Raw genomic sequence first — 41,939 nt, forward strand, 5'->3', positions numbered from 1 at the left:
GGGCGGGGCTCGGGCTCCGGCTCGTCGGCCTCCTCGGAGCCGGTGTCCTCCACCGGATCATCCTCCGTGGCCTGGAAGGTGCTGGGGTCCGGCTCCGGCTCGATGACCTTCTCCTCGATGCGCAGGAGCGGCTCCTGCATCAACGCAGGGGCGCGAGCGGGGACAAGCAGCACGAGGCTGCAACACAGGCCGAGGAACGAGCGGAGCATCCGGACATCCGATGATAGGCGACAGGCTGGACGATCCGAAATCATGTGGTGCCTTCCGCCCGTGCTACAGGATCCCGTGGCGGGGGGATTGCTCGGGAGTGAATGAATGGCGGCGCCTGGAAGCGAGCTGGAACGACTGGTGGAGATCATGCGGCTTCTTCGGGCCGAGGGAGGCTGCCCGTGGGACCGCGAACAGGACCTGCGCTCGCTGCGCCCCTACCTGACCGAGGAGGCGTTCGAGGTCCTGGATGAAATGGACCGCGTCTCCGACGGCGGCCCGTGGCGCCCGCTGTGTGAAGAACTGGGGGATCTGCTCTTCCAGATTGTCTTCCACGCGCAGCTGGCGGCGGAGCTGGGCGAGTTCACCATGGCGGACGTCTGCGCGGCGATCAGCGACAAGATCACCAGCCGGCACCCGCACGTGTTCGGGGATCAGCAGGTGAAGGTGAACGGCGCCGAGCAGGTGCTGGCCAACTGGGCGCAGCTGAAGGCGGAGGAGCGCAAGAAGAAGACCGGGCGCGCGGGCTCCGTGCTGGACGGCGTGCCCACCGCGGCCCCGTCCCTGCTGCGCGCGGAGCGCCTGACGGAGAAGGCCAGCCGCATCGGCTTCGACTGGCCGGACCTGGCCGGGGTGCGCGGCAAGCTGGACGAGGAGCTGCGCGAACTGGACGAAGCCATCGCGTCAGGCGGCCGGGACGCCATCGAGCACGAGCTGGGGGACGTCCTGTTCTCGCTCGCGAACCTCGCGCGCTTCGTGAAGACGCCCGCGGAGGACGCGCTGCGCATGGCCACGCGCCGCTTCGTCACGCGCTTCCAGTACATCGAGGCGAAGCTGCACGAGGAGAACGTCCCGTTCGGCGGCGCCACGCTCGAGCACATGGAGCGCCACTGGCAGGCCGCGAAGGCCGTGGAGAAGGCGCTCCCCCCGCCCAGCCACCCGCCGCGCGCGTCCGTGGCCACCCTGCGCCTGGCGGTGCCGGACGTGGCGGCCCAGAAGGCCTTCTGGGACGAGCTGGCCTCCTGGCTGGGCTGGACGCCCACCCGGACGACGGATGGCACGGCGGCCTACACGGGCGCGGGCCTGGGGCTCGTCTTCATGCCGGGCGCCCAGGGACAGGTGGCGTCCGCGGTGGCCCTCACCCTGGAGGCCCCCTCCTTCGGGGGGGTCGCCCGGCTCCTGGAGCTGTTCCGGGCCCACCATCCGGGACGGTTGGTGCCGTGCGCCAACACCGAGGCGGGCTTCCAGTTCGTGGATCCCGCCGGGTTGCGGTGGGAATACGCCGCCCCTCCGGCATGATTCTTCCGGCGTGAGGCGTCGATGGGGCCCCGGGAGGCATTCCGGAGGCCTCCGGGGGTTCCGGAACTGGAAATCCTGATCGCGATCGCACGCGTGCCTTGACGCAATGGGGGCGTCGCAGTAAGGACGGCCCCTCTTTTTCCTTGCCTTGCCTTCCGCTGGAGCATTGCCTTGGCGAACACCAAGTCTGCAGAGAAGCGTTACCGCCAGTCCCTGAAGCGCCGCGCCCGGAACGTGAATGTCCGGACGTCCGTGAAGGACGCCGTCAAGTCCGCCCGCGAGGCCATTGCCTCCAAGGACGGTTCGAAGTTGACGGACTCGCTGAAGGCGGCTTCCAAGTCCCTCAACAAGGCGGCCAGCAAGGGCGTCCTGCACAAGCGCACCGCCGCGCGCCGCATCTCCCGGCTGGCCAAGGCCGCCGCGAAGAAGAAGGCCTAGTCGTCCCGTAGCACCACCGCGCGTTGAGGACCGGGTTCCCCGGTCCTCACCAGGTGCTGGCCAGCCGATCGTACCCGTCGCGCATGAGCAACTCCGCCAGGCGCGCCAGCGCGGCCTGACGGTTGGCCTCGGCTTCCAGGACGTTTCCGCGTCCCTGGAGGTAGTCCTCGGTCCCTGACACCACCGTCTCCCCGAGCAGCTGCCCCTCCTTGACGAGGCGCAGCCGCACCGTGGTGGAGACGCGGTAGTTGTTGCCGATGATGGTCGGGGAGGCCCAGACGTTGAGCACCGCCCCCTCAATCGTGGACGTGCAGTTCGGAGCGCTGGCCAGACGGCCCGCTTCGATGAGCTGCTGCCGCAGGTAGCGCGTGAAGAGGTTCTCCAGCGCGGGCTCCGGCGTCTCGTTGGCGAAGATGGGGGCGCACACCTGGCCCGTGCCCTCTGGCAGCGCGGAGCCCCACGGGCTGAAGCGGTAGCCGCACCCGGCTCCCAGCATCGCCACGGCCACCACGCCCCACCGGAACGCCTTCACCGCACCCACCTGAACCGCGCTCCTCGAGGGCCGCATGGGCGCGCACCCTACCCGGCCGCGATCCTCCGTCAAGCGCCGGGGCCGGCCAGCGGCGCGGCTTCGAGACCGGGCCCGTTGTCCCGCGGCGCGGGCTCCCTCAAGCGCCGGAGCCGGCCAGCGGTACTCCTCGCATGCGTCCGGCAGCCGCCAGCGTGTCGCGAGCCGCGGTGAGCCGTGCCTCGCGGGCCGAGCCCTTCAGCGCCATGCCCAGCGGCCACTGCATCCGCGTGCCGTCATCCAGCTCCAGCGTGAGGCCATGGTGGCGGTACAGCGCCGCGAGCCCCAGGCCGATGACGCCCGCCATGAAGGCCATGATCCGCACCGCCTGCGTGGGCGCCCAGAAGAGGCCCAGCGCTGTGAAGGCGAGCAGCCCCAGCGATTCGAAGTAGGGCCGCGTGCGCCACTCCAGCCGCCGCACCCTCGCCCAGGGCACCTCGAGCGTCGGGCCTCCGCCCGGGCGCCCCTGGAACGACAGTTGCGTGTCGTTCACCGCCAGGGCGCGTCGGTTGCCCAGGTCCAGCGCGAACGGGGAGACGCCCGGCAACGGCGCGGGCGACTCCGAAGCCTCGGGAGACCGGGGCGGCAGGGGCGCCTCCGGCAGCTCCGCGTTGCAGAAGGCACAGCGGCGCCGGGCCGCCGTCTGGGGGCGCCCGCAGGCGGAGCACATGACGAGCACTTCCGCGGGCACCGCCCCTCCCTCCCGCCGTCAGCCGACGACGAAGTTCACCAGCCGCTTGGGGACGAAGACGAACTTGCGCAGCGTCTTGCCTTCGAGGGCGGCCTTCACCTTGTCGTCCGCCTCCGCCGCCGCGCGCACATCCGCCTCGCCCGCGTCCGCCGCCACGCGCACCTCCGCGCGCAGCTTGCCGTTCACCTGCACGGCGTACGGAATCACGTCGTCCACCACCAGCGCCGGGTCGAACTCCGGCCAGGACTCCGTGACGGTGGACGCCTTCGCGCCGTAGGCCTCCGCCAGCTCGTCCGCGATGTGCGGCGCGAGGGGCGTGAGGATGCGCGCTAGCAGCCGCACCGCCTCCCCCATCGCCGCCTTCTCCGCGGGCGTCTCCGGCGTGCCCACCGCGTAGAGCGCGTTCACGCACTCCATGACGCCCGCGACGGCGGTGTTGAAGGACAGGCGCTCGATGGCCTCCGTCACGCGCTTGACGCACTTGTGGGCCGCGCGGCGCGTCTCCAGCGCCTTGCCCTCATAGGGGCCCGAGTACGTGGCCTCCGCCGAGGACGCGTGGTGCGTGGCTGCCAGCGTCCACACGCGCTTGAGGAAGCGGAACACGCCCTCCACCTGCTCGTGGGACCAGTCGAAGTCGCGCTCCGGCGGGCCCGCGAAGAGCACGTAGGTGCGCGCGGTGTCCGCGCCGTACTTCGCCACGATGGTGTTGGGCGCCACGCCGTTGCCGTAGCGCTTGCCCATCTTCCGGCCGTCCGCGCCGTTGACGATGCCCTGCGTGATCAGCCGAGTCACAGGCTCGTCCACCGGGGACAGCCCGAGGAGCTTCATCACCCGGGTCCAGAACCGGAAGTAGAGCAGGTGCATCACGCCGTGCTCGGGGCCGCCCACGTAGATGTCCACCGGCAGCCAGCGCTGGCCCTCCTTCGGGTCGAAGGGCGCCACGTCGTACTTCGGCGACAGGTAGCGCGCGAAGTACCAGCAGGAGTCGACGAAGGTGTCCATCGTCTCCGTCTCCCGGCGCGCGGAGCCACCGCACTTCGGGCAGGTCGCGTTGACGAACTCCGGCACCTTCGCGAGCGGCGGCTCCCCCTTGCCGGTGAGCACCGCCTGCGTGTCGATGTCCGGCAGCCGCACCGGGAGCTGCTCCATCGGGACGGGGATGCCCTTGCGCTCGGGGTCGCACTTCTCGCAGTAGACGATGGGGATGGGCGTGCCCCAGTAGCGCTGGCGGCTGAAGCCCCAGTCCTTCTGGCGGTACGTCACCGTGGCCTTGCCCTGCCCCTGTGACTCCAGCTTCGCGGCCAGCTTCACGCGCACTTCGGCCGAAGGCATGCCGGTGAAGACACCGGAGTCCACGAGGACGCCGTCCTCCGTGTACGCCGCGTCGAGCGTCTCACCGGCGCCGAGCTTGTCGCCGGACGCCGGCTGGATGACCACGCGCACGGGCAGCGAGTACTTGCGCGCGAAGGCGAAGTCGCGCGCGTCGTGCGCCGGGACGCTCATCACCGCGCCGGTGCCGTAGTCGCTCACCACGAAGTTGGCGATCCAGATGGGCACCGGCTGGCCCGTCACCGGGTTCAGCGCGTAGCCACCGGTGAAGACGCCCTCCTTCTCCGCGTCCTCGCCCAGCCGCTCCGTCTTGTTCTGCGCGGCCATCTTCTTCGCGAACGCGTCCACGTCCGCGCGGCGGTCCGCCGTCGTCACCTGGGCCACGAGCTTGTGGTCCGGCGCGAGCACCACGTAGGTGCAGCCGTAGAGCGTGTCCACGCGGGTGGTGAAGACGCGCAGGGCGGCGTCATGCCCCTGCACGCGGAAGTCCACCTCCGCGCCGTCCGAGCGGCCAATCCAGTTGCGCTGGGCCGAGGTGATGCGGTCCGGCCACTCCTTGAGCGTGTCGAGCGCGTCGAGCAGATCCTGCGAGTACTTCGTGATGCGGAACGCCCACTCGGGCATCTCCTTGTCCTGCACCTCGGAGTCGCAGCGCTCGCAGCGGCCGTCCTTCACCTGCTCGTTGGCGATGACGGTGTGGCAGCCGGTACACCAGTTCACCTTGCTGAAGCGGCGATAGACGAGCCCGCGCTCGAGCATCTGGAGGAAGAACCACTGGTTCCAGCGGTAGTACTCCGGCTGGCTGGTGTTGACCTCGCGCGTCCAGTCGTAGCTGTAGCCGAGCGTCTTGATCTCCGCCTTGAACGACTCGATGTTCTCGCGGGTGCGGATGGCCGGGTGGACGCCGTCCTTGATGGCCGCGTTCTCCGCCGGCAGGCCGAAGGCGTCCCAGCCCATGGGGTGCAGCACGTCGAAGCCGCGCATCTGGTAGTAGCGCGCGTAGACGTCCCCGATGAGGTAGTTGCGCACATGCCCCATGTGCATCTGGCCACTGGGGTACGGCAGCATCTCCAGGACGTACTTCTTCGGGGCATCCGGGCGCCTGCCTGCCCGGAAGAGGCCCTCCTGCTCCCAGCGGGTCTGCCACTTTCCTTCAATCGACTGCGGCTCGTAACGCTCGTTCATCGCCATGGCTTCTCGGTCTCTTAGCGGGAGGTAGGACACGCGGGCAACAAGTCTTGGCGCGTCGAAGGCCTGGACGGCTGGCGGCCCCGGGGCCCTGACCGGGAAACCCGGATGGGCGGGGACCCGGCAGGCCCCGGGCCGGGGCCAGGCTTCGCTCGGTGCTTGCCCTTGGGGCCGGGCACGACTAACTCGCCTTCCCGGTCTGGAGCAGAGGGAGAGCACCATGCAGGTCGTGAGTGTGAAGAAGGCCCTGTCGGGGGCCGTCGAAGCGGGCTCGAAGGTGGAGGTGCGCGGCTGGGTGCGGACGCGCCGCGACTCCAAGGCGGGCATCAGCTTCGTGAACGTGAGCGACGGGTCGGTCTTCGACCCCATCCAGGTCGTCGCGCCCAATTCGCTGCCCAACTACGAGAAGGAAATCCTGCACCTCACCGCGGGCGCCTCCGTCATCTGCCGGGGCACGCTGGTGCAGTCCCAGGGCAAGGGCCAGGCTTTCGAGATCCAGGCGGATGAGGTGCAGGTGCTGGGGCTGGTGGACGACCCGGACACCTACCCCATCCAGCCGAAGCAGCACTCGCTGGAGTTCCTGCGGGAGGTGGCGCACCTGCGAGTGCGCACCAACACCTTCGGGGCCATCACCCGCGTGCGCAACGCGGCGGCGCAGGCGGTGCACCGCTTCTTCCACTCGGAAGGCTTCTGCTGGGTGAACACGCCCATCATCACCGCGAGCGACGCGGAGGGCGCCGGGCAGATGTTCCGCGTGTCCACGCTGGACGCGCACAACCCGCCGCGTGGTCAGGACGGGAAGATCGACTGGGGCAAGGACTTCTTCGGCAAGGAGGCCTACCTCACCGTGTCCGGGCAGCTGAACGTGGAGGCGTACTGCCTGGCCATGTCCAAGGTCTACACGTTCGGCCCCACGTTCCGCGCGGAGAACAGCAACACCACGCGGCATCTGGCCGAGTTCTGGATGATTGAACCGGAGATCGCCTTCGCGGACCTCAACGAGGACGCGCTGCTGGCGGAGCGGTTCCTCAAGTACGTGTTCAAGGCCGTGCTGGACGAGTGCGCGCCGGACATGAAGTTCTTCGAGGAGCGCCAGCAGAAGGGCGTCACGGAGCGGATGGAGAAGTTCATCGGCTCCAGCTTCGAGCGCATCGACTACACGGACGCCGTCTCCATCCTCCAGAAGGCGAAGAAGAAGTTCGAGTACGCGCCGGAGTGGGGCAAGGACCTCCAGACGGAGCACGAGCGCTACCTCACCGAGGAGCACGTGGGCCGGCCCGTGGTGGTGATGAACTACCCGGAGGCCATCAAGGCCTTCTACATGCGCATCAACGAGGACGGGAAGACCGTGGCCGCGATGGACGTGCTCGCCCCGGGCATTGGCGAGATCATCGGCGGCAGCCAGCGCGAGGAGCGCCTGGACGTGCTGGACGCGCGCATGAGGAAGTTCGGCCTCGATCCCGCGCATTACCAGTGGTACCGCGACCTGCGCCGCTACGGCACGGTGCCGCACGCGGGCTTCGGCCTGGGGTTCGAGCGGCTCATCGTCTACATGTGCGGCCTGCAGAACATCCGCGACGCCATCCCCTACCCGCGCGTGCCGGGCTCCGCCACGTTCTAGTCAGCGCCAACGCGCAGTGAAGTCAGAGAGGGCCTTCCGTGGCGCGAACCACGGGAGGCCCTTCGTCTTTTCAGCCCTTCTTCGTGATGCCAGCGCGCTCCTGTGCGAGCGCGCCGAGCGCGGACCAGTCCTCATCGCCGCGCCCCTGGGCGACGCCGGTGAGGAAATGGTCTCGCAGCAGGCTCGCGAGTGGCAGCGGCACCTCCGCCGCCCTTCCCGCTTCGAGCGCCAGCGTCACGTCCTTGAGGCCCAGGCGCAGCGCGAAGCCCGCGGGCGTGTACTGCCCCTTCGCGATGGCGCCCGCGTAGTTCTCGAAGATGGGCGCCTTGGCGAAGACGGACTTGAAGACGTCCAGGAACGCGGCGCGCTCCACGCCGCACTTCTCCGCGAGCGCGAAGGACTCCGACAGCGCCTCCATCATCGACGCGATGAGGAAGTTGCCGGACAGCTTCACCGTGTTCGCGGCGGACGGCCGTTCCCCCAGCTCCGTGAGGCCGCGCCCCAGCGCCGTGAGCACCGGACGCACCCGCTCCACCTGCGCCTTCGGGCCCGCGGCGACCACCCAGAGCTGCTTGCCCGCGGCGGCTTCTGGCCGGCCGAAGACGGGAGCGGAGACGTAGCCCTGCCCCGCGTCCGTGTGCGCCTTCGTCAGGCGCTCCGACAACGCGACGGAGATGGTGCTGGAGGAGACATGGACGGCGCTCTTCGGCAATGCGCTGACGATGCCGTCCTTCCCCAGCACGGCTTCTTCCGCGGCGTGATCATCCGCGAGCATGGACACGACGACCTCCGCGTCGCGGGCGGCCTCCGCGGGCGTCTTCGCCACGCGCGCGCCCTGCTGTTTCAGCGGATCCGCCTTGGAGGCGGTGCGGTTCCAGACGACGAGCTCATGGCCCGCGCCGGCCAGGTTCTTCGCCATGGGCGTACCCATGTTCCCCAACCCGATGAAGCCGACCTTCATGGAGATGCTCCCTTCGTGCTCGCGTTCACGCTTCGTTCGACTGTTCTTCCGACACGTCCAGCCGCTCGAAGGCGCGGCCCAGGACGGCGACGCCCAGCGCCACCTCCGCGAAGAGTGCTCCCGCCGCCGCCAGCCCCGCGAGCGGAACCGCCCAGCGCCCCATGACAGTGAACAACGGATAGCCCACGAGGAGGGCCACCACGGCGGCAGGCAACAGTCCCAGGAACGTCACCACCAGCGTGCCCATCAGCGTGAGCAGCCGCTGGCCCAGCGCCTCCACGCCGCGTGCCCGCTCGGAGTCCGCGGGAATCCACGCGGGCAGCAGCACCACCGCCGCGTTCTGCACGAGCAGCCCCGCCAGTCCCAGCGCAGGCAACACCGACAAGAGGCCCAGCACCACCGGCGTGGACCATGGCGCGAGCGTCACATCGTCCGCGCCCACGCCCAGCACCAGCGCCACGAGCAACATCACCCACTGCGCCACGCCCAACGTCAGCGCGGACGCCGCCAGCTCCGCGCCCACCACCTGCCGCCCCGTGAGCGGCAGCGCGCGCAGGAGCTCCAGCTTCGGCAGGTCCATGCGCAGGTCGGTGCGGAACGCGCTCGGGCCAATCACGGCCATGGCCACCGCGACCATCAGCGCCATGGGCCCCAGGAACTCACGGCTGTTGGAGAACAACCGAGTGTCCCCCATCACCAGCGCGAACACGGCGCCCAGTACCCCGAAGGACAGCAGCATCGCCAGCCCGCTGCCCATGCGCCTGCGCGCGATGAGGTTCTTCCACAGGAGCGCGACCTCTGGACGCCCCCGGGCCTTCAGCACGAAGGGCACCCGGCCCACGCGCAGATTGCCCGAGCGCGCGGCCCGCTGTGCCCGCCGCCGCGTCCGCGCTTCCGCCCCGGCCACCGCGGAGTCCTCGAAGGGAACCTCCACCGCGAGCACCCAGGCGTAGTGCGCCACCAACAGCGCCAGCGACGCGGGCAGGTAGCGCAGGAAGCCCTCCCAGCTTCGCGCCATCGCGGGGGCCACCAGCGCCCGGCCCGGCCACAGCACCGCTCGGGGCCCGGGGGCGTTGAGCACATCTCGCAACCACTCGCGTACGGCGAAGGGTGCGGAGAGGTTCTCCGGCAGTGGGTTGTCGCGCAGCGTGGACAGCAGCGTGCCCATCCCCGCGACCAGGACCGCCGCCACGACCGCCCACCGCACCACGCTGCCCCAGCGCCCTTGAGACACGAGCCACGCGCGCACGAATGACGCCGCCGTGCCGTGCAGGTAGAGCGTCCCCATGGCCAGCGCCGCGCCCAGGAAGAAGAGCACCGGCTGGGGGCTGGTGAAGCGCCCCACGAAGAGGGTCGCCGCCAGCGCCGCGAGCATCGCGCTCAAGAGGCCGCGCAGCAGCTTGTAGTGCAGCAGCGCCTTGCGCGTGACGGGCGCGGCGAAGAAGGTCTGCACCTCCGTCTGCGTGAAGGTCAGCGCGGGCCGGTCCGCGCCCAGCACCCACGCCGTCACCAGCGTGCCCAGCACGGAGACCTCCAGCGAGAACTCCGCGAACAGCCTCGCGTTGGGCGACACCGCGCGGCCCGTGCCCTGTACGAAGACGCTGCGCCCCACCAGCGAGTACAGGTACGCGAGCCCCACCAGCGCGCCCAGGAGGTAGCGCGGACGCTTCAGCCGTTGCACCTGGCGCACCACCCGGTTGCGCCACGTCCTCACCCAGAGGAACGCCACCGCGCTCGGGAAGCTCACGCCGGTTCGGTCCCCCGCGCTTCCGCCTCCTCCGACGCCGCGCTGGTGATGCGCACGAACAGCTCCTCCAGCGACGCGCCGTCCCCGGCTCCGCCCGCCATCTGCTCGCGAATCTCCGCCAGCGAACCCAGCGCCACCGCGCGCCCTCCGGCGATGACGAGCAGCCGGTGGCACAGCTCCTCCACCAGCGGGAGCAGGTGCGACGACAGCACCAGCGCCGTGCCCTCCTCCGAGCGGCGGCGCAGCGAGGCCTTCATGCGGCGGATGCCCAGCGGATCCAACCCCGTCAGCGGTTCATCCAGGAGGATGAGCCGGGGCTGGTGCAGGAAGCCGCACGCGATGGACAGCTTCTGCTTCATGCCCCGCGACAGCTCACCCGGCAGTGACTTCTCCCGGCCCGTGAGCTCCATCTCCGCCAGGAGCTCGCGGCCCCGCTCCTCCCAATCCTCCACGCCGTAGAGGCGCGCGGTGAAGTTCAGGTGCTCCCAGACGGTGAGGTACTCGAAGAAGCGCGGCTCGTCCGGGAGGAAGGCCAGCTGGCGCTTCGCCTCCACCGGCGCCTGCGCCACGTCGAAGCCCGCCACCCGCACGCGCCCCTCGGAGGCCGGAAGGATTCCGGCCAGGCACCGCAGCGTGGACGTCTTGCCCGCGCCGTTGGGCCCCACCAGCCCCAGCACCTCGCCCGGTGCCACCTGGAAGGACAGGCCGCGCACTGCCCGCACCGCGCCGTACGTCTTCTCCAGCCCTTCGACGTCCAGCGCCGGTTCCATGCGTGCCCTTGGGATTCCTGTCGAAGCTCAGCCGAGCTTCAGCAGTTCCTTCACCGTGTCCAGCACCACGCGGGCCTGCACGGGTTTCACCAGGTAGGCCGTGGCTCCCAGCGCCATGGCCCGCTCGCGGTCCGCCGCCGCGCCCTCCGTCGTCACCACGACGATGGGCACCGCCCGGTGCTCTTCCGTCTGGCGGATGTGGTGGATGAGCTTCAGCCCGTCCATCAACGGCATGTTGATGTCCGTCATCACCAGGTCGAAGCGGCCCTGCGTGGAGAGCTTCTTCAGCCCCTCCACGCCGTCCTGTGCCTCGATGCAGACCACGCCGGCCAGGCGCTGGAGCGCGTACATGATGCTGCGGCGCATGGCCTGCGAGTCATCCACCACCAGCGCGCGGATCTGCTGCGACATGGACACCAGCCTAGCACCCGCACGCCATCCGGCCCGGGATTGTGCGGCGGCTGTCATGCAGCCAGCGATTCACTGCCCGCTGGACTGCCGTCGGCGCCGCACCAGCGCGGCCAGCTCCGTCCCGATGGCGTCCAGGGCCAGCACCCGGCTCACCGCGCCCGTGGCGATGGCCTCCTTGGGCATGCCGTACACCACCGCCGTGTCCTCGGACTCGGCCCACGTCTCGCCGCCCTCGCGGCGGACCGCGCGTACGCCCTGCGCCCCATCCGCTCCCATCCCCGTCAGCACCACCGCCACCGCGCGCGGGCCCAGCACGTCCGCCGCGCTCTCGAAGAGCCGGTCCACCGACGGTGCGTACTTGTCCGCGGGCACGGGCGACGGCGTGCGCAGCTCCAGGCGCCCGGTGCGGTCGGACAGCAACAGGTGGCGGCCTCCCGGCGCGATGTAGACGTGGCCCGGCTTCACCATGTCGCCCTCGCACGCCTCCCTCACCGTGAAGGGGCCGATGCGGTCCAACCGCTCCGCGAAGGCCTTGGTGAACTGCGACGGCATGTGCTGGCCCACCAGCACGCTCACGGTCGGCTCGGCGGCCAGTCCCTCCAGGAGCCGCTGCACCGCGGGAGGCCCGCCGGTGGACGCGCCCACGGCGATGATCTGCGGCACATCCCCCGACAGCACGACGCCGCGCGGCGCGGCTCCGTGGCGTCCCCCGGCCTTCACGTGGCGCGCCGCGAGCACCTTGTCGATGAGCTCGCGCCGCAGGTGCTCCAGCGCCGCTGGCGTGACCTGGGGCGGCTTGGCGATGAAGTCGAACGCGCCCAACTCCAGCGCCTTGCCCACGTCCGAGCGGTGCGCGTAGCTGGAGATGACGATGACGGGCGTGGGCGCCGCGCGCATGAGCAGCCGCAGGAACGTGTGGCCTCCCAGCCGGGGCATCTCCAGGTCCAGCGTCACCACGTCGGGCTTCAGGTCCAGGACCTTCCTGAGCCCCTCCTCGCCGTCCTGGGCCCAGTCCAGCACCATCACCTCCTGGGAGGACTCCAGCAGCGTGGTGAGAGTGCGGCGGTTGGTGGCCGAGTCGTCGATGACGAGCACCGTGAGCGGGCGTCCCATCAGCGGCCCTCCCCGCCCGGAAGCTCGGGCCGGCGGTAGACGAGGTCGCCCTTCAGGTGCACCAGTTCGAAGTCCGCGCCCAGGCTGAGCAGGTTCTCCGCGTGTCCCAGGAGCAGGTAGCCCCCGGGACAGAGCCGGTCGCGGATGACGCCCAGCACGCGGCGGCGCGCGGCCAGGTCGAAGTAGATCATCACGTTGCGGCAGAAGACGACGTCCGAGCGCGGCACCAGCTGGCTGCCCGCCACGTCCGAAAGGTTGTGGTGGCCGAAGTTCACCCACGCCTTCACGTCGTCGCGCACGCGGACGCGGTTCACCCCCGCGGGCACGAAGTAGCGCTCCAGCAGGTCCGGCGGCGTCGCGCGCAGGGCGCTGGGGCCGTACTCGGCGCGGCGGGCCACGGCCAGCACGCGGCGCGACAGGTCCGTGCCCAGGACCTCCACGTCCCAGTCGTCGAAGCGGCCGCTCTCCTTGAGCAGCATGGCCAGCGTGTACGCCTCCTCACCGGAGGAACACCCCGCCGACCACAGCCGCAGCCGCCGTGTGTGTGCGTTGCGCTTCTCCAGGATGGGGAGCAACTCCTCGCAGAAGGCCTTGAGCTGCGCGGGTTCGCGGAAGAAGTACGTCTCGTGCGTGGTGAGGGACTCCACCGCCGCTTCCAGCTCCGCGCTGCGCTGGGCGTCGTAGCGCAGGTAGCGGTGGTAGGAGCCGAAGTCCTGGATCCCCAGCGCCTCCAGCCGGGGCCACAGCCGGCGCTCCATCACGAACTTCATGTTCTCGTGGATGAGGATTCCGCAGTGCGCGTAGACGTGGTCACGCAGCAGCCGGAACTCCTCCAGCGTCATCTCAGGGCGGCCCTCGTCGAAGCGTGGCATCCAAGTCCTCCCCTCAGCGCCCCGACAACCGGACGACCGCTTCCGCCAGCGCCACCTGGGCCAGCGCGTCCTGCTCCACCGCCATCGCCTGTTCGAGCGCGGGCAGGCACTCCGGCCGCCCCAGCCCGCCCAGCACGCGCGCCGCGGTCGCACGCACGTCCCAGCGGGGATGCCCCAGCAGCGACACCGCCAGCGCCGCCCCATCCGCCGAGGCCTCCGCCGACCCCAGCGCCGCCAACGCCGCCTTCACCACCTCCGCGTCGTGATGGCTGAGCGCGTCCCACAGCACGCCCGCGCCCACCGTGCCCAGCTTCGTCAGCGCGCGCACCGCCAGCATCGCGAGCGCGCCGTCGCCATGGCGCACCAGGGCCTCCAGGTCCGGCGAGCGCTCCTTCGCGCCCGCCACGCCCACGGCCTCCACCGCGGCCACTCGCACACCGCGGTCCTCGTCCTTCAGCGCGAGCCCCAGGAACGTCGCGGCCTCCCTACCGCCCTGCTGCCCCAGGGAGCGCACCGCGGCGATGCGCACCTTGGGGGACTCGTCCGCCAGCGCGCCGCGCGCCAGCTCCATGCCGGCCTCGCCGTCCGCCCGGCCCGCGGCCTCCACCGCCGCCGCGCGCCAGGAAGCGTCTTCATCGCGAGCAATCCGCCGCAGCACGGGCAGTACCCGCGCTCCACCCAACCGGCCCAGCACCGCCACCGCCGCGGGCGTCGTGCGCTGCTCCACCGCCGCCTCAAACGCGGCCAGCGCCGTCAGCGGGTGTGCCACGGTCAGCTGCTCCAGCGCTCGCGCCGCCATGCCCGACAGCGCGGGGTCCGAGAGCAGCTCCACCAGCGGCGCCACGGCGTCCGGCGAGTGCGTGCGCCCCAGCGCGCGCACCACCACCGCGCGCAGGTCGTCCTCCGCCCACTCCAGGAGCGCGCACAACTCCGGCACCGACGTCGAGTCCACCAGCAGCACCAGTGCCTCGGCAGCCACCGTGCGCGCGGGCAACGACAGCGTGCCCATGCTCCCGAGCAGCAGGCGCCGGCCCTCCGGCCCCAGCTGGCCCAGCGTGAAGAGCACCTCGCGCAGCAGCCGGTCCTCGCGCGCCACCTCCGCCACCGCCACCGCGAGCGACGCTTCGCCCAGCGCTCCGGCCGCCACCAGCGCGCCGGCCCGCACCCGGACGTCATCGCCGTTCAGGGCCTGCGCCACGTGCGCCGTCACTCCCGGGATGCCGCTCAGCACCGAGCGAGCCACGGCATCCAGCTCACCGCGCTCGTACGGGCCCAGCCCCACGGCCTGCTTCCCCAGCGCGACGAGCGCCGCCTCGCGCACCGAGCGCACTGGCGACGCCAGCGCCCGGCAGATGCGCTCCGTGGACACGCCCGGGGGGTACAGGCCGAGGAGCCGCAGGGCGCTGCGCTGTACCCCCGGGTCCTCGACCAGCGCCAGCACCCGCACCAACGGGGGCGCGCGCTTGAGCGACGCGAGCCCCTCCAGCGCGGCCAGTCGCAACAGGGGCGTGGGCGCGTCCAGCAGGCCTTCCAGCGCCCGCGCCGCGGCGTCCCCGCCCATCCGGCCCAGCGCCTCCGCGGCCGCCACGCGCACGTTGAGGTCGTCGTCGGAGAGCGCGCGCAGGAGCACGTCCTCCACCTCCGGACGGCCCAGCTGGCCCAGGATGTCCGCCGCCAGCTTCCGCTGATCCGGATCCTCGTGCTCCAGCAGGTGCACCAGCGGCGGGATCGCCACCGGGCCCATTCCGGCCAGCGCCTCGGCCGCCGCGTTGCGCGCGCCCGTCTCGCCGCGCTTGCCCAGGACGGAGATGAGCCGCGCGGTGACGCTCCGCGCATCCGGCACGTGGCGCAGTCCTTCCGCCGCCGCGTGGCGCACGCGCCAGCTCTCGTCATGCAGACCGGTGGTGAAGGTCTCCAGGGCTCCGGGCGCACGCGGATCCACCGCCTGCAATGCCCGATACCGCGCCTCTTCCTGCCCCGCGGGGGACCGCACCGTGTCGCTCATCCGCCGTCCTCCTTCGGGGCTCGTGTTGCTCGGTTTGGCTCCATCCTGCTCGAAGCCGCCGGGGGAGTCGCGTCCCACGAGACTGCTCCCACCGCAGGTGGGCAGCCCCGCGCCGGATGGAAACGTTCACCTTCGCACCCTTCGCCACACGCGGCGCGCTCAGGCCTCCTGGAGCTCCGAGTCCCAGCCCTCCTGACCGAAGAACCAGAGCGAGTAGACGCCCAGCACCGTACCTAGCGGAAAAGTGGGCAGGGCCACGAGGGCGAGCAACGTCGCCAGGCCCTTGGAGACGGGGCGGCCGCGCACGAGCCCCAGGCCCAGGGCGAGCCCTGCGATGGACGCCGCCAGGAGCACCACGAAGATGCCCGCCATCGCGAGGACGAGCGGGTTCTCCCACACCGGCATCGCGGGGGCGGACCTGCCGGCGGCGACGACGAAGCCCAGGGCGGCCGTGACGTACGCCAGCACGCCCGTGCCCGCCAGCATCAGCGTGTGCACGAACAGGTAGAGGAACCCCAGGGACTTCCGGTGCCCGCTCAGGTCTCGCATGAGGCCCCCTCCTAAAGCCGGGATGCGCACGCCGAAAACGCGCGCTCAGCCAGCGGGCGGCGGGCGGGAGTCGCGCTCCAGCTCCGCGCGCAGGAGCGCCTTCAAGTCCAAGAGCAGCCGCAGCCGCTCCGGCGGTCCGCACACGCCCACCACGAACGGCGTGCGCCCCCCGGCCATGAGCGCCGGCGCGGGCTTGATGTCAGCCCGGCGCACGCGCAGCACCTCCGCCACGCGGTCCACCCGCGTCACCACGCGCCGCGTTCCCAGACGGCACACGAGCAGGCGCGTGCGCCGCGTCTCCTGCGCTGGCTCGCCCAGCAAGCGCCGTCGCAGGTCCACCACGGGCAGCATCGCGCCGCGCAGGTGCAGCACTCCCTCCACGAAGGCGGGCGCGTGCGGGATGGGAATCACGCGCTGGGGCGGGAGGATCTCCTCCACGCGCATGATGTCCAGCACGTACTCCTCGTTGCCCACGAAGAAGGCGCACAGCTGCACCTCGGCCGAGGGCGTCTCGGAGGTCTTCTCGCCGCGCGGTCGGCGGACCATCAGGTTCACGGGGTCCGTCATGGGGCGAGCGCCTGCTCCGGATCCAACAGGATGTAGAGCTGCGAGCCCTTGCGCCCCAACCCCGCCACGCAGTCCCGGTCTCCACGCAGCCCCGCGGGCGACAGCTCCACCATGGACGGCTTGAGCCGCACCACACCCGCCACCGAGTCCACCCATACGCCCGCGGGCCCGTCCTCCGTCTTGAGCACCAGGATGCGCGAGGCCCGGGGCGGCAGGCCCGCGTCCGGCCCCGCCACCAGTGGCGGCACGTCCGCCAGCCGCAGCCGCAGCTTCACGTCGTAGACGGGCAACAGCTCCCCGCGCAGGTTCATCACGCCCAACAGCTGCGGCTCCGCGCGCGGAATCTCCGTGAGCAGCGGCACCTTGCAGATCTCCCTCACCGCGAGGATGGGCACCGCGTAGCACTCCGCCTCCAGGCGGAAGGCCAGGTACTCGACGGGCTCCTCCTCCAGCAGAGGCTGCGCCAGGTCGTCACTGCCCGCGGCGAAGTCCAGCAGGCCGCCGACGTCCTCGTCCGGACGGTAGAAGAACGCGTCGAGCAGGGCTTCGAAACGGGACACGCCCGGGAGGATAGCAGCCCCCGGCGTGGACGCCTCAAGCGCGGCGCCGCTCCTGCGCGATGCCCTCTTCCAGGAGTTCCGCGACATCCAGCACCAGGACGGTGCGGCGGTTGCCCAGGTCGGTGGCGCCGGAGATGCCCTTCACGCGGCTCAGCCGGCCGCCCAGGGGCTTGGTGACGATGTCCTGCTGGCCGAAGAGCTCGTCCACCGCGATGCCCAGCCGCTGCTGCGCCAGGCCCACCACGACGACGAAGTGGCGGCTCACCTCGCGCTCCGGCAGGTGGAACAGGCGCCCCAGACGCAGGAAGGGCAGCGTCTGGCCGCGCAGGTCCAACACCTCGCGCCGCTCCACGGTGCGGATGTCGCGCGGCTGCACGGACAGGATTTCCAGCACGCTGTTGAGCGGCACCGCGTAGGTGCGGCCGCTGACGCCCACCACCAGCGCGCGCACGATGGCCAGCGTCACCGGCAGCGTCAGGTGGAAGGCCGTGCCCTTCCCGCGCTCGCTCCACACGTCGATGATGCCGGAGAGGTTGCCCAGGTTGTTCTTCACCACGTCCAGGCCCACGCCTCTTCCGGAGAGCGAGCTGACGCTGGAGCGGGTGGAGAAGCCCGGCAGGAAGATGAGGTTGAGCAGCTCGCGCCGCGTCATCTCACTGACCTGCGACGGGGTGACGAGCCCGCGCGACAGCGCCACCTCGCGCACGCGCACCTCGTCGATGCCCGAGCCGTCGTCGGACACGCTGATGACGACGTGGTTGCCCTTCTGCTCCGCGCGCAGCCGAACCGTCGCGCGCCGGGACTTGCCCGCGGACAGCCGCGACTCCGGGCCCTCCGCGCCATGGTCGATGGCGTTGCGGATGAGGTGCATCAGCGGGTCGCTGAGCTCCTCCACGATGAGCTTGTCCAGCTCCACCTCGCCGCCGGAGCTGACGAAGTCGATCTCCTTGCCGGCCTCGCGGGCAATCTTGCGCACCAGCCGCGCCAGCTTGTCGAAGACCTGGCCCACCGGGACCATGCGCGCTTCGAGCAGCCCCTCCTGGAGCGCCTCCAGCTTGCGCTCCAGCTGCCGCGTCTCCCGCGACAGCTCCTGGCCAAAGAGCTTGGACAGCGCGACGGTGCCGTCCTGCCGGGACGTCTCCGCCAGCCGCTGGAGGTTGGCCTTGATGAGCAGCAGCTCGCCCACCATGTTGATGAGCCCGTCCAACCGCCCGATGTCCACGCGCACGGTCTGCGTGAGCGAGCGCAGGGACGTCTCTTCCGCCTTGGGGCGGCCCGCGGTGAGGGGCGCGGACGCGGCGGCCTGGAGCCCCACCACCGTGGCCGGAGGCGTCACCGCCCGCATGCGCGGAGGGCTTGCTCCCGGGTGCGCGGACACGGTCGCGAGGCCTCGGGTCTCCACCGGCCCCTCCGCGTCCTCGTCCTCCGGAGGCAGCACCTCGACGTCCTCGCGCACGGTCGCGGCATCGCGTGGCCGAGGCATGTCGAACGCGGGCCCCGTCGAGCCCGATTCCGGCGGCCGGACGGACAGCGGCGCCAGCTCCGCGGGCGTGCCCCGGAGGCCGTCCTCCAGCGCTTGCGCGCCCACCTTCGCGCCGAAGATGAGATCGAACGCGATGCCGGTGGAGCCGCCCGGCCGCGACGAGGGCAGCGTGCTGATGACCTCGCCCAGGGGCTTGAGGCGCGCGTTCAGGTCCGCGAGTCCCTGGTCGAAGTCCGTGAGGTCGAACGCCGCGCGCACCCGCCACAGCGCCACCCCGCGCCGCACGTTCTCGCGCAGCCGGTGTTCCTCGTACTCGGTGAAGACGGCGCGCACCGTCGCGTCCAGCTCCAGCCGCTCCAGCGGATCCTCTTCCACGGCGGGCGGGGGCGACCCCAGCCGCGCCATGCGGTCCTCCATGTCGCGGGTGCGCTGGGAGAGCTCGGGGCCCTCCTCGCTCCGGGACGCCTCTCCGAGCAGCGCCTGGAACGTGTCCAGCGCGTCCACCAGCGTGTCCAGGACCTGGTCGTCCAGCGTCAGCCGGCCCAGCCGAAGCCGGTCCAGCAGGTCCTCCGCCGCGTGCGCCAGCTGGGTGATGCGCTCCTGGCCGAAGAGGCCCGACAGGCCCTTGAGCGAGTGCGCCGCGCGGAAGATGCCGTTGATGTGCTCGGGGTCCGCCTCCAGGCCCCGCGCCTCGTCCAGGGCCAGCAGGTCGCGGCCCAGCGCATCCAGGATTTCGGTGGCCTCGGCGACGAACTCCGCGAGCGCCTTGCCCCCAGGCGTCACAGCGGCTTCAGGAAGCGCCGCAGGAGCGCCTCCAGGTCCGCCGGCTGGAACGGCTTCACCAGGTAACCAGCGGCGCCCAGCGCCATGCCCCGCGAACGGTCCTGCTCACGCCCCTCGGTGGTGACGATGATGAGCGGCACGTCCCGGTAGTTGGGGTTCTTCTTGACGAAGTTGATGAGTTCCAGCCCGTTGATGTCGGGCATGTTGATGTCGGTGATGATCAGGTCGAAGCGCTGACGCGGCAGCAGCTTCAGCGCCTCGAAGCCGCTGGCGGTGGTGACGGCCTCGACGCCGTCCACGGCCTCCACGGTCGCGGCGATGTGCTCGCGCGACACCTTGGAGTCCTCGACGATCAACACCTTGAACTTCATCGCGCGCGCCTCAAGGGCCGGATGCTAGCAGAACCCCTGTCTGGCCGCTGTGCGTCAACCCTTCCGGGATGACAGCGACCCGACAAGGCCCTTGTCCGCGAGGAGGGACACCCGTCCCCCCTTGAACGCGGGCAGGAACTGCCGCTGGTACGCCTCCGCCCGAGCGGAGTCGCTCAAGGAAGACCCCTGAGGCACCTCCAAGGCCACGGACTCCACCTTCGCGCGGCTCAAGACCTTCGCTGCGCCCGCCAGCGCCTCACCCAGCGAGGCCGCGTCCATGCGCTTCCGGGAGCCCAGCCCCACCACGAAGATGCGCGGCACGGTCAGCTTCCCGTCCGACGGCAACAGGAGCCAGTCGTCCTTCACGCCGGTGAAGAACCCACCCTGGAGCACGCGCGACAGGGCGCCGCACAGCCGCCAGTCCACGTAGCCGGCGGAGGACGGCAGGGGGCGGTCGTCCTCGGCCACGAAGAGGCAGAGGGCGTCCACCCCGTTCAGCGCGTCCAGGCCCTCCAGGCCCACGTCCAGGGTCTGCGTCTGGCTCACGGCTTCCCGAGCGCCACCGCGACGCGGTCCAAGAGGCCGTTGACGAAGGCGCTCGACTCCTCGTTGCCGAAGTTCTTCCCCAGCTCCACCGCCTCGTTGATGGTCACCTTGCGGGGGATGTCCGGGCGGTACTTCAGCTCGAAGATGCCCAGCCGCAGCACGTTCCGGTCGATACGGGACATGCGGTCCAGGCGCCAGTTGTGGCTGTGGCGTTCGATGAGCCCGTCAATCTCCTCGCGGTGGGCCTCCACGCCCTCCACGATCTCCTTGGCGAACTTCACCGCGTCCGGCTCCGGCGTACCGTCCTCCGAGGAGGCGGCCCACGCCGCGTCCAGGGCCTCCCGCGTGGTGGCGCCCTGGGTCATCTCCAACTTGTAGAGCGCCTGCAGCGCCCGCTCTCGTGCCGTTCTGCGCGCGCCCATCGCGGTTATCCCTTTCGCTCCGCGCCGGACATCCGCGCGAAGAGGTTGACCATCTCGATGCAGGCCAGCGTGGCCTCCGCGCCCTTGTTGCCCGCCTTCACGCCCGCCCGGTCGATGGCCTGCTCCACGGTATCGCACGTGAGGACGCCGAACGTCACCGCCGCAGGCCGGGGGCCCGCCGCGGCGCTGAACGCCACCGAACCAATGCCCTTGGCGCACTCGCCAGCCACGTAGTCGAAGTGGGGGGTGCCGCCGCGAATCACCGCGCCCAGGACGATGATGCCCGCGTACTGGCCACCCTCCGACACGCGGCGGGTGACGCCGGGCAGCTCATAGGTGCCGGGGCAGCGGTACACGTCGATGGCGTCGTCCTTCACGCCATGGCGCACCAGGGTGTCCACGGCGCCCTTCAAGAGCTCCTCCGTGATGAAGCTGTTGAACCGGGACACGCAGATGGCGAACCGGCCCTGGGGGGGGAGGAAATCCCCTTCGAAGTAGCGAGGCATGGCGCGCTCCTTACACCACCCGAGCCCCTACCCGCGAGGGCTGAAACCCGCGGCCCGCACCACCGCCTCCGTCAGCCCCGCTCCCTGGGCGGCGGCCTCCGGGGCGCCCCGGAGGGCGTACAGCCGGGCCACGTACTTGCCAATGAGGTCGCCCTCCAGGTTCACCCGGGCCCCAGGCCCCTTGCCGTGCAGGGTGGTGCGCTCCTGCGTCTCCGGAATCAGCTGCACCCGGAAGCGGTCCGTCTCCACCGCGTTCACCGTGAGGCTGATGCCGTCGATGGTGACGGAGCCCTTCTCGATGAAGCAGGGCGCCAGCTCCGGGGGCAGCCGGAACACCATCACCCACGAGCCGCCCTCCGCGAACGTCTCCAGCACTTCACTGACGGCGTCCACGTGGCCCGACACCAGGTGTCCGCCCAGCCGGTCCCCCAGGGCGAGCGCCCGCTCCAGGTTCACCTTGTCGCCCGTCTTCCGGGCCCCCAGGGTGGTGCGCCGCAGCGTCTCCGGGGCCGCCTGCACGCGGAAGGTGTCCCCGCCCTTCTCCACGACGGTGAGGCAGGCGCCGTCCACGGCGATGGATTCCCCCAGGGCGAAGGCCTCCGCGCCCAGCGAGGTGCGAATCCAGAAGTCGGTCATCGCGCCGGTGGTGACGCGGGTGACGGTGCCAGTGTCCTGGATGAGTCCGGTGAACATGGCCGGAACCTTAACGGATGCCCTGTCCGGGCGCTGGCCTTCAGAGCAGCGCGCGCAGGAGGACGTCGTCCCCCACCTTCTCCATCGTCAGGTCCTTCACGGCCAGGGCGTGGGCCATGTCCTTCACGCCCAGCTCGCCCGCCCACGACAGGCCCCCGGCCCCCACCAGCTTGGGAGCGAGGAACAGGGCGAGCGCATCCGCCAGGTGCTCGCGAAGCAGCGTGCCGTACAGGCCCGCGCCGCCCTCCACGAGCACGTGGTTGAGCCCTTCCTTCTTCACGCGCTTCAGCACCGCCTTCAGGTCCACGCGGTCCTGCTTCGCGCGCACGTTCCACACCTCCACGCCCTGGGCCAGGAAGCGCCGGGCGCGCCGTCCCTCCGGGTCCTCCAGCGTGGCGATGACGGTGCGCGCAGGGCTGCGCTGCGTGAAGACGGTGTGCCCCGGAGACAGCTTGAGGTGCGAGTCCACCACCACGCGCACCGGGTCCTTGCCCCCGCCGCCCGGCAGCCGCGTGGTGAGCTGCGGGTCATCCATGCGCACGGTGTTGGCGCCCACGAGGATGGCGTCCACCTGGTTGCGCAGCCGGTGCACCCACGCGCGCGAAGCCTCGCCCGTCACCCAGCGCGAGTCTCCAGACGGCGCGGCGATCTTCCCATCCAGCGTCACCGCGGCCTTGAGCGTCACCCACGGCAGGCCCGTGCGCATCATCTTGAAGAAGGGCCGGTTGAGCGCGTCCGCTTCATCCTTGAGGACGTGCGTCACCACCGCCACGCCGCCGCGCTTGAGCCGGTTGAGCCCCTTGCCGCTGACGAGCGGATTCGGGTCCGAGGACGCGCTGAACACGCGCCGCACGCCGGCCTCCAGCACCGCCAGGCTGCACGGCGGGGTGCGCCCGTAGTGGTCGCACGGCTCCAGCGTCGTGTAGAGGTCCGCGCCGCGCGCCTTGGAGCCCGCGGCCTCCAGCGCGACGACTTCCGCGTGCGCCGTGCCGGCCTTCTTGTGGTGGCCGCGCGCGATGATGCGTCCGCCCTTCACCAGCACCGCCCCCACGACGGGGTTGGGGCTGGTGCGGCCCAGGCCCTTGGCGGCTTCTTCCAGGGCGATGCGCATGAAGAACTCGGCCACCGCGTGGTCGAAGTCCGCCGCGCGCTTGGAGCGGGGCGTCTTCACCGCCTGCAACCGTGACCTCGTGAGCAAGCGCATACCGCCCTTCCTAACCGTCCTTGGGCGGAGTCACAGGCGGCTTCGCCTTGCGCTCACGCTCCTGGTCCTCGAGCAGGTCCTTCAGCTCGTGCATGAACTCGGAGATGTCCCGGAAGCTTCGGTACACGGACGCGAAGCGAACGTACGCCACCTCGTCCAGTTGCTGTAACCGCCGCATCACGTGCTCGCCAATGGATGAGGAGGGAACCTCCTTCTCCCCCATCCCCTGGAGCAGCCGCTCGATGTCCTCCACCGTCGCCTCCAGCTGCGCGGCGGACACCGGGCGCTTCTCACACGCCTTCTTCAGGCCGTTGAGCATCTTCTCGCGGTCGAAGGCCTCGCGGCGCCCGTCCTTCTTCACGATGAGCGGGTAGAGCTCCTCCACCCGCTCGTACGTGGTGAAGCGGCGCTTGCAGACCAGGCACTCGCGGCGCCGCCGGATGACGGAGCCCTCGTGCGACTCTCGCGAGTCGATGACCTTGTTCTCCGGGTCCTGACAGAAGGGGCAGCGCACGGGCGGGCTACTTCAACCGCGAGGCGTACAGCGGGAAGCCCTGCGCCAACTCCTTCACCTGCCCCTTGACCCGCGCGAGCGCCGCGTCGTCCTGCGCGGCGTCCAGCGCCTGGCCGATGAGCCGGCCCACCACCGCCATCTCCGCCTCGCGCATGCCGCGCGTGGTGATGGCCGGGGTGCCCACCCGGACGCCAGAGGTCGTCGTGGGCTTCTCCGGGTCGAAGGGGATCATGTTCTTGTTGACCGTGATGCCCGCCTTGCCCAGCACGTCCTCGGCCACCTTGCCGGTGAGCTTCTTGGCGCGCAGGTCCACCAGCATCAGGTGGTTGTCCGTGCCGCCCGAGCACAGCCGCAGGCCCGCGGACTTCAACGCCTCCGCCAGCGCCTGCGCGTTGGCGACAATCTGCTTCTGGTACGTCTTGAACTCCGGCGACAGCGCTTCCTTGAAGGCCACCGCCTTGCCCGCGATGGCGTGCATCAGCGGGCCGCCCTGGATGCCGGGGAAGATCTGGCTGTTGATGGTCTTCGCGAAGGCCTCACGGCTGAGCACCATGCCGCCGCGAGGACCGCGCAGCGTCTTGTGCGTCGTCGTCGTGACGATTTCAGCGAAGGGCACCGGCGACGGGTGCACGCCCGCGGCCACCAGGCCCGCGATGTGGGCCATGTCCACCAGCATGGCGGCGCCCACCTTGTCGGCGATCTCCCGGAACTTCGCGAAGTCGAGCGTGCGCGGGTACGCGCTCGCGCCCACCACCAGCACCTTGGGCTTGTGCTCCAGGGCCAGCGACTCCACCTGCGCGAAGTCGATGGTCTCCGTGTCGCGGGACAGGCCGTAGTGGACGACCTTGTAGAGCTTGCCGGAGAAGTTGAACGCCGCGCCGTGGGTGAGGTGGCCGCCGGAGTTCAGGTCCAGGGACAGCATCGTCTCACCCGGCTTCATCAGCGCCATGAAGGCGCCCATGTTGGCCTGGCTGCCGGAGTGCGCCTGCACGTTCACCGCGTCCGCGCCGAACAGCTCCTTCGCGCGCGCGATGGCCAGGTTCTCCGCCACGTCCACCACCTCGCAGCCGCCGTAGTAGCGCTTGCCGGGGTAGCCTTCCGCGTACTTGTTGGTGAGCACGGAGCCCACCGCCTCCAGCACCGCGGGGCTGACGAAGTTCTCCGAGGCGATGAGCTCCAGCCCCTCCTCCTGACGCTCCGTCTCGTGCCGGAGCACCTGGGCGATTTCAGGATCCACCTGGGACAGCGTGCGGGTGTTCTCCATGGGGGTTGCCTCCTGGCGTACGAACGAAGGGGACTGCGAAGGGACGCCTCACAGCCCTCAGCGCTGCTGGGCCTCGACGTCGCGAATCTTCTGGACGCGCTTCTCGTGGCGGCCGCCCTCGAAGGCGGTGGAGAGGAAGGCCTCCAGGATGCCGCGCGCCACGCCCGCGCCCACCACGCGCTGGCCCAGGCACAACACGTTGGCGTCGTTGTGCGCGCGGGTCATCCGCGCCTCGAACTCGGTGGTGCACAGGGCCGCCCGGATGCCCCGGTGCTTGTTGGCCACGATGCTCATCCCGATGCCGGTGCCGCACACCAGCACGCCCAGCGTGCCCTCTTCCGCCACCACCGCGCGCGCCACCTGCGAGGCGAAGTCCGGGTAGTCCACGGACTCGCGCGTCTGGGGGCCCAGGTCCTGGAAGTCGGCGCCGCGCTCCTTCAGGAGCGCCACCAGTTCCTGGCGCAGCTCGATGCCCGCATGGTCGGAGGCGAGGATGACTTTCACGGCCGGACTCCGGAAGGCGGGGCCCGCGCCGTGAGGGCGGGGCCGGGAAGGAGGGCCCCTGCCCGCCGCTGCCCGTCACCGGGAGCAGCGGGCCGGATGGCCGTCAGGCGAAGCGCTTGAACACCAGGACCGCGTTGGTGCCGCCGAAGCCGAACGAGTTGCTCATCACCGCGTCGACACGGGCGTCGCGCGCCGTGTTGGGCACGTAGTCCAGGTCGCAGTCCGGGTCCGGAGATGTCATGTTGATGGTGGGCGGCAGCACGTTCTTGGTGAGCACCTGCACGCTCACCACCGCCTCCGCGCCACCCGCCGCGCCGAGCATGTGGCCCGTCATGGACTTGGTGGACGACACCGCCAGCTTGCGCGCGTGGTCGCCGAACACGGCCTTCAGGGCCTTGGTCTCGTTCGCGTCGTTGAACGGCGTGGACGTGCCGTGGGCGTTGACGTAGCCCACCTGGTCCGGCCGCATGCCCGCGGACGCCAGCGCCAGGCGCATGCAGCGCGCCGCGCCCTCGCCCTCCGGGGCAGGCTGGGTGACGTGGTACGCGTCCGAGTTGGCGCCGTACCCCACCACCTCCGCCAGGATGTTGGCGCCGCGCTTCTTCGCGGCCTCCATCTCCTCCAGGATGACGATGCCCGCGCCCTCGCCCATCACGAAGCCGTCGCGCTCCTTGTCGAAGGGACGGCTGGCGCGCGCCGGGTCGTCGTTGCGCGTGGACAGGGCCTTCATCACGGAGAAGCCGCCCATGCCCAGGGGCGTGATGGCCGCTTCCGCGCCGCCCGCGATGGCCGCGTCCGTCTCACCCAGGCGGATGGACTTCCAGGCCTCGCCGATGGCGTGCGCGCTGGTGGCGCACGCCGACACCGGGGACCAGTTGGGGCCCTTGCAGTTGTAGCGCATGGAGATGAGCCCAGGCGCCATGTTGATGATCATCTGGATGATGAAGAAGGGCGACAGCCGGTCGAACCCCTTCTCCAGCCCCTTGCGGTGCTGCTCCTCCAGGGAGGAGATGCCGCCGATGCCGGAGCCCACGATGACGCCCACGCGCTCCGGCTGGTAGCCATGGGGCGCGTCCGGGCCGATGGGCAGGCCAGACTCCTTCACCGCCATGTCGGCCGCGGCCATCGCGTACTGGGCGAACAGGTCCATCCGGCGCACTTCGCGCCTGTCGATGAACTGCTCGGGCTGGAAGTCCTTCACCTCGCCCGCGATTCGCGCGTCGAGCTTCCCCAGGTCGAAACGGGTGATCGTGCTGATACCGGATTGACCGGCCAGCATCGCCTGCCAGTTCTTCTCGGTGCCGGTGCCCAGCGCAGAAATGATGCCGGTTCCGGTGATGACGACTCGACGGTTTGACACTGTTCTTCTCCGCTGACCGCGATGGGGCGTGGAAGCGCCGGTGAGGACGCTCCCCCAGGCCCCGGACTTCCGGGTGTCGCGACTGCCTACTTCTTGTGGGTCTTCACGTAGTTCACGGCGTCGCCGACGGTCTTGATGTTCTCCGCCTCGTCATCCGGAATCTCGACCTCGAACTCCTCTTCCATCGCCATGACCAGCTCGACGATGTCGAGGCTGTCCGCGCCCAGGTCTTCGATGAAGGACGACTCGGGCTTGATCTCATCCTCACCCACACCGAGCTGGTCGGCGATGATGGACTTGATCTTGGTTTCCACGTCGGTTGCGGTGGTGGACATACGTGCAGAACCCTCCAGCTCAATATGGGGCCCGCCGTTTCAGTCGCGGGCCGTCTTCAAGGCGGGCGCGGTATATCCCACGCCCGGCGGCAATCCAACCTTGGCTTACATGTACATGCCGCCGTTGACCTTCAGGACCTCGCCGGTGATGTAGGACGCCGCATCACTCGCGAGGAATACCACGGCCCCGGCGACCTCCTCCGGGTTGCCCAGGCGGCCGAGCGCGATGCCGCCCACCATCTTCTGGCGCAGCTCGTCGTCCAGGTGCGACGTCATGTCGGTCCCGATGAACCCGGGGGACACGGCATTGACGCGGACGCTCCGGCTGGCCAGCTCCTTGGCCACGGACTTGGTCAGGCCGATGAGCCCCGCCTTGGCCGCCGAGTAGGCCGCCTGCCCCGGGTTGCCCATCTCCCCCACGACCGAGGTGATGTTGATGATGGCGCCGGAGCGCTGCTTCATCATGGGCCGGCTGGCGGCGCGGATGAGCGCGAAGGCGCCCCGGAGGTTGGTGTCCATCTGCCGGTCCCAGTCCTCGTCCTTGACGCGCATCACCAGACCGTCAATGGCCATGCCCGCGTTGTTCACCAGCACGTCCAGCCGGCCGTGCGCCTTGATGACGCCGTCGATGGCGCCCGCGCACGCGGCGGTGTCCGCCAGGTCGAACCGCACGGCCTCCGCCTTCGCGCCCGCCTGCTGGAGCAGGCCCACCGTCTCCTGCGCGGCGGCCTCGTTGCCCACGTAGCTGATGACCACGGTGGACGCGCCCGCCTTCGCGAAGGCCTGCGCGCACGCCCGGCCGATGCCGCGCGAGCCGCCCGTCACCAGCACCACCTTGTCCTTGAAGCCGCTCATGCTGCCCCCAACGCGGCGAGCACCTTCTCCAGGGTCGCGGCGTTCTCGACGTTGAACGATTCGATGTCCTTGGTGATGCGCTTGATGAGTCCGCCCAGCACCTTGCCCGGCCCCAGCTCCACCACGTGCGTGACGCCGTTCGCCTTCAGCGACTCCACGCACTCAATCCAACGCACTGGCGAGCTCACCTGCTCCAGCAGCAGCGGCACCACGCGGGACGCGTCCGCGTTGGGCTTCGCCTCCACGTTGCTCACCACCGGCACGGACGGCGCCAGGATGCGCACGCCCGCCAGCACCTCCGCCAGGCGCGGCTTCACGGGGTCCATCAGCGCGCAGTGGAAGGGCGCGGAGACGGGCAGCGGCATGACGCGCTTGGCCCCGGCCTCCTTGCACTTCGCGCCGGCGCGCTCCACCGCGGCCGCGTGGCCCGCGATGACCGTCTGCTCGGGCGAGTTGTAGTTGGCCGGGGAGACGACCTGCCCTTCCGCCGCCGCGTCGCAGGCGGCCTTCACCGCGTCCGGGGTGAGGCCCAGGATGACGGCCATGCCGCCCGTGCCCACGGGCACCGCCTCCTGCATGAAGGTGCCGCGCGCGCGCACCGCCCGCGCCGCGTCCTGGAGGTTCATGGCGCCCGCGGCCACCAGCGCGGAGTACTCGCCCAGCGAGTGGCCCGCGACGAACGCGGGGGCCGGGCCGCGCTTCTGGAACACCGCGTGAACCGCGGCCGACACCGTGAGGATGGCCGGCTGGGTATTGGCGGTGAGCTTCAGCGCGTCTTCCGGGCCCTCGAAGCAGGAGGTGGAGAGCTTCTCGTGCAGCGCGTCGTCCACGGCGTCGAAGACGGCCCGCGCTTCAGGGAACTGCTCGTAGAGGTCCTTGCCCATCCCCACGGCCTGACTGCCCTGCCCGGGAAACACGAACGCGACCTTCGCCATGTTGCGGTCCTTCCTTGTGTCGTCCTGCCTACCAGCGCACCACCGCGCTGCCCCACGCCATCCCCGCGCCAATGGCCATCATCGCGATGACGTCGCCGCGCTTGAGGCGGCCGGCGCGCTGCGCCTCGTCCAGCGACATGGGCAGCGAGGCGGACGACGTGTTGCCGTACTTGTGCAGGTTGAGCCAGCATTTTTCCTTGGGAATCTCCAGCCGCTCCATCACGGCTTCCAGGATTCGCAGGTTCGCCTGATGGGCGATGACGTGGTCCACCTGCGTCGTATCCATCCCGTGGGCCCCCAAGGACGTCTGGGTGGATTCCACCAACGCGCGCACCGCGAAGCGGAACACTTCCTTCCCGTTCATCTTGAGCTTGTGAAGATTTGCATCCACGTTGTCCGCGGTGACGGGGGTACGCGAGCCACCGGCAGGGATGCAGAGCAGGTTCGCGAGGTCGCCGTCGGTGCGCAGATGGGTGGAGAGGATGCCGCGCGGCGCCATGGCGTCTTCGTCCGCGTCCTGTTCCGCCGCCAACACCAGGGCGCCCGCACCGTCCCCGAAGAGGACGCAGGTGTTGCGGTCCGTCCAATCCACCGCGCGGGTGAGCAGGTCCGCGCCCACGACGAGCGCGCGCTTCACCTGGCCCGAGCGCACGAACTGGTCCGCCACGCTCAGCGCATACAGCCCACCCGCGCACGCGGCGGACACGTCGAAGGCGAAGGCGCGCTTCGCACCCAGCTTCGACTGCACCAGCGCGGCGCACGAAGGCATGGGCATGTCCGCGGTGACGGTTCCCACGATGATGAGGTCCAGGTCGCCGGGCGCCACGCCCGCCATCTCCAGCGCGTGACGGGAGGCGTTCACCGCCAGGTCGCTCGTCGCCTCATCGGGGGCGGCCTGCCTGCGCTCCTGGATGCCGGTGCGCTCGCGGATCCACGTGTCGCTGGTGTCCACCAGGCGCTCCAGGTCCTGATTGGTCAGGACCTGCGCGGGAGCATAGGAACCCGTTCCGATGATGTGCGTGCGTGCCAAGAGGCCTCCGAGTCGTCGGAGTCCAACGCATGGCCGGCGCGCTCTAATCGGCCCCTTCGTCCCCGTCCGCCTTCCTTCCCCGCTGGTGGGGAGGAAGCCAGGCGGCGGCGTTGGCAATGCAGCGCGTCAGCTCTTCCTGCACGCCCGCGCGCACATGCTGCAGCGCGGTGACGAGCGCGTTGTGGATGGCGCGGGGAGAGGAGCGGCCGTGCGCGACGATGCCCACTCCCTGGAGGCCCAGGAGCGGCGCGCCGCCGTATTCGGCGTAGTCCATGACGCGGCGCAGCCCCAGCAGGGTGGGCTTGAGCAGGAGCGCGCCCAGCTTCTCCGGCAGGCCGCCGCGCTTCTCGATGGCGGAGCGCAGGAGTCCGGTGATGCCCATGCCCACGCCCTCGGAGGTCTTGAGGACGATGTTGCCGGTGAAGCCGTCCGTCACGACGACCTCCACGTCTCCGGAGAACAGGTCCTTGCCCTCCACGTAGCCCACGAACTCCAGGTCCGAGCGGCGCAGCAGCGCGCTGACGTCCCGCGTGAGCTGCGTGCCCTTGGATTCCTCTTCGCCGTTGGAGAGCACCGCCACCCGGGGACGCTTCACGCCCAGGCGGGTGCGCGAATAGGCCTCGCCGAGCACGGCGAACTGGGCCAGGTGCGAGGGACGGCAGTCCACGTTGGCGCCCGCGTCCAGCAGCAGGCAGCGGCCTTCGCCCTTCAAGGCCGGAAACAGGGCCGCGATGGCCGGACGCTCCACGCCGGGAATCCGGCCGAGCGTCAACATGCCACCGGCCATCACCGCGCCGGAGTTGCCCGCCGACACGAGGGCGGACGCCTCCCCTTGCCGGACGAGCTCGAAGCCCACCCGGAGCGAGGAGTCCCGCTTGCGCCGGAACGCGGCGGTCGCGGGGTCGTCCATCTCCACCACTTCGGACGCGTGGTGGAGGTGGATGTTGGGAGGCGAGCCGGCGCGCTCCAGGACAGGGCGTACACGCGTGGCGTCCCCGACCAGCACGAGTTCGTGCCCGGGATACGCTCGCGCGAACAGCACGCCCCCGTCCACGACGGCGTCGGGGGCGTGGTCGCCACCCATCGCGTCGAGGACGAGCCGCACCGGCAGCCTTCCGCTTTCAACTACTCCGCGGCGGTCGCGATGACTTCACGGCCACCGTAGTTGCCACAGGCCGCGCAGGCGCGGTGCGGCATCACGGGCTCCTTGCACTTGGAGCACTTGATGACCTGCACGGGGGTCCGCAGGTTGTTGTTGCCGGCCCGACGACGGTCCCGGCGCATCTTCGACGTCCGCTTCTTGGGAACTCCCACGGCTCACCTCGGCATCGGACCCGTCCCCCCTCGCGACCTGCGAGGGGCATAGGGACCGTCAGTTCAGCTTGATGTTCTTCAGCGGCGACAGTCGAGGGTCCACGACCTTCGGCTCGCAGCCGCACTTCTTTTCATTGAGGTTCTGGCCGCACTGCGAGCAGAGCCCCTGGCAGTCTTCCCGACAGACCGCGCTCATCGGGAGCGCGAGCAATACCTGTTCCCGGAGGATCGGATCCAGATCGATCGTCTTCCCATCGAAAACCTGCTCGTCCGTGCCGTCCAGTTCGAAGGTGCCCCCGGATTCACCCTGGGTGCGTTCCTTCTTCTCCATGACCTTCTCGTCGTCGTCCTTGAAGTCGTCTCCCCGGGCCAGGGACTCCGGCACCAGGTTGATGATGAAGGACACGGGGAGGTCCAGCTTCACGTCCGCGAGGCAGCGCTTGCAGGGCGCGCCCAGGTGGACGGTGAAGTTGCCGTTCAGCAGCACGCCGCCGCTGAGCTTGCGCAGGGTGGCGTGGAGCGTGGACGGAGCGGTCGCCTGAAAGCCAGTGCCCTCACCGGACGACTGGCCCTCCAGGGCCTCCTTGAGGAGGCCAGGAGCGATGGGCTCGTCGAGCTTCAGCCCTGCTTCTTTGATTTGTTCAATCTTTACGACCATCTACAAGGCTTCCCGGCAAAAGGGCGCGCAACATAGAGGGACTCCCCCCTTCAGTCAACACGCCGGGTTGGACTCGCGAGCCGAGCCGCGTGGATCCACTCAACACCGCTCTGCTAGCTTTCCATCTGATGCGCAACCCCGCCCGAGGTTGGCGGGGCGCACTCTGTGTCTGGGGGCTCGGGCTGACGCTCGCCCTGCCAGCGCAGGCCCGTGCGCCCCTGCCCCCGTCTCCCCTCCTCTTCCAGCTGGGCCCCACGAGCCCCGCCATCGACTCCGCGAAGGAACTCCTGGAGGCCGGCCGCTTCCAGGAGGCCCTGGGCGTGGTGCAGGGCGGGCTGGATGCGCCCGACGTCACGGACGACGAGCTGGTGGAGCTCTACCGCCTGCAGGGGCTCACCGCCCTCTACCTGGGCGACGAGGCCCTGGCGCGCGGGGCGTACGAGAAGCTGCTCCAGGCCCGGCCGGACTTCGAGCTGCCCCGCTCCGCGCCGCCGAAGGTCCGCGGCCTCTTCGCGAAGCTGAAGGAGGACCTGCGCCACCGCCGCGTCCACCCCGTCACCCTGGAGGTGGACCCCATCCCGGACCCGGCGCCGGGAGACCGCGTGGAGGTGGACGCCGTCCTCCGGGACATGGCGCTGGGCGCGCGGGCCCGGCTGTTCTACCGGCGCGCCGGGGCGCAGGGCTTCTCGTCGGTGGACTTCGTGCGCGACCGCGCCCGGGCCGAGCACTACCTCGCCGTGCTGCCCGCGTATGAGCTGCCGGTGGAGTCCACGCCGTATGAAGTGGAGTACTACTTCGAGGTCGTGGACGCGGCGCAGCGCCGGCTCGCAGGACGCGGGGATCCGTTCCACCCCCTCCTCTTCCAGGTGGCGTCGAAGGCCGCACCCGCCGCGGCCCTGACGGAAGGGACGAGCCGCCCCTGGTACAAGAGCCCCTGGCTCTGGGTGGCCGTGGGCGCGGTGGCCATTGGCGGCACGGCCGGCGTGGTCGCCCTGTCCTCCTCCGAGGAGCGCGGCCGGGTGCCCATCACCATCCGCGTGGAGGACGCAGCACCATGAGACGCCCCACCCTGCTGATGCTGGCGCTGCTCGCCGGCTGCGGCCCGGACGCCACTTCGGAGGCCCTGCCCTTGGGCCTGGACATCACCTTGAGCCGCGCCGTCGCCAGCCAGGTGGGCGCGTACCAGGTGGCCGTGTTGAAGGACGGCACGAAGCGCAACTGCACGGAGCTGCAGCGCACCTGCCTGTCCTCCCAGGTGTCCTCCAGCGACCTGCTGGAGTTGAAGGACGCGGACGGCAACTCGGGGCGCACGCTGCGCTTCCCCTCGGCTCCCGGCGGCGCGGCCATGGGGCTTTCCGTGGACGTGCCGGTGGGCCGCGACTACGCGCTCGTCATCGAGGCGCTGACGGCCGACACGCCCACCCGCTTCCTGGGCAGCTCCTGCAACTACCTGCGCGTGGTGAACTCCGGCACCAACGCGACCCTGGTGGCGGCGCCCATCGAGCTGACCACGCAGTCCTGCGACCCGGTGTTTCCGCGCTGACGCCCGGTCCCAGGTCCCCTGGTGGGAGAGCGGGCATGGTGCATGGATGTCACATGGATGTCCCGGGCGCGCCGGAACGAATCTGTTACGGGACGCCACGCATTCCATCCCTTCGCGGGAGCACCTTCATGGCGCGCATCCTCATCATCGAGGACGAGCAGGACCTGGCCGGACTCGTCGACTACAACCTCCGCGCGGCGGGCTTCGAAACGGACACGGCGAACACCGGCGCGGGGGGGCTCGCCCGGGCGCGGGCCCATCCTCCGGACCTGGTGCTGTTGGACCTGATGCTGCCGGACGTGGCGGGCGGTGAAGTCTTGCGCATGCTCAAGAGCGACGCGGAGCTGAAGAAGGCCGCGGTCGTCATCGTCAGCGCCAAGGGCCAGGAAGCGGACCGCATCCAGGGACTGGAGCTGGGCGCGGACGACTACGTGGTGAAGCCCTTCTCCGTGCGCGAGCTGCTGCTGCGCGTGAAGGCCGTGCTGCGCCGCGCGGACGCGGAGGAAGGCCCCGCCGCGGAGCTGGTCGCGGGCGACATCAGCCTGGACACGTCGCGCCACCAGGTGCGGGTGAAGGGCGAGGAGGTCATCCTCACCGCGCTGGAGTTCCGCCTGCTGCGCACGCTCCTGGAGCGAAGCGACCGCGTGCAGACGCGCGAGGTGCTTCTGTCCGACGTCTGGGGCATCCAGGCCGAAATCCACACGCGCACCGTGGACACGCACATCAAGCGCCTGCGCGAGAAGCTGGGCCCCGCGGGCGACATCATCGAGACCGTACGCGGCGTGGGCTACAAGCTCAGCCCTCCGTGAGGCCGCCATGCCCCTGCGCTTCACGCTCCTGGCCCTGCTCGTCCCTCCCCTGCTGGTCTCGACGCTGCTCGTGCTCTTCGGGCACCCGGCGGGCGCGCTCGCCGCGGGGCTCGTCACGCTGGCGGGCTCCGCGCTGGCCCTGGGGACGAGCCGCGTGGCCATGGAGCGACAGCTTCGCGCGCTGACCCAGAAGACGCAGTCGCTGGCGGCGGGCATGGACGTGGCACCGCCCGCGGGCCTGGAGCGCACGGACGACCTGGCGCAGCTGGAAGACGCCATCGACACGCTGGACGACAAGCTGTCCATGCGCGCCGCCGCGCTCAACCAGGAGGCTCGCATCCTCACCGCCGTGCTGGACGGCATGGCGGAGGGGCTCTGGGTGACGGACGCCGAGGGCACCGTGGTGCGCCACAACGACGCGCTCGCGGAGATGCTCCTGCCCGCGCACGGCGCCATCGTGGGCCAGCGGCCGCTCGCGCTCATCCGCAACGAGGCGCTCAACGACGCGGTGGCCCGCGCCTGCCATGAAGGCGCCTCCACGCGGCTGGAGCTGACGCTCGAGGGGCTCTACTCCCGCACCCTGGCCGTGCGCGTGACGCCCGTGGGGCGGGATTTGCCCGGCAGCTCCGCCGTCTTCCACGACGTCACGGACCTGCGCCGGCTGGAGAAGGTGCGCAAGGACTTCGTGGCCAACGTCTCCCACGAGCTGCGCACGCCCATCACCGCCATCCGAGGCTACGCGGAGACGCTCCAGGGCGGCGCGCTCCAGGACACCCAGGTGGCGCCGAAGATGGTGGAGATCATCCACCGCCAGTCCGAGCGCCTCTCCGAGCTGGTGGAGGACCTGCTGGAGCTCTCCCGCCTGGAGGCGCGCGAGATGACCTTCCAGCGCACGGAGGTCCCCCTGGCCCTGGCCGTCTCCCGCGCCGCGGAAGGCGTGCGCCCCAAGGCCGAGGGCAAGAACCAGCAAATCGGGTTGCACGTGCCGCCGGGGCTGGTGGCGATGGGGGATGGGCGGGCCATCGAGCAGGTGCTCCTCAACCTGCTCGACAACGCGGTGAAGTACACGGCCGCGGGCGGCAGGGTGGACGTGGACGGGGCGTACGAGGGCGGCCGGTGCGTCGTGCGCGTGCGCGACACAGGCGTGGGAATCGAGCCCAAGCATCTTTCCCGGATTTTCGAGCGATTCTACCGGGTGGACAAGGGCCGCAGCCGGGACATGGGGGGGACGGGACTGGGCCTTTCCATCGTGAAGCATCTGATGGGCGCGATGGATGGCGAGGTGAAGGTGGAGAGCCAGCCGAACGCGGGCAGTACCTTTGTCATTTTTCTACCCTCGGCGGCTGGCCCGACGGCTGCGACGGGCTAGGATGGGGGCGGCCATGCGGGTCGCCATCCTCGCGGACATTCACGGGAACCTTCCGGCCTGCGAGGCCGTGCTGGACGACATCACCAAATCGGTGGCGCCGGATTACATCGTCGCGGCCGGAGACCTGGCGCTGCGGGGCGCGCACCCGCGCGAGACGGTGGAGCTGCTCTTCAGCAAGTGCCACGCCCTCATCATGGGCAACACGGACGCGTACCTCGCCGGCAACTACCTGGGCGGCGCGTACCGCGAGCGCGACCACTGGAAGACGGAGCTGTTGCGCTGGACGCGCGACCAGCTGGGCGACACGCTGCTCCACCAGCTGGGACAGATGCCCTTCTCCCTGCGCTACACGCCGCGCAAGGGACAGGACCTGTTCATCTGCCACGCGAATCCCCGAAACCTGGAGGAGTCGCTGGACCCCACGCTGGACGACGTCGCGGTGCGTCGCTTCTTCACGCACCTGGACGCGGCCGCGTGCGCCTTCGGGCACCTGCACTTCCCCTACCGCCGGCGCGTGGGCCGGATGCTCATCGCGGACGTGGCCAGCGCCGGGATTCCTCGCGACGGCGACCTGCGCCCTGCCTACGGCGTCTTCACCTTCACCCCCAAGGGCTGGCGCGTGCAGATCCGCCGCGTGCGCTACCCGGTGCGCAAGGCCACCCAGGCCCTCACCGCGCGCCGCGTGCCCGGGGGGCCGCTGCTCATCCACAAGCTCGTGGAGGCAAGGTACCGCCACCACAACGCCCTGATGGAGGCCGCGCGGCGGCACTCGGGGCTGCCTCCTCCGGGGCCCGTGCTGCGTCCGCCCCCGGGGACCGGAGGTGCGCGCCCCGTGCTCGCCGCGCCCTTCGAGAACAACCCTCCGCCAGAGGTCGATCCGTCCACGCTGCCCCTGGACCTGGACGGCACGGTGACGGGCGCATCACCGCTTCCGCCCGACGCGCTCAACGACCTGGACGGGTGAGGCCCACGCCCACCGTGTGCGTCAGGACGGCCCGTCCGGGAATGGACAGGCGCGCCGTCACTTCTGACGGACAGCGGGCTTTTCGCAGCCCGAAATCCGCTTGGCCTCCCGCACGCACAGATGCACTCGGGCGCGCCGGGCCTTAGCAACACCTGAGGCGACGACAACGCGGGAGGGGCCATGGTCGGGTGGATGGTCGGACTGTCGGTGGTAGCGGTGTCCCTGACCGCTGCCGGAGCAGAGGCGCCCTCTACGACTCCGCCGCCCACGGAGGCGCCCGCGGAGGAGTCACCACCGCCCGCGCCATACTGCGAAGGCGAATACGCGGACAGCTACGCCGCTCTGTCCCCCAAGGCGCGGGCCTTCGAGCAGGCGATGAAGAAGAAGTACACGTACTGCGTGCGCAGCACCGCCGTGTACGAGTGCCTGTCCTACGGAGCGGAGGGCAACGTGCGCCGCACGCGCACGCCGGTGTCCGCGCACGGCACCGCGTTCGCTTACAAGCAGCAGGCCGGGGAGACGCTGCTGCTCACCAACGAGCACGTCGTGGAGTGGCCGGACGTCACCAGCGACGCGCGCCCGGTGGACGGCGTGCCTTCCGGCTGCAAGCGCGTGAAGGACGGCCTGAGCATCGTGGAGAACGAGGCGGACCACTACGACCGCGACGACGTTCCGTTGTCCAAGGCGGTGGTGGATCCGCAGCTGGACCTGGCCGTCATCAAGTCCAAGACGCCCCTGACGGTGATGCCGTGGAAGGTGGGCCGGAGCGCCGCCGTGCGCGAGCGCGACGTGGTGGACGTGCGCGGCTTCCCACTGGGCGTCTTCAACGCCACCAACATGGGCAAGGTCATCTCCGCCTACGACCGCGACGAGTACAAGGAGTGGTACCACGACGACTTCGTCATCGACGCGCTCCTGTCGCAGGGAAACTCGGGGTCGCCCGTGCTCGCCATCTCCTGCAAGACGGGCGAGTTCGAGCTGGTGGGCGTCTACCACGCGGGCTATTCGCGAGGCAGCGCGCTCAACGTGGTGGTGGGCATCGACCAGGCGCGCGACCTGATGAACAACCTGCGCCGCACGCCCAAGCGCGCCATGGAGGACACGACGCCGTTGGACGCGCTGGCCCGGGCCCGCGTGGCGAAGCGCGCGGAGGTGTCCGCCACGCCCTTCTTCCCCTTCGGCTCGCGCACCGCGGCGGTGTTCCCTCGCGCGGACGGCACCCTGCTCTTCGCGCTGTATGAACAGGACTTCCCGCGCCGCGTGCACCCGCTGCTCGTGATGGAGGACGTGCCCCTGGCCTCCGCGGACGAGGGCTTCGGGAAGGTGGGGCGCGTCTGGTTCGGCGGCGAGCGGGGCCTGCTGGAGCGCCCTCGTGCGGAGCAGGACGCGGAGCTGCAGCAGCAGCTGGCCCGGCTGCTGGATGCGCTGCGCCGGGACGCGACGCTCGCGTTCTCGTACCAGGACTCGCTGCCGGGCTCGGACGAATCCCGGCAGACCTTCGACACGTCGGCCCGGCTGGGCAAGACGCTGGAGCGCACCATCGTCGCGCACCGCGAGATGAGCGACGCCGCCGCGGAGCTGGCGGACCGCTTCGCGCCGGACATCACCGAGCCCGCGACGCGGACGGAGTCCGTGCTGAAGAACCCTCCGCCGCCCGGCATCCACCTGGGCCTCACGGGTGAACCGGAAGGCCAGCCCTCCACGGGCGCCCCGCCTCGGGACTCCGGTGCTCGCCAACCCGCGAAGAGCACGCAGGGAAAGGGAGCCAGGACTCCGTCGGGCAAGTAGTCCATCCGGAACGCGACAGCCCGCGCGAGGCATGCAGCGCTGCGCGGCAAGGACTCCGGCGGCCCGGTCACCCGTCCGGAACGCGACAGCCCGCGAAAAGCACGCAGCGGGACGTGGCCAGGACTCCGTCGGACCGGCAGTCCGTCCGGAGGACAGGCGGCCAGGCGGAAGCCTCCGGGAAATACCGTGCGGTCCCGGGAAGGCCCTTCCCTCCTCCGTACATTGGACAGGTGTGGAGGCCATGCCCGAACCCGCATCCGGAGCCGTACATCCCGACCTGAGGACGGGGGCACCCTCGCCCTGGCTGCGGCGGATCCTCCGGGGCCTGTTGGGACAGGAGCGGCGCTTCTGGGTGCTGGTGGTGGGCGTGGGCCTCATCTCCGGCCTGGGTGCGGTGGCGCTGCTCGCCGTGCTGCGCTTCACCCAGCACCTGTTCTGGCAGACCAACTCCGAGCACTTCCTGGAGGGGGCGCTCGCGTCGCCGGGCTGGCGCCGGTTCCTGGTGCCGGTGCTGGGCGGCGCGCTGGTGACGCTGGTGTCGCTGGTGGTGGGCCAGCCCCTGCGAGGCCACGGCACCGCGGGCATCATCGAATCCATCTGGGTGAAGTCCGGCCGGCTGCCTTTCCCCCGCGCACTGCTACGCGGCTTCGTGTCCATCCTCGCGGTGGCGCTGGGGGCGCCGCTCGGCCGCGAAGGCGCGCTCCTCCAGACCGGCGCGGCCAGTGGCTCCGCGATGTCCGGATGGCTGAAGCTGGGGCCGGGCCAGGCGCGCGTGCTGGTGGCGTGCGGCGCTTCGGCGGGCATCGCGTCCGCGTACAACGTCCCCATCGGCGCTGCCCTCTTCGGCCTGGAGGTGCTGCTGGGCAGCTTCGCGCTGGAGCTCTTCGGCCCCATCGTCGTGTCGTGCGTGGTGGCGACGCTCGTGTCGCGCACCCTCATCGCGGACCATCCCAGCTACGTCATCCCCCACTACGCCCTCACCCATCCGCGCGAACTGCTGCTCGCGCTCATCCTGGGCGTGCTCGTGGGCGGGGCCTCCGCGCTCTACGTGCGCGGCATCAACTTCACGTCCGACCTGCTGGACAAGCTGCCCTCGTGGCTCACCCCGTTCATGCCGCTGGTCGCGATGACGGTGGTGGGCGCCACCGCCATCGCGGGGCCGTACCTCATGGGCAACGGCTACGACTCCGTGAACATGGCGCTGCACGGGACGCTGCCCCTCACGCTGCTGCTCATCCTGCCCCTGGCGAAGCTGGCGGTGACGTCTCTGTGCGCGGGCGCGGGGGTGCCGGGCGGTCTCTTCACCCCGTCCCTCTTCTTCGGCGCGCTCCTGGGCGGCGCGTTCGGGATGATGGTGGAGCGGGCGCTTCCGGGCGGGGCGGCGCCCAGCGGGGCCTACGCGCTGCTCGGCATGGGCGCGGTGCTCGCGGGCACCACGCATGCGTCCGTGTCCGCGGTGCTGATGATCTTCGAGATGACCGGCGACTACGACCTCATCCTCCCGCTGATGCTCGCCGCGGTGGTGGCCGCCGTCGTCAGCCGCCGGCTGGAGCCGGAGTCGCTCTACACGTCCGTGCTCGCGAAGCGCGACGTGCGCGTGCCCGCCTCCGTGCCGCACTGGCTGCGGGAGGAAGGCGTGCGCTCGCTCCTGTCACCGGCCACGCAGCGGGTGCCTCCCTCCGCGCCCTTCGACGAGGTGGTGGTGCTGCTCCTGGAGCAGCCCGCGGGCGCGGACCTCTACGTCACCGACGCGGAGGGGCGCCTGTTGGGCGTCATCACCCTGGACGCGCTCAAGGGCCACCTGCCGGACCACTCGCTGCTCCAGGCCACCGTGGCCGCGGACGTGATGGACACCGGTGTGCAGCCCATCACCCCGGACCTGTCCCTGGCGGAGGTGGCCGCGCGGTTCGGCCACACGGAGTTGGACCGGCTGCCCGTGGTGGATGGACGCAGGCACCTGCTGGGTTCGCTCTCCAAGGGCGACCTGCTCAAGCGGGGGCGCTTCTAGATGGAGCTGGAGCCCCGCACGCGTGCGTGGAGCATCGTCGCCATGAGCTTGCTGTGCGTCGTGCTGGCGTGGGTGCTGCTGCGCACGCCACCGCACCCCGGTCAGCGCCTGGAGCCAACGGAACCCACGGAAGAACCCACCCGGGGCAATCCCTACCGGGGCTGGCCGCTCTTCCAGGGTTGGCAGATACCGCAGCCCCCGGACACGCCGCCGGCACACGACACGAAGCCGTCCAACGCGCCCCGGCAACGTTGAAGGACCACCGTCCCCTCACCCTTGGGGGGCGGTCCAGGGCGGGCAACCAGACGGGCTGCGCGTGAAGCGCTTGCATGCAGGAGGGCCAGGAGGAAGATGGCCACCGTCTTGGACGCCACTCCGTTCAACTTCGTCGCCATCGTGCTGTGCATCTCCATTGGAGCGGGCCTGATGGGTTCGCTGCTGGGCCTGGGCGGTGGCCTCATCCTCATCCCCGTCCTCACGCTCGTGCTCAAGGTGGACATCCGCTACGCGGTGGGAGCCTCCATCGTGTCCGTCATCGCCACGTCCAGCGGCGCGGCGGCGGCGTACGTGCGCGACGGGCTGGCCAACATGCGCGTGGCCATGTTCCTGGAGCTGGCCACCGTGGCGGGCGCCGTCACGGGCGCGATGCTCGCGGGCGTGGTGAGCGGGCGCGCGCTGTACTTCCTCTTCGGCGCGGTGATGGCCTATTCGGCGCTCGCGATGCTGCGCAAGCTGCGCGAGGACGGCAGACCCCGCGAAGAGCCGCCGCCGGATGCCCTCGCGGACCGGCTCGCGCTGCACGGCAGCTACTACGACGTGTCCACCGGCGGCGAGGTGGCGTACCGCGTGCACCGTCCGCTCGTGGGCCTGGGGCTCATGTACGTCGCGGGCACGGTGAGCGGGCTCCTGGGCATCGGCTCCGGCGCGCTGAAGGTGCCGGCCATGGACCTGGCCATGGGGCTGCCCATCAAGGTCTCCACCGCCACCAGCAACTTCATGATTGGCGTCACGGCGGCGGCCAGCGCGGGCATCTACTTCGCGCGAGGCGACATCGACCCGTTCATCGCCGGCCCCGTCTGCGTGGGCGTCACGCTGGGCGCGTTCGCGGGCTCGCGCTACCTCACGAAGCTCAAGAGCGGCTCCCTGCGCAGGCTCTTCGTGGCCGTCCTGCTGTGGGTGTCGTACGAGATGCTGTCCAAGGGAATCCACGGATGAGCTCGGTCACCGGCGAACCTCCGTCTCCTCCGGAGACCACCACCACCGCCGTCGCGCAGGACGAGGTGGTGCCGCTCACGCCGGAGCTGCTCATCAGCCAGCTGTTGCGCGGCGGCGTGCTGCTCAGCCTGTCGCTCGTCGCGTGCGGCATGGTGATGACCTTCTTCCGGCACCCGGACTACTTCTCGTCCCCGGACGCGCTCCAGCGCCTCACCTCGCCGGACGACGCGCCGCACCAACTGACGGACGTCTTCGAGGGCGTCATGGCCGTGCGCGGCCAGTCCTTCGTGATGGCCGGGCTCCTGGTGATGATCACCGTGCCCGTGCTGCGCGTGGCCCTGTCCCTGGGCATCTTCCGCGCGCAGAAGGACCGCGCCTTCGCCGCCATCACCACCGGCGTGCTCGCGCTGCTCCTGCTCGCCTTCCTGCTGGGCGGTGTGGAGTAGGGGGTGTCCCTAATTGAGCCACATCCGAGTGCAGGCGAGGTGGATGAGGGCAAGGTAGTTGCGGGCTGTCTTCTCATATCGAGTCGCGAGGCGGCGGAAGCGCTTGAGGCCATGGAAGAACCGC

Annotated in this window: 46 protein-coding genes; 13 read left to right on the forward strand and 33 right to left on the reverse strand. The window is 70.6% G+C overall.

The genetic code is table 11. The features are described 5' to 3' along the window. A partial coding sequence (locus D7V77_RS11265; RefSeq protein ID WP_199733766.1) for a hypothetical protein occupies positions 1-209 on the reverse strand: 209 nt, incomplete at its 3' end. 106 nt (positions 210-315) lie between these two features. Here D7V77_RS11265 and mazG point away from each other — a divergent pair. Together mazG and rpsT are read left to right on the forward strand one after the other, a co-directional pair. After that, positions 316-1,506, forward strand: a complete 1,191-nt coding sequence (mazG, locus tag D7V77_RS11270) for a nucleoside triphosphate pyrophosphohydrolase (RefSeq protein ID WP_120576274.1) — start codon at positions 316-318, stop codon at positions 1,504-1,506. 171 nt (positions 1,507-1,677) lie between these two features. After that, positions 1,678-1,944, forward strand: coding sequence for a 30S ribosomal protein S20 (gene rpsT / locus D7V77_RS11275; protein WP_120576275.1), 267 nt, complete (start codon positions 1,678-1,680; stop codon positions 1,942-1,944). Positions 1,945-1,990: 46 nt separating this feature from the next. Here the strand turns inward: rpsT and lptE are convergent, their stop codons facing one another. The 3 genes from lptE to leuS form a co-directional block, all read right to left on the reverse strand. Next, positions 1,991-2,512 (reverse strand): LPS assembly lipoprotein LptE, encoded by a 522-nt coding sequence (gene lptE, locus D7V77_RS11280; RefSeq protein ID WP_120576276.1) that lies wholly within the window; start codon positions 2,510-2,512, stop codon positions 1,991-1,993. A gap of 100 nt (positions 2,513-2,612) precedes the next feature. Further along, on the reverse strand, positions 2,613-3,203 hold the full coding sequence (locus D7V77_RS11285) for a hypothetical protein (protein WP_120576277.1): 591 nt from the start codon (positions 3,201-3,203) through the stop codon (positions 2,613-2,615). A gap of 18 nt (positions 3,204-3,221) precedes the next feature. After that, positions 3,222-5,723, reverse strand: coding sequence for a leucine--tRNA ligase (leuS, locus tag D7V77_RS11290; protein WP_120576278.1), 2,502 nt, complete (start codon positions 5,721-5,723; stop codon positions 3,222-3,224). Positions 5,724-5,940: 217 nt separating this feature from the next. Here leuS and asnS point away from each other — a divergent pair, with 217 nt between their 5' ends. Beyond that, a complete protein-coding gene (asnS, locus tag D7V77_RS11295) occupies positions 5,941-7,341 on the forward strand; it encodes an asparagine--tRNA ligase (RefSeq protein WP_120576279.1) in 1,401 nt (466 codons plus the stop codon). A gap of 70 nt (positions 7,342-7,411) precedes the next feature. Here asnS and D7V77_RS11300 read toward each other — a convergent pair whose 3' ends face one another. The 28 genes from D7V77_RS11300 to D7V77_RS11435 form a co-directional block, all read right to left on the reverse strand. Next, on the reverse strand, positions 7,412-8,302 hold the full coding sequence (locus D7V77_RS11300; RefSeq protein WP_120576280.1) for an NAD(P)-dependent oxidoreductase: 891 nt from the start codon (positions 8,300-8,302) through the stop codon (positions 7,412-7,414). 25 nt (positions 8,303-8,327) lie between these two features. Then, on the reverse strand, positions 8,328-10,049 hold the full coding sequence (locus D7V77_RS11305; RefSeq protein WP_120576281.1) for a putative ABC exporter domain-containing protein: 1,722 nt from the start codon (positions 10,047-10,049) through the stop codon (positions 8,328-8,330). Then, on the reverse strand, positions 10,046-10,819 hold the full coding sequence (locus D7V77_RS11310; RefSeq protein ID WP_120576282.1) for an ABC transporter ATP-binding protein: 774 nt from the start codon (positions 10,817-10,819) through the stop codon (positions 10,046-10,048). Before D7V77_RS11310 ends, D7V77_RS11305 begins: the two co-directional genes overlap by 4 nt. Positions 10,820-10,846: 27 nt before the next feature. Further along, positions 10,847-11,230 (reverse strand): response regulator, encoded by a 384-nt coding sequence (locus D7V77_RS11315; RefSeq protein WP_120576283.1) that lies wholly within the window; start codon positions 11,228-11,230, stop codon positions 10,847-10,849. Between the two features lie 69 nt (positions 11,231-11,299). Continuing rightward, positions 11,300-12,343 (reverse strand): chemotaxis-specific protein-glutamate methyltransferase CheB, encoded by a 1,044-nt coding sequence (gene cheB / locus D7V77_RS11320; protein ID WP_120576284.1) that lies wholly within the window; start codon positions 12,341-12,343, stop codon positions 11,300-11,302. Next, a complete protein-coding gene (locus D7V77_RS11325; protein WP_180945998.1) occupies positions 12,343-13,215 on the reverse strand; it encodes a protein-glutamate O-methyltransferase CheR in 873 nt (290 codons plus the stop codon). The genes cheB and D7V77_RS11325 overlap by 1 nt, the downstream gene beginning before the upstream one ends. Positions 13,216-13,228: 13 nt before the next feature. Then, positions 13,229-15,220: a HEAT repeat domain-containing protein gene (locus D7V77_RS11330; RefSeq protein ID WP_120576285.1), complete on the reverse strand. Its 1,992-nt coding sequence runs from the start codon at positions 15,218-15,220 to the stop codon at positions 13,229-13,231. Between the two features lie 159 nt (positions 15,221-15,379). Continuing rightward, entirely contained in the window at positions 15,380-15,769 is a 390-nt protein-coding gene (locus D7V77_RS11335) for a hypothetical protein (protein WP_120576286.1), read from the reverse strand. A 45-nt stretch (positions 15,770-15,814) separates the two neighbouring features. After that, positions 15,815-16,336, reverse strand: a complete 522-nt coding sequence (locus D7V77_RS11340) for a chemotaxis protein CheW (protein WP_120576287.1) — start codon at positions 16,334-16,336, stop codon at positions 15,815-15,817. Next, a complete protein-coding gene (locus D7V77_RS11345; RefSeq protein WP_120576288.1) occupies positions 16,333-16,896 on the reverse strand; it encodes a chemotaxis protein CheW in 564 nt (187 codons plus the stop codon). Before D7V77_RS11345 ends, D7V77_RS11340 begins: the two co-directional genes overlap by 4 nt. 34 nt (positions 16,897-16,930) lie before the next feature. Next, positions 16,931-19,162: a chemotaxis protein CheA gene (locus D7V77_RS11350; RefSeq protein WP_120576289.1), complete on the reverse strand. Its 2,232-nt coding sequence runs from the start codon at positions 19,160-19,162 to the stop codon at positions 16,931-16,933. Then, positions 19,159-19,533, reverse strand: coding sequence for a response regulator (locus D7V77_RS11355; protein WP_120567722.1), 375 nt, complete (start codon positions 19,531-19,533; stop codon positions 19,159-19,161). Before D7V77_RS11355 ends, D7V77_RS11350 begins: the two co-directional genes overlap by 4 nt. A gap of 54 nt (positions 19,534-19,587) precedes the next feature. Continuing rightward, on the reverse strand, positions 19,588-20,079 hold the full coding sequence (locus D7V77_RS11360) for a M17 family peptidase N-terminal domain-containing protein (protein ID WP_120576290.1): 492 nt from the start codon (positions 20,077-20,079) through the stop codon (positions 19,588-19,590). Next, positions 20,076-20,501, reverse strand: a complete 426-nt coding sequence (gene nusB / locus D7V77_RS11365) for a transcription antitermination factor NusB (RefSeq protein WP_120576291.1) — start codon at positions 20,499-20,501, stop codon at positions 20,076-20,078. The genes D7V77_RS11360 and nusB overlap by 4 nt, the downstream gene beginning before the upstream one ends. Positions 20,502-20,506: 5 nt before the next feature. Next, entirely contained in the window at positions 20,507-21,007 is a 501-nt protein-coding gene (gene ribE, locus D7V77_RS11370; RefSeq protein ID WP_120576292.1) for a 6,7-dimethyl-8-ribityllumazine synthase, read from the reverse strand. Positions 21,008-21,034: 27 nt separating this feature from the next. Then, entirely contained in the window at positions 21,035-21,700 is a 666-nt protein-coding gene (locus tag D7V77_RS11375) for a riboflavin synthase (RefSeq protein WP_120576293.1), read from the reverse strand. 40 nt (positions 21,701-21,740) lie between these two features. Beyond that, complete coding sequence (gene ribD, locus D7V77_RS11380; RefSeq protein WP_120576294.1) at positions 21,741-22,904, reverse strand: bifunctional diaminohydroxyphosphoribosylaminopyrimidine deaminase/5-amino-6-(5-phosphoribosylamino)uracil reductase RibD; 1,164 nt, start codon at positions 22,902-22,904, stop codon at positions 21,741-21,743. A gap of 10 nt (positions 22,905-22,914) precedes the next feature. Further along, positions 22,915-23,418: a transcriptional regulator NrdR gene (gene nrdR / locus D7V77_RS11385; protein ID WP_120576295.1), complete on the reverse strand. Its 504-nt coding sequence runs from the start codon at positions 23,416-23,418 to the stop codon at positions 22,915-22,917. A gap of 7 nt (positions 23,419-23,425) precedes the next feature. Beyond that, positions 23,426-24,682 (reverse strand): serine hydroxymethyltransferase, encoded by a 1,257-nt coding sequence (gene glyA / locus D7V77_RS11390; protein WP_120576296.1) that lies wholly within the window; start codon positions 24,680-24,682, stop codon positions 23,426-23,428. Positions 24,683-24,739: 57 nt separating this feature from the next. Continuing rightward, positions 24,740-25,186 (reverse strand): ribose 5-phosphate isomerase B, encoded by a 447-nt coding sequence (rpiB, locus tag D7V77_RS11395; RefSeq protein WP_120576297.1) that lies wholly within the window; start codon positions 25,184-25,186, stop codon positions 24,740-24,742. 103 nt (positions 25,187-25,289) lie between these two features. Continuing rightward, positions 25,290-26,546, reverse strand: coding sequence for a beta-ketoacyl-ACP synthase II (gene fabF, locus D7V77_RS11400; protein ID WP_120576298.1), 1,257 nt, complete (start codon positions 26,544-26,546; stop codon positions 25,290-25,292). 86 nt (positions 26,547-26,632) lie between these two features. After that, a complete protein-coding gene (gene acpP / locus D7V77_RS11405) occupies positions 26,633-26,881 on the reverse strand; it encodes an acyl carrier protein (RefSeq protein WP_014395452.1) in 249 nt (82 codons plus the stop codon). Between the two features lie 105 nt (positions 26,882-26,986). Then, complete coding sequence (gene fabG, locus D7V77_RS11410; protein ID WP_120576299.1) at positions 26,987-27,736, reverse strand: 3-oxoacyl-[acyl-carrier-protein] reductase; 750 nt, start codon at positions 27,734-27,736, stop codon at positions 26,987-26,989. Beyond that, positions 27,733-28,671, reverse strand: coding sequence for an ACP S-malonyltransferase (gene fabD, locus D7V77_RS11415; protein ID WP_120576300.1), 939 nt, complete (start codon positions 28,669-28,671; stop codon positions 27,733-27,735). The genes fabG and fabD overlap by 4 nt, the downstream gene beginning before the upstream one ends. Positions 28,672-28,699: 28 nt before the next feature. After that, positions 28,700-29,701, reverse strand: coding sequence for a beta-ketoacyl-ACP synthase III (locus D7V77_RS11420; protein ID WP_120576301.1), 1,002 nt, complete (start codon positions 29,699-29,701; stop codon positions 28,700-28,702). A gap of 43 nt (positions 29,702-29,744) precedes the next feature. Then, positions 29,745-30,806 carry a phosphate acyltransferase PlsX gene (gene plsX, locus D7V77_RS11425; RefSeq protein ID WP_120576302.1) on the reverse strand — a complete coding sequence of 354 codons (1,062 nt, stop codon included), beginning with the start codon at positions 30,804-30,806 and terminating at the stop codon, positions 29,745-29,747. 20 nt (positions 30,807-30,826) lie between these two features. Next, positions 30,827-31,015 carry a 50S ribosomal protein L32 gene (gene rpmF / locus D7V77_RS11430; RefSeq protein ID WP_014395447.1) on the reverse strand — a complete coding sequence of 63 codons (189 nt, stop codon included), beginning with the start codon at positions 31,013-31,015 and terminating at the stop codon, positions 30,827-30,829. 58 nt (positions 31,016-31,073) lie between these two features. Continuing rightward, a complete protein-coding gene (locus D7V77_RS11435; RefSeq protein ID WP_120576303.1) occupies positions 31,074-31,673 on the reverse strand; it encodes a DUF177 domain-containing protein in 600 nt (199 codons plus the stop codon). Between the two features lie 128 nt (positions 31,674-31,801). On the opposite strand from D7V77_RS11435, the gene D7V77_RS11440 reads away from it, so the two are divergent. The 10 genes from D7V77_RS11440 (at position 31,802) to D7V77_RS11485 (ending at position 41,815) form a co-directional block, all read left to right on the forward strand. Then, entirely contained in the window at positions 31,802-32,731 is a 930-nt protein-coding gene (locus D7V77_RS11440) for a hypothetical protein (protein ID WP_120576304.1), read from the forward strand. Then, positions 32,728-33,216 carry a hypothetical protein gene (locus D7V77_RS11445; RefSeq protein ID WP_120576305.1) on the forward strand — a complete coding sequence of 163 codons (489 nt, stop codon included), beginning with the start codon at positions 32,728-32,730 and terminating at the stop codon, positions 33,214-33,216. The genes D7V77_RS11440 and D7V77_RS11445 overlap by 4 nt, the downstream gene beginning before the upstream one ends. A 128-nt stretch (positions 33,217-33,344) precedes the next feature. Next, the gene (locus D7V77_RS11450) at positions 33,345-34,025 is read left to right on the forward strand and encodes a winged helix-turn-helix domain-containing protein (protein WP_120576306.1); all 681 of its coding nucleotides are present in this window, start codon (positions 33,345-33,347) and stop codon (positions 34,023-34,025) included. Positions 34,026-34,032: 7 nt separating this feature from the next. Continuing rightward, on the forward strand, positions 34,033-35,394 hold the full coding sequence (locus D7V77_RS11455; protein ID WP_120576307.1) for a cell wall metabolism sensor histidine kinase WalK: 1,362 nt from the start codon (positions 34,033-34,035) through the stop codon (positions 35,392-35,394). Positions 35,395-35,407: 13 nt separating this feature from the next. Beyond that, a complete protein-coding gene (locus tag D7V77_RS11460) occupies positions 35,408-36,358 on the forward strand; it encodes a metallophosphoesterase (protein WP_120576308.1) in 951 nt (316 codons plus the stop codon). Positions 36,359-36,538: 180 nt separating this feature from the next. Further along, positions 36,539-38,146, forward strand: coding sequence for a S1C family serine protease (locus D7V77_RS11465; RefSeq protein WP_120576309.1), 1,608 nt, complete (start codon positions 36,539-36,541; stop codon positions 38,144-38,146). Between the two features lie 241 nt (positions 38,147-38,387). Then, entirely contained in the window at positions 38,388-40,154 is a 1,767-nt protein-coding gene (locus D7V77_RS11470) for a chloride channel protein (protein ID WP_120576310.1), read from the forward strand. A 42-nt stretch (positions 40,155-40,196) separates the two neighbouring features. After that, entirely contained in the window at positions 40,197-40,409 is a 213-nt protein-coding gene (locus D7V77_RS11475; protein WP_233596813.1) for a hypothetical protein, read from the forward strand. Between the two features lie 96 nt (positions 40,410-40,505). Next, positions 40,506-41,369, forward strand: coding sequence for a sulfite exporter TauE/SafE family protein (locus D7V77_RS11480; protein WP_120576312.1), 864 nt, complete (start codon positions 40,506-40,508; stop codon positions 41,367-41,369). Beyond that, the gene (locus tag D7V77_RS11485; protein ID WP_120576313.1) at positions 41,366-41,815 is read left to right on the forward strand and encodes a DUF1634 domain-containing protein; all 450 of its coding nucleotides are present in this window, start codon (positions 41,366-41,368) and stop codon (positions 41,813-41,815) included. Before D7V77_RS11480 ends, D7V77_RS11485 begins: the two co-directional genes overlap by 4 nt. Before the next feature lie 9 nt (positions 41,816-41,824). Here the strand turns inward: D7V77_RS11485 and D7V77_RS11490 are convergent. Then, on the reverse strand, positions 41,825-41,939 hold a 115-nt coding region (locus D7V77_RS11490), incomplete at its 5' end, for a transposase (protein WP_147452043.1).

This window comes from Corallococcus sp. CA041A (genome assembly GCF_003612075.1).
Taxonomy (GTDB): Bacteria; Myxococcota; Myxococcia; order Myxococcales; family Myxococcaceae; genus Corallococcus; species Corallococcus exiguus.

Excerpts from the sequence above, each read along its gene's own strand:
- mazG (WP_120576274.1), top strand. The coding sequence starts at position 316 with ATGGCGGCGCCTGGAAGCGAGCTGGAACGACTGGTGGAGATCATGCGG.
- lptE (WP_120576276.1), bottom strand. The coding sequence starts at position 2,512 with ATGCGGCCCTCGAGGAGCGCGGTTCAGGTGGGTGCGGTGAAGGCGTTC.
- leuS (WP_120576278.1), bottom strand. The coding sequence starts at position 5,723 with ATGGCGATGAACGAGCGTTACGAGCCGCAGTCGATTGAAGGAAAGTGG.
- asnS (WP_120576279.1), top strand. The coding sequence starts at position 5,941 with ATGCAGGTCGTGAGTGTGAAGAAGGCCCTGTCGGGGGCCGTCGAAGCG.
- D7V77_RS11300 (WP_120576280.1), bottom strand. The coding sequence starts at position 8,302 with ATGAAGGTCGGCTTCATCGGGTTGGGGAACATGGGTACGCCCATGGCG.
- D7V77_RS11310 (WP_120576282.1), bottom strand. The coding sequence starts at position 10,819 with ATGGAACCGGCGCTGGACGTCGAAGGGCTGGAGAAGACGTACGGCGCG.
- D7V77_RS11315 (WP_120576283.1), bottom strand. The coding sequence starts at position 11,230 with ATGTCGCAGCAGATCCGCGCGCTGGTGGTGGATGACTCGCAGGCCATG.
- cheB (WP_120576284.1), bottom strand. The coding sequence starts at position 12,343 with ATGGGACGCCCGCTCACGGTGCTCGTCATCGACGACTCGGCCACCAAC.
- D7V77_RS11325 (WP_180945998.1), bottom strand. The coding sequence starts at position 13,215 with ATGCCACGCTTCGACGAGGGCCGCCCTGAGATGACGCTGGAGGAGTTC.
- D7V77_RS11330 (WP_120576285.1), bottom strand. The coding sequence starts at position 15,220 with ATGAGCGACACGGTGCGGTCCCCCGCGGGGCAGGAAGAGGCGCGGTAT.
- D7V77_RS11335 (WP_120576286.1), bottom strand. The coding sequence starts at position 15,769 with ATGCGAGACCTGAGCGGGCACCGGAAGTCCCTGGGGTTCCTCTACCTG.
- D7V77_RS11340 (WP_120576287.1), bottom strand. The coding sequence starts at position 16,336 with ATGACGGACCCCGTGAACCTGATGGTCCGCCGACCGCGCGGCGAGAAG.
- D7V77_RS11355 (WP_120567722.1), bottom strand. The coding sequence starts at position 19,533 with ATGAAGTTCAAGGTGTTGATCGTCGAGGACTCCAAGGTGTCGCGCGAG.
- nusB (WP_120576291.1), bottom strand. The coding sequence starts at position 20,501 with ATGGGCGCGCGCAGAACGGCACGAGAGCGGGCGCTGCAGGCGCTCTAC.
- ribE (WP_120576292.1), bottom strand. The coding sequence starts at position 21,007 with ATGCCTCGCTACTTCGAAGGGGATTTCCTCCCCCCCCAGGGCCGGTTC.
- D7V77_RS11375 (WP_120576293.1), bottom strand. The coding sequence starts at position 21,700 with ATGTTCACCGGACTCATCCAGGACACTGGCACCGTCACCCGCGTCACC.
- ribD (WP_120576294.1), bottom strand. The coding sequence starts at position 22,904 with ATGCGCTTGCTCACGAGGTCACGGTTGCAGGCGGTGAAGACGCCCCGC.
- glyA (WP_120576296.1), bottom strand. The coding sequence starts at position 24,682 with ATGGAGAACACCCGCACGCTGTCCCAGGTGGATCCTGAAATCGCCCAG.
- acpP (WP_014395452.1), bottom strand. The coding sequence starts at position 26,881 with ATGTCCACCACCGCAACCGACGTGGAAACCAAGATCAAGTCCATCATC.
- fabG (WP_120576299.1), bottom strand. The coding sequence starts at position 27,736 with ATGAGCGGCTTCAAGGACAAGGTGGTGCTGGTGACGGGCGGCTCGCGC.
- fabD (WP_120576300.1), bottom strand. The coding sequence starts at position 28,671 with ATGGCGAAGGTCGCGTTCGTGTTTCCCGGGCAGGGCAGTCAGGCCGTG.
- D7V77_RS11435 (WP_120576303.1), bottom strand. The coding sequence starts at position 31,673 with ATGGTCGTAAAGATTGAACAAATCAAAGAAGCAGGGCTGAAGCTCGAC.
- D7V77_RS11440 (WP_120576304.1), top strand. The coding sequence starts at position 31,802 with ATGCGCAACCCCGCCCGAGGTTGGCGGGGCGCACTCTGTGTCTGGGGG.
- D7V77_RS11445 (WP_120576305.1), top strand. The coding sequence starts at position 32,728 with ATGAGACGCCCCACCCTGCTGATGCTGGCGCTGCTCGCCGGCTGCGGC.
- D7V77_RS11450 (WP_120576306.1), top strand. The coding sequence starts at position 33,345 with ATGGCGCGCATCCTCATCATCGAGGACGAGCAGGACCTGGCCGGACTC.
- D7V77_RS11455 (WP_120576307.1), top strand. The coding sequence starts at position 34,033 with ATGCCCCTGCGCTTCACGCTCCTGGCCCTGCTCGTCCCTCCCCTGCTG.
- D7V77_RS11460 (WP_120576308.1), top strand. The coding sequence starts at position 35,408 with ATGCGGGTCGCCATCCTCGCGGACATTCACGGGAACCTTCCGGCCTGC.
- D7V77_RS11465 (WP_120576309.1), top strand. The coding sequence starts at position 36,539 with ATGGTCGGGTGGATGGTCGGACTGTCGGTGGTAGCGGTGTCCCTGACC.
- D7V77_RS11470 (WP_120576310.1), top strand. The coding sequence starts at position 38,388 with ATGCCCGAACCCGCATCCGGAGCCGTACATCCCGACCTGAGGACGGGG.
- D7V77_RS11475 (WP_233596813.1), top strand. The coding sequence starts at position 40,197 with ATGAGCTTGCTGTGCGTCGTGCTGGCGTGGGTGCTGCTGCGCACGCCA.
- D7V77_RS11480 (WP_120576312.1), top strand. The coding sequence starts at position 40,506 with ATGGCCACCGTCTTGGACGCCACTCCGTTCAACTTCGTCGCCATCGTG.
- D7V77_RS11485 (WP_120576313.1), top strand. The coding sequence starts at position 41,366 with ATGAGCTCGGTCACCGGCGAACCTCCGTCTCCTCCGGAGACCACCACC.